This window comes from Streptomyces sp. Y1, assembly GCF_041053115.1.
GTDB classification, from domain to species: domain Bacteria; phylum Actinomycetota; class Actinomycetes; order Streptomycetales; family Streptomycetaceae; genus Kitasatospora; species Kitasatospora rubellomurina.
On sequence record NZ_CP163445.1, the window covers coordinates 1,763,621 to 1,821,291 of the forward strand.

The window sequence follows — 57,671 nt, forward strand, 5'->3', positions numbered from 1 at the left end:
GGCCACTCGACGTCCCACCCGGGCGCCGACGACTCGTTCGCCGCCAGCCAGCCCCGGCCGTGGCAGGTCACCTCGCTCGACGCGTCGGCGTCCTGGCCCTCGGGGTGCGAGAAGAGGACGAACTCGCGGCGGCCGTCCGCGTCGGCCTGGCCCACGGTGATCTGCAGGCGGCGCGCGGCGGTCTCGTCCAGGGCCAGCGGCGCCTCGATGACGAGCTCGTCGAGCACCGGGCAGCCGACCTCGCGGCCGGCGGCCAGGCTCATCTCGACCAGCGCCACGCCGGGCACGACGACGGTGCCCATCACGACGTGGTCCCGCGTCCACGGCTGGGCCTGGGTCGAGATGCGGCCGGTGAACAGCCACTCGTCGCGGTCGCCGATGAGCGCGCGGCCGGCCAGCACGGGGTGCTCGACGGCGATGAGCCCGGCGGCCGTGACGTCGCCGCCCAGCGCGGACGGCATCAGCCAGAAGCGTTCGCGCTGGAAGGCGTACGTGGGCAGGTCGACGCGCCGGGCGCCGGTGCCCGCGTAGTAGGCGGCCCAGTCCACGGCGACACCTGCCGCGTACGCCTGGCCGAGGAAGCCCGCGAAGGTCTCGCGGTCGTCCTGCTTGGCACGCAGGGCGGCGGTGAACGCGGCGTCGGCGTCGTCCGGCACGCACTGGCGGGCCATGGCGGTGAGGACGGCGTCGGGGCCGAGCTCCAGGAAGCGGCGAACGCCCAGGCCCCACAGGGTGGTCACGCCATCGGCGAAGCGCACGGCCTGGCGGACGTGGCGGACCCAGTACTCGGCGTCGAAGGCCTCGACCAGGGCGCCGGTGACGTTGGAGACCACCGGGATCTGCGGCTTCGCATAGGTCAACTTGGCGGCGACCGCGCGGAACTCGTCCAGCATGGGCTCCATACGCGGCGAGTGGAACGCGTGCGAGACCCGCAGACGCGTCGTCTTGCGGCCCTCGACCCTCGGCAGCCACTCCTCGGCGGCGTCCGCATCTCCCGAGACGACGATCGCGGTGGGCGCGTTGATCGCGGCGATCTCCAGCCGGCCCTCGAAGCCGGCCAGCGACTCGGCGACCTCGGCCTCGGTGGCCTGGACCGCCACCATCGCACCACCCGCGGGCAGCGCGCCCATCAACCGACCACGCGCCACCACGAGTTCGGCGGCATCCGCGAGCGAGAGCACGCCCGCGACGTGCGCGGCGGCGATCTCGCCGACCGAGTGGCCGACCAGGTAGTCGGCGCGCAGGCCGAGCGAGTCGGCCAGGCGGAACAGGGCGACCTCGACGGCGAACAGCGCGGCCTGGGTGAACTCGGTGGCGTTCAGCTCCTCGCCGCCGGCCGCGATCAACTCCCGCACCGAGCGGCCCAGTCGGGCATCGAGCTCGGCGCAGACCTCGGTCAGCGCCTGCTCGAACGCCGGGAAGGCGCCCGCGAGTTCCAGGCCCATCCCGGCCCGCTGCGAGCCCTGCCCGGTGAACAGGAACGCCGACTTACCGCCGACCGCACCCGTCCCCGCCGTGACGGCCGACAGCCGCTCCAGCAGTTCCTCGCGCCCGGAGGCGACGACGACCGCGCGCCGCTCCAGCAGCGCCCGGCTGGTCGTCGCCGAGAACGCCACGTCCGCGACCGAGAGTTCGGGCTTCGCCAGCAGGTGCGACCGCAGCCGCTCCGCCTGCGCCCGCAGCGCCACGTCGGTGCGTGCCGACAGCACCACCGGCACCGCGCCCGCCGGACGGACCGGGAGGGCCTCGTCCTCGGCAGCGGCCGCCGGGGCCTCCTCCAGGATGATGTGCGCGTTGGTGCCGCTGACGCCGAACGAGGACACGGCGGCCCGGCGCGGCCGCTCACCGGCCGGCCAGTCCCGGGCCTCGGTCAGCAGCTCCACCCGGCCCGAGTCCCAGTCCACGTGCGCGGACGGCTCGTCGACGTGCAGGGTGCGCGGCAGCACGCCGTTGCGCATCGCCATGACCATCTTGATGACGCCCGCGACACCGGCGGCGGTCGAGGTGTGGCCGATGTTGGACTTGATGGAGCCGAGCCACAGCGGCTCGCCCTCGCGCTCGCGCCCGTACGTCGCCAGCAGCGCGTGCGCCTCGATCGGGTCGCCGAGCACCGTGCCGGTGCCGTGGCCCTCGACGGCGTCCACGTCGCCCGTCGACAGCCCGGCGTTGGCGAGCGCCGCCCGGATCACCCGCTCCTGGGACGGCCCGTTCGGGGCCGTCAGACCGTTGCTCGCGCCGTCCTGGTTGACGGCGCTGCCCCGGATCAGGCCGAGGATGCGACGCCCGTTGCGCCGCGCGTCGCTCAGCCGCTCCAGCACCACCAGGCCGAGGCCGTCCGAGAAGCCGGTGCCGTCCGCCGAGGACGAGTACGCCTTGCAGCGCCCGTCCGGGGCGAGGCCGCGCTGGCGGCTGAACTCCATGTGCAGGAACGGCCCGGCGAGCACGGTCACGCCACCCGCGAGCGCCAGCGAGCACTCCCCCGCCCGCAGCGCGTTCACCGCGAGGTGCAGGGCGACGGCGGAGGCGGAGCAGGCGGTGTCGACGGACACGGCCGGGCCCTCCAGGCCGAGCGCGTACGCCATCCGGCCGGACACCACGCTGGTCGTGGAGCCGGTCAGCCGGAAGCCCTCGATCTCGGGCAGGGCGCCGGCCGGCATGGCCGCGTAGTCGGACGGGCCGACGCCGCAGAAGACACCGGTGGAGCTGCCGCGCAGGGTGTGCGGGTCGATGCCCGCGTCCTCCAGCGCCTCCCACGCCGACTCCAGCAGCAGGCGCTGCTGCGGGTCCATCGCGGTCGCCTCGCGCGGCGAGATGCCGAAGAACTCGGCGTCGAACTCGGCGGCGCCGTCGATGAATCCGCCCTCGCGGGCGTAGACGGTGCCGAGCGTGTCGGGGTCCGGGTCGTACAGCTTCTCCAGGTCCCAGCCGCGGTCGGTCGGGAACGGGCCGATGCCGTCCCGCCCCTCGGCGACCAGCTGCCACAGCTCCTCGGGCGAGGTCACCCCGCCCGGGTAGCGGCAGCTCATGCCGACGATCGCCAGCGGCTCGCCGTCGCGCGACTCGTACTCGCGCAGGCGCGCACGGGCCTGGTTGAGGTCGCTCGCCATCTTCTTGAGATAGCGGGCGATCTTCTCCTGCTGCTCGGTGTTCTCTGCCATGTCAGCGCCCCCTGTCACGCTTCGCCGAACTCGGCGTCGATCATTTGGAAGACCTCATCCAGATTGCTGGCCGCTTCGATCCGCTCGGCCGTGCTCTCCGCCTGCCCGTCGTCGTCGGCGACGACGGACAGCAGGCGGCGCAGTCGCTCGGCCACGTGGCGCCGATCGGTGTCGGCGATCGCGGTGAGCATGTCTTCCAGCTTCGTCAGTTCCTTGTCGATGGGCGCCTCGGCCGGCTCGTCGCCGCCGCCGAACTCGGCGAGCAGGAGTCGCGCGATCTCCGCGGGCGTCGGGTAGTCGAACACCAGCGTCGCGGGCAGCCGCAGGCCCGTGGACTGAGTGAGCCGGTTGCGCAGGTCGACGGCGCCGAGCGAGTCGAAGCCCATCTCCTGGAAGGCCCGCTCGGGTTCGATGGCCGCGGCCGAGGTGTGGCCGAGGACGGCCGCCACGTGGGTGCACACCAGGTCGAGGACGACGGCCGGCCGGTCCGCGACCGCGACGCCCGCCAGCCGGTCGCGCAGCGACACCGTCGAGGTGTCCACCCGCCGGGCGGGGGCGGGCGCCAGCCCGCGCAGCACGGCCGGGATCACGCCGTCCCGGGCCTGGGCCCGCAGGATCCCGCTGTCCAGCTGGACGGGCGCCAGCAGGGCCGCGTCCGAGGCCAGGGCGCGGTCGAACAGGCTCAGGCCGAGCTCGGCCGTCAACGGCTTCGCGCCCATCCGCTCCAGCCGGGCCAGCTCCGCCCCGCCCAACTGGGCCGCCATACCAGCGGCTTCGGACCACAGGCCCCAGGCCAGCGAGGTCGCGGGCAGGCCGGCGGCCCGGCGGGACGCGGCCAGCGCGTCCAGGGCCGCGTTCGCCGCCGCGTAGTTGCCCTGCCCCGGGCTGCCGATCAGCGCGGCCACCGAGGAGAACAGCACGAACGCCTTCAGGTCGGAGCTGGCCGTCAACTCGTGAAGGTGCCAAGCCGCTTCGACCTTCGGCCGCAGGACGCGCTCGACCTGTTCGGCCGACAGCGACCCGATCACACCGTCGTCCAGCACACCGGCCGCGTGCACCACGCCCGTCAGCGGACGCTCCAACCCGCCCAGCACAGCCGCCAGTTGCTCGCGGTCCGCGACGTCGCACGCGACGACCCGCGCCGACGCGCCCAACTCCGCCAGCTCCGCCACCAGTTCGGCCGCACCCTCGGCCGCCGGACCACGCCGGCTCACCAACACCAGGTGCCGCACACCATAGGCGCTCGCCAGGTGCCGCGCGAACACCGCACCCAGACCACCCGTACCACCGGTGACCAGCACCGTGCCCTCGGCATCGAACTCCACCGCCGCCGACTCACCGGCCGCAGCCTTCACCAGCCGCGGCGCGAACAGCTTGCCGCCACGCAGCGCCAGCTGCGGCTCGTCCGCCGCCAACACCGCGCCCCAGTCGGCCGCCTCGGCATCGGAGCCGTCCGCGTCCACCAGCAGGAACCGGCCCGGGTGCTCCGACTGCGCACTGCGCAGCAGACCCCACACCGCCGCCTGGGCGACGTCCGCCGCCCCACCGGCCACCGACACCGCGCCCCGGGTGACCAGCGCCAGCCGGGCCTCGCCCGACCAGTCGTCCGCCAGCCAGGAGCGCACCATCGCCAGCGCCCGGGTCACGGCCTCGCCGGCCGCGTCGGCCGAGCCGACCCCCTGGGCGTCCACCACGGCCACCACCAGCTGCGGCACCTCGCCGCCCTCGGCCAGTGCCCGGCCCAGCGCGGCCAGGTCCGGGTGGGCCTCACCCGCGCCGACCGCCGCGACCCGCAGGTCCGACGCCCCGGAGCCCGCCGGCACCGGCACCCAGTCCAGCCCGTACAGGTGGCGCTCGCCGTCCCGCCGGGCCGCCTCCAGGTGCGCCTGCTCCACCGGGCGGACGTCCAGGCGCCGCAGGCAGGCCAGCGGCATGCCGTCCTCGCTCGCGATGTCGAGCTGCAGCGAGGTCGGGTCCGGCAGCGAGATCCGCACCCGGATCCGGGTGAGGCCGAAGCGCTCCAGCTGCACGCCGGACCAGGAGAACGGCAGGCCGCTCGGGTTGCCCTCGCCCATGTCGAGCATGCCGAGCCCGCCGTGCAGCGAGGAGTCGAACATCGCCGGGTGGATGGCGAAACCGTCCGGCGAACCGGCCTCCTCGGGCAGCGCCAGCTCGGCGAAGACCTCGCCGTCCCGGCGCCAGGCGGTCCGCACGGCGCGGAAGGCCGGGCCGTAGTCGAAGCCCGCGTCGGTCAGGTGGGCGTTCTTGTTGAGCATCGAGTACAGCTCGGACACCGCCAGCGGCTCGGCGTCGGCCGGCGGCCACGGGACGGGCAGCTGCGGCAGCGGCTCCGCGTTCGCGGAGATCCAGCCGCGGGCGTGGCAGGTCAGCTCGGTGGCCTCGTCCTCGCCCACCTCGACCCGGGAGAACAGCGCGAACTCGCGCCGGCCGTCCTCGCCGGCCGGGCCGACGGTGATCCGGATCTGCCGGGTGAGGTCGTCCTCCAGCACCAGCGGCGCGGCGATGACCATCTCGTCCACGACCTCGCAGCCCAGGCGGCGGCCGATGGTCAGCGCCATCTCGACCATCGCCGTCCCGGGCACCAGGACGATCCCGAACACCTGGTGGTCGCGGGTCCACGGCTGGCTCTCCTGCGACATCCGGCCGGTGAACACCCACTCGTCGCGGTCGCCGACCTGCACGGCCGCCGCCAGGATCGGGTGCCGCATCCGGTCCAGCCCGGCCGTCGCGACGTCGCCGGTGGCGGCCTTCGGCGAGAGCCAGTAGTTCTCGCGCTGGAAGGCGTACGTCGGCAGGTCGACGCGCTGCGCGCCGGTGCCGGCGAACACGGCCGCCCAGTCGACCTTCGCACCGGCGGTGTGGGCCTGGCCCACGAAGGCGGCGAAGGTCTCGCGCTCGCCCTGCTTGGCGCGCAGCGCCGGGACGAACACCGCCTCGGCGTCCTCCTCGACGCACTGGCGGGCCATCGCGGTGAGCACCGCGTCGGGGCCGAGCTCCAGGAAGCGGCGAACTCCCAGGCCCCACAGGGTGGTCACGCCATCGGCGAAGCGCACCGCCTGGCGCACGTGCCGGACCCAGTACTCGGCGTCGAACGCCTCCACCAGGGCGCCGGTGACGTTGGAGACCACCGGGATTCGCGGCTCGGCGTACGTCAACCCGGCCGCCACCGAACGGAATTCGTCCAGCATCGGCTTCATGCGCGGCGAGTGGAACGCGTGCGAGACCCGCAGCCGCGTCGTCTTGCGGCCCTCGACCCTCGGCAGCCACTCCTCGACCGCGTCCGCGTCACCCGAAACCACGATCGCGGTGGGCGCGTTGATCGCGGCGATCTCCAGCCGGCCCTCGAAGCCGACCAGCGACTCGGCCACCTCGGCCTCACCGGCACGCACCGCCACCATCGCACCACCCGCGGGCAGCGCGCCCATCAACCGGCCACGCGCCACCACGAGTTCGGCCGCATCCGCCAGCGACAGCACGCCCGCGACATGCGCGGCGGCGATCTCGCCCACCGAGTGACCGACCAGGTAGTCCGCCCGCAGCCCCAGCGACTCCGCCAGCCGGAACAGCGCCACCTCGACCGCGAACAGCGCCGCCTGCGTGAACTCGGTGGCGTCCAGCTCCGTACCGTCCGCCGCCAGCAGTTCCCGCAGCGAGCGGCCGAGCCTCGGGTCCAGCTCGGCGCAGACCTCGGTCAGCGCCCGCTCGAACTCCGGGAAGGCGCCGGCGAGTTCCAGGCCCATGCCGGCCCGCTGCGAGCCCTGCCCGGTGAACAGGAACGCCGACTTCCCACCGACCGCACCCGTCCCCACCGATACCGCGGCCAGCCGCTCGATCAGCTCGTCCCGCCTCGCAGCGACCACGACCGCGCGCCGCTCCAGCAGCGCCCGCGACGTGACCGAGGAGAGCGCGACATCGGCGACCAGCAGCTCGGGCCCCGCCAGCAGGTGCGACCGCAGCCGCTCGGCCTGCGCCCGCAGCGCCACGTCGGTGCGGGCCGAGAGCACCACCGGCACCGGGGTCGTCACCGGCGCCGGGAGCGCGCCCGGCACCTCGGCCGGCGCCTCCTCGACGATGATGTGCGCGTTCGTCCCGCTGACGCCGAACGAGGACACGCCCGCCCGACGCGGACGCCCCTCGACAGCCGACCACGCGCGGGCCTCGGTCAGCAGCTCGACCTCGCCCGCCTCCCAGTCGATGTGCGGGGACGGCGCGTCGACGTGCAGGGTCTGCGGCAGCACCCCGTTGCGCATCGCCATCACCATCTTGATGACGCCCGCGACACCGGCCGCGGCCGAGGTGTGGCCGATGTTCGACTTGATCGAGCCCAGCCACAACGGCTCGTCCCCGGCCCGCTCCCGGCCGTACGTCGCCAGCAGCGCGTGCGCCTCGATCGGGTCACCCAGCTTGGTGCCCGTCCCGTGGCCCTCGACCGCGTCCACGTCGGCGGCCGAGAGCCCGGCGCTGGCCAGCGCCGCCCGGATCACCCGCTCCTGCGACGGGCCGTTCGGCGCGGTGAGGCCGTTGCTCGCGCCGTCCTGGTTGACGGCCGTGCCCCGGATCAGGCCCAGGATCTTCCGCCCGTTGCGGCGGGCGTCCGACAGCCGCTCCAGCACCAGCAGGCCGACGCCCTCGGAGAAGCCGGTGCCGTCCGCCGCCGACGCGTACGCCCGGCAGCGCCCGTCCGGCGACACCGCCCGCTGGCGGCTGAACTCGGTGAGCAGGTAGGGGCCGGCGAGCAGCGTGACACCGCCGACCAGCGCCAGTGAGCACTCGCCGCCCCGCAGCGCCTGACCGGCCATGTGCAGGGCAACCGCCGAGGAGGAGCAGGCGGTGTCGACGGACACCGCCGGGCCCTCCAGGCCGAGCGTGTAGGCGATCCGGCCGGACACCACGCTGGTCGTGGTCCCGGTGAGGCGGTAGCCCTCCAGCTCGCCGGAGGACATGCCGCCGTAGTCGGTGGTCACGACGCCGGCGAACACGCCGGTGTCGCTGCCGCGCAGCGAGGTCGGGTCGATGCCCGCCTGCTCGATGGCCTCCCAGGAGGCCTCCAGCAGCAGGCGCTGCTGCGGGTCCATGGCCAGCGCCTCACGCGGCGAGATGCCGAAGAACTCGGCGTCGAACTCGCCGATCCGCTCCAGGAAGGCGCCGCCACGCATGGTGATCTTCCCCGGCCGGTCCGGGTCGGGGTCGTAGATGTCGCGGTCCCAGCCGCGGTCGGTGGGCAGCCCGGCGACCGCGTCGCGGCCGGCGGCGACCAGCTGCCACAGCTCCTCGGGCGAGGTCACCCCTCCCGGGTAGCGGCAGCTCATGCCGACGATCGCCAGCGGCTCGTCGGCCGCCGCCCGCCTGGGCCGGGCGGCGCGCTTCGGCGCCTCCGCCAGCCCGCCGACCTCGCCGAGGATCAGCCGGGCGACGGCCGCCGGGGTGGGGTGGTCGAAAATCAGCGTGGCGGGCAGCCGGACGCCGGTGGCCTGGGTGAGCCGGTTGCGCAGCTCGACGGCGCTCAACGAGTCGAACCCGAGGTCCTTGAAGGCACGTTCGGTGTCGACGGCGGCCGCCGAGGCGTGGCCGAGGACGGCCGCGACCTGCTCCCGCACCGCGTCCAGCACGATCCGCTCGCGCTCGGACCGCTCGACACCGGCGAGGCGCTGGGCCAGCGAACCGCCGCTCGCGACACGGCGGGCCGGGACGGGCGCCAGGCCGCGCAGCAGCGCGGGCAGCAGGCCCGCTCGGGCCTGGGACCGCAGAGCGGCCGGGTCCAGCCGGACGGGCGCCAGCAGGGCGGCCTCGGAGCCGAGCGCCAGGTCGAACAGGTCGAGCCCGCGCTCCTGGGACAGCGCGCCGACGCCGGTGCGCTCCAGGCGGGCCAGGTCGGCCGCGTCCAACTGGGCGCCCATGCCGCCGACTTCGCCCCACAGGCCCCAGGCGAGCGAGGTCGCGGGCAGGCCGGCGGCCCGGCGGGACGCGGCGAGCGCGTCCAGCGCCGCGTTCGCGGCCGCGTAGTTGCCCTGGCCGGGGCTGCCGATCAGGGCGGCCACCGAGGAGAACAGCACGAAGGCCTTGAGGTCGGAGCCCGCCGTCAACTCGTGCAGGTGCCAGGCGGCTTCGAGCTTCGGCCGCAGAACGCGCTCGACCTGCTCGGCCGTCAACGCCTCGACCACGCCGTCGTCGACGACGCCGGCCGCGTGCACCACAGCCGTCAGCGGCTTCGCCAACCCGCCTAGCAAAGCCGCCAGTTGCTCACGGTCCGCGACGTCGCACGCGACGACCTCCGCGACGGCGCCCAGCTCCGCCAGCTCCGTCACCAGCGCGGCGGCCCCCTCGGCCGCCGCGCCGCTGCGGCTGAGCAGCAGCAGGTCGCGCACGCCGTGCGCCGCCACCAGGTGCCGGGCGACGACCGCGCCCAGGCCGCCCGTACCGCCGGTGACCAGGACGGTCCCGTCCGGGTCGAACCGGACCGCCGGCCCACCGGCCGGCGCCTTCGCCAGCCGCGGCGCGAACAGCTTGCCGCCGCGCAGCGCCAGCTGCGGCTCGTCGGCAGCCAACACCGCGCCCCAGTCGGGGACTTCGGCATCGGAGCCGTCCGCGTCGACCAGCACGAACCGACCCGGGTGCTCGGACTGCGCGCTGCGCAGCAGACCCCACACCGCCGCCTGGGCGACGTCCGCCGCCTCGCCGGCCACCGACACCGCGGCGCGCGTCAGCACGACCAGCCGGGCCTCGCCCAGCCGCTCGCTCGCCAGTCGGCCCTGCACCAGCTCCAGCGCCTCCGCGACGGCCGCGCGGGCAGCAACGGGGGCGGGGCCGCCGGGAACGGAGAGCGTGGCGACGACGGCCTGCGGCGCCTCGGCGCCCTCGGCGAGTGCCTGCTCCAGCGCGGCCAGGTCCGGGTGGGCCCGGCCCGCGCCGATCCGGATGACGGCCGCAGCCCCAACGGTCGCAGCCCCGGCGGCCGCGCCGCCGACCTCGATCGGCGTCCACTCCACCGCGTACAGCGACTGCCGCGCGTCCCCGCGCTGGGTGCCGTCGATGGCCGCCTGCTGGACCGGGCGGACGATGAGGGAGCGTGCGGAGACGACGGGGGTGCCGTCCGGGTCGACGGCGTCCAGGCGCAGCGAGGTGCCGCCGGTCATGGTGGAGCGGACTCGCAGGCGGGTGGCGCCGGTGCGGTCGAGCTGCACGCCGTTCCAGCTGAACGGCATGAGGTGGGTGCCGGAACTGTTTTCGGTGAGCAGGATGACGCCGCTCTGGAGGGCGGAGTCGAAGAGGGCGGGGTGGATGCCGAAGCCTTCGTGGCCTTCGGGCAGGGTGACCTCGGCGTAGGTCTCGTCGCCGTCGCGCCAGACGGCCTCGACGCCGTGGAAGAGCGGGCCGTAGTCGTAGCCGATGTCGGCGAGGCGGGTGTACAGGTCCTCGACGGGCAGCGGCTCGGCGTCCTGCGGCGGCCACTGCGCGGGCCAGTCCGCGACGGGCGCCGCGTCGGCACCCAGCACGCCCCGGGCGTGGCAGGTGGCCTCGGCCTCCCCGTCGCCACCCTCCGGCCGCGAGTAGACCGTGACGTCACGGCGGCCGTCCGGACCGGCCGCACCGACCGCGACCTGCAGCTGACGGGTGACACCCTCCTGGACGAGCAGCGGCGACTCCAGCACCAGCTCGTCCACCACCGGCACGCCGACCTGGCGGCCGGCGGCGATGGCCAGCTCCACCAGCGCCACGCCGGGCACGACCATGGTTCCGAGCAGCAGGTGCTCGGCGACCCAGGGCTGGGCCTCGGTGGAAACCCGGCCGGTGAACACCCACTCGTCCCGGTCGCCGACCTGCACGGCGGCGGCCAGCAGCGGGTGCTCGATGCCCACGAGCCCGGCGGCCGTGACGTCCCCGGCGCCCGCACCCGGGGTCAGCCAGAAGCGTTCGCGCTGGAAGGCGTAGGTGGGCAGGTCGACGACCTGGGCGCCGGTGCCCGCGTAGAAGGCGGTCCAGTCGACGGCGGTGCCGGCGGTGTGGGCCTGGCCCACGAAGGCGGCGAAGGTCTCGCGGTCGTCCTGCTTGGCGCGCAGGGCGGCGGTGAACGCGGCGTCGGCGTCGTCCGGCACGCACTGGCGGGCCATGGCGGTGAGCACGGCGTCGGGGCCGAGCTCCAGGAAGCGGCGAACTCCCAGGCCCCACAGGGTGGTCACGCCATCGGCGAAGCGCACCGCCTGGCGCACGTGGCGGACCCAGTACTCGGCGTCGAAGGCCTCGACCAGGGCGCCGGTGACGTTGGAGACCACCGGGATCCGCGGCTTCGCATAGGTCAACCTGGCGGCGACCGCGCGGAATTCGTCCAGCATCGGCTCCATGCGAGGCGAGTGGAACGCGTGCGAGACCCGCAGGCGGGTGGTCTTGCGGCCCTCGACCCTGGGCAGCCACTCCTCGGCGGCGTCCGCATCTCCCGAGACGACGATCGCGGTGGGCGCGTTGATCGCCGCGATCTCCAGCCGGCCCTCGAAACCGGCCAGCGACTCGGCCACCTCGGCCTCGGTGGCCTGGACGGCGACCATCGCACCACCGGCGGGCAGCGCGCCCATCAACCGGCCACGCGCCACCACGAGTTCGGCGGCATCCGCGAGCGACAGCACGCCCGCGACATGCGCGGCGGCGATCTCGCCCACCGAGTGCCCGACCAGGTAGTCGGCACGCAGGCCGAGCGACTCCGCCAGCCGGAACAGGGCCACCTCAACCGCGAACAGCGCGGCCTGGGTGAACTCGGTCGCGTTCAGCTCCTCGCCACCGGCCGCGATCAACTCCCGCACCGAGCGGCCCAGTCGGGCATCGAGCTCGGCGCAGACCTCGCTCAGCGCCCGCTCGAACACCGGGAACGCCCCGGCCAGTTCCAGGCCCATGCCGGCCCGCTGCGAGCCCTGCCCGGTGAACAGGAACGCCGACTTACCGCCGACCGCACCCGTCCCCGCCGTGACGGCCGACAGCCGCTCCAGCAGTTCCTCACGCCCCGAGGCCACCACGACCGCACGCCGCTCCAGCAGCGCCCGGCTGGTCGTCGCCGAGAACGCCACGTCCGCGACCGAGAGTTCGGGCTTCGCCAGCAGGTGCGCCCGCAGCCGCTCGGCCTGCGCCCGCAGCGCCGCATCCGTGCGCGCCGACAGCACCACCGGCACCGCGCCGGCGGGCCGGACGACCTCGGCCACGGGGGTCTCGGCCGGCTCCTCCGCCGGCGCCTCCTCGACGATCAGGTGCGCGTTCGTCCCGCTCACGCCGAAGGAGGACACGCCCGCCCGGCGCGGCCGCTCGCCCGCCGGCCAGTCCCGGGCCTCGGTCAGCAGCTCGACCCGACCCGACTCCCAGTCCACGTGCGGGGACGGCTCGTCCACGTGCAGGGTGCGCGGCAGCACGCCGTTGCGCATCGCCATGACCATCTTGATCACGCCCGCGACACCGGCCGCGGCCGAGGTGTGACCGATGTTCGACTTGATCGAGCCCAGCCACAGCGGCTCGTCGCCGACCCGCTCGCGCCCGTACGTCGCCAGCAGCGCGTGCGCCTCGATCGGGTCACCCAGCTTGGTCCCCGTCCCGTGGCCCTCGACCGCGTCGACCTCCGCCGCCGACAGCCCGGCACTGGCCAGCGCCTGCCGGATCACCCGCTCCTGCGAGGGACCGCTCGGCGCCGTGAGGCCGTTGCTCGCACCGTCCTGGTTGACCGCACTGCCCCGGATCAACCCGAGGATGCGACGCCCGTTGCGCTTGGCGTCCGACAGCCGCTCCAGCACCACCAGACCGACGCCGTCCGAGAAACCGGTACCGTCCGCGTCGGAGGAGTACGCCTTGCAGCGCCCGTCCGGCGCCAGCCCGCGCTGGCGGCTGAACTCGACGAACAGGAACGGCCCGGCCAGCACCGTCACACCACCCGCGAGCGCCAGCGAGCACTCACCCGAGCGCAGCGCGTTCGCCGCCAGGTGCATCGCCACCAGCGAGGACGAGCAGGCGGTGTCCACCGACACCGCCGGGCCCTCCAGACCCAGCGCGTAGGCGACACGACCCGACATCACGCTGCTCTGCGTGCCGGTGACCCGGAAGCCCTCCAACTCCGGCAGCGTGGACGGCCCGTAGTCCGAGGACACGGTTCCCGCGTAGATGCCGGTGTCGCTGCCCTTGAGCGAGGTCGGGTCGATGCCCGCGTCCTCCAGCGCCTCCCACGCCGACTCCAGCGTGAGGCGCTGGGTCGGGTCCATCGCCAGCGCCTCACGCGGCGAGATCCCGAAGAAGTCCGCGTCGAACGTCGTCGCCGAGTCGACGAAACCGCCCTCGACGGCGTACGCGCTGCCCGGACGCTCCGGGTCCTCGTCGTACAGCTTCTCCAGGTCCCAGCCGCGGTCGGTCGGGAACGGACCCATCCCGTCCCGGCCCTCGGCCACCAGCCGCCACAGCTCCTCGGGCGAGCTCACCCCGCCCGCGAACCGGCAGCTCATGCCGACGATCGCGATCGGCTCGACAGCCCGGTCCTCCAGGTCGCGCACCCGGCGATTGGCCGTGCGCAGCTCATTGGTGACGCGCTTGAGGTAGGTACGGAGTTTCTGTTCGTCGGTCTGCGAACCGCTCGGCTGCCCGCTCGTCCGTCCGCTCGTCTGCCCGTTCATCGTCCCGCTCCGACGGTCGTCGTTCTTCCCGGTCATGCGGATCCGAGCTCCTTGTCGATCAGGTCGAACATGTCGCTGTCCGAGACGAAGTCGAGGTCTTCTTCGAAGGTGTCGTCGGCGTCGGCGTCCTCGGTGCCGGTGGCACTGAGCAGGGCGCGGAGCCGGTTGCTGAGCGAGCGCAGCCGCGGCTCGGCGCCGGCCAGCTGCTTCTCGTGGCCGGAAACCGCGATCAGCAGCGCTTCGAGCCGCTGCAGCTCCTGGTCCAGCGGCGAGGGCTGCTCGGCGCCGCCCGTCCCGCCGACCAGGGAGAGGATCAGCCGCGCCGCCTCCAGCGGCGTCGGGTGGTCGAAGACCAGCGTCGCCGGGAGCCGGAGCCCGGCCACCTGGCTGAGCCGGTTGCGCAGCTCGACCGCGGCCAGCGAGTCGAAACCGAGGTCCTTGAAGGCCCGTTCGGGTTCGATGGCGGCGGCCGAGGCGTGGCCGAGCACGGAGGCGACCTGGGCGCGCACCAGGTCCAGCACGACCTGCTCCCGGTCGCCCTCCGGCACGCCGGCGAGGCGGCGCTCCAGGGAGCGCGCGTTGTCGGCGCGGCGGGCGGGGGCCCGCACGAGGCCGCGCAGCAGGGCGGGCAACAGGCCGGCCCGGGCCTGGGTGCGCAGGGCGGTCGGGTCGAGCCGGACGGGGGCGAGCAGCGCGGCCTCGGAGCCGAGGGCCTGGTCGAAGAGGTCCAGGCCGAGCTGGTTGGAGATCGCGCCGATGCCGGTGCGCTCCATGCGGGCGAGGTCGGCCTCGTCGAGTTCGCCGGTCATGCCGGTGGCGTCGGCCCACAGGCCCCAGGCCAGCGAGAGGGCCGGCAGACCGGCCGCTCGGCGGTGCGCAGCGAGCGCGTCGACGGCGGCGTTGGCGGCGGCGTAGTTGGCCTGGCCGGCGTTGCCGAGCAGGCCGGCGGCGGAGGAGAACAGCACGAACGCGGACAGGTCCTGACGTGCCGTCAGTTCGTGCAGGTGCCAGGCGGCGTCGAGCTTGGGCCGCATGACCTGCGCGATCTGCTCGGGCGACAGCGACTCGATGACGCCGTCCGCCAGCACGCCGGCGGTGTGCACGACGGCCGTCGGCGGCCGCTCCAACTCGGCGAGAAGGAGGGCGAGTTGCCCCCGGTCGGTGACGTCGCAGGCGGCCACCCGGGCCTCGGCGCCGAGCGCCGCCAGCTCGGCGACGAGTTCGGCGGCCCCGGCGGCGGCCGGGCCGCGGCGGCTGACCAGCAGCAGGTGCCGCACGCCGTACCGGGTGACGAGGTGCTTGGCGAACAGGGCGCCGAGGCCGCCGGTGCCGCCGGTGACGAGCACGGTGCCCTCGGGGTCGAGCGGCGCCGGCACGGTCAGCACGACCTTGCCGGTGTTGCGGCCCTCGCGCAGGTAGCGGAAGGCCTCCTGGCCCCGGCGCACGTCCCAGGAGCGGATCGGCGAGGGGACGAGCACCTTGCGCTCGAACAGCCCGGCGAGCTCGACCAGCATCTCCTGGATTCGCTCCGGCCCTGCGGCGGTCACCAGGTCGTACGAGCGGTAGCGCACCCCGGCGTGCTGCCGGGCGACGGCCTCCGGGTCGCGCAGGTCGGTCTTGCCCATCTCCAGGAACCGGCCGCCGCGCGGCAGCAGCTCCAGCGAGGCGTCGACGAACTCGCCGGCCAGCGAGTTCAGCACCACGTCCACGCCCGCGCCGCCGGTCACCTCCCGGAACACGTCGCGGAAGCCCAGGTCGCGCGAGTTGGCGATCCGCTCGGTGGGCACGTCCAGCGCCCGCACGGCGTCCCACTTGGCGGGACTGGCGGTGGCGAACACCTCCGCGCCGAAGTGGTGCGCCAGCTGGATCGCGGCCATGCCGACACCGCCGGCCGCCGCGTGCACCAGCAGCTTCTCGCCCACCCGCAGGCCGGCCAGGTCGACCAGGCCGTAGTAGGCGGTCAGGTAGACCACCGGAATCGCGGCCGCCTCGGCGAAGGTCAGACCGGCCGGCATCGGCGCGACGGTCCGCCGGTCGGCGACGGCGACGGGGCCGAAGGCGTCCGTCACCAGGCCGAAGACGCGGTCGCCGGGCTTCAAGTCGGTGACGTCGGCGCCGACTTCGAGCACCACGCCGGCCGCCTCGCTGCCCAGCGGCGCCTCACCCGGGTACATCCCGAGGGCGATCAACACGTCACGGAAGTTGACGCCCGCGGCCCGCACCCCGATCCGCACCTCGCCGACGCCGAGCGCGCGGGCGCCGTCCGAGGGCAGGATCGTCAGGTTCTCCAGCGAGCCCTTCTCGGTGCTGCCCAGCCGCCACGCCGGTCCGGACGGGCCGGCGGCGGCGCGGCCGAGCCGCGGGGCGAGCAGCGCGCCGGCGCGCACGGCGAGCTGCGGCTCGTCGAGGTCCGCGAGGGCGGTCCAGTCCGGCTCGGCCGCGCCGTCGGTGTCGACGAGGACGAACCGGCCGGGGTGCTCGGCCTGCGCGCTGCGCAGCAGGCCCCAGGCCGGCGCCTGCGCGAGGTCCACCGACTCGGCGCCGACGGCGACCGCGTTCCGGGTCACCGCGACCAGCGTGGCCTCACCCAGCCATTCGCTGGCGAGCCAGAGTTGGGCGAGCGCGAGGGTGCGCTCGGCGACCGCGCCGGCGGCCCGGGCGGGGTCCTCCCCGGCGGCGCCGTCGATCGCGGCGAGCACCAGGTCCGGTCCGGCCGCGCCGGCTTCCAGCGCCTTCTCCAGCGCGGCCAGGTCGGCGAAGCGCTCGCCCGGCGCGTCGAGCTCGCCGAGGACGGCGATCCGGGCCTGCGACGGGGTGCCGGTGACCGGCGTCCACTCCAGCTGGAACAGCTCGTTCTGCTCGCCCCGGGCGCGCAGCTGCGCCGGGTCGACGGGACGCACGGCGAGGCTGTCGACGGCGACGACCAGCTCGCCGTCCCCGTCCGCGACCTCGACCCGGAACGCGGACTCGCCGGCGCCGGTGATCCGCACCCGGGCCCGGGCGGGGGCCGGGCGGCCGAGCCGCACGCCGGACCAGGAGAACGGCAGGTCGGGGGCGGATCCGGCGTCCTTGTCGAGCATGCTGGCGTGCAGCGCGGCGTCGAACAGCGCCGGGTGAACAGCGAAGCCGTCGACGGCCGTGTCCTCGGGCAGCGCCACCTCGGCGTACACCTCGGAGCCGCTGCGCCACACCGTCTGCACACCCTGGAACAGGCGGCCGTAGTCGAGCCCGAGGTCGGCCAGCCGCTCGTACAGGGCGTCGGCGGAGGACTCGACGGCGGCGACCGGCGGCCACACGGCGGGGAACGGCGCCACGGGCCCGGCCTCGGCGGCGAGCCGGCCGCGGGCGTGCCGGACGGTGTCGCGGGCGCCGTCCGGGCCGGTGCCCGCCTCGGCGAGGGAGTGGACGGACAGCTCGCGGCGCCCGTCCGCCCCCGGCGCGCCGACGGTGACCTTGACGTGCCGGGCGACACCCTCGTCGAGGATCAGCGGCGCCTCGAAGACCAGCTCGTCGAGGAGTTCGCAGCCCAGGTGCCGGGCGGCGGCAAGGACGAGTTCGACCAGCGCGGCGCCGGGGACGATCACCGCGCCGAGGACGACGTGGTCGCGCACCCACGGCTGCGCCTCGGTGGAGAACCGGCCGGTGAACACCCACTCGTCGCGGTCGCCGACCTGCACGGCCGCCGCCAGCACCGGGTGCCCGATCCGGTCCAGCCCGGCCGCGACGACGTCGCCGCCCTGCGCGGACGGGGTGAGCCAGAACCGCTCCCGCTGGAAGGCGTACGTCGGCAGGTCGACGCGCTGCGCGCCGGTGCCGGCGAACACGGCCTCCCAGTCGACCTTCACCCCGGCGGCGTGGGCCTCGGCCAGCGACAGGGAGAACCGCTCCGGGCCGCCCTCGTCCCGGCGCAGCGAGCCGACCACCGAGACCCGGCCGGTCGCCTCCGCCGCCTCGACGGTGTCCCCCACCGCCATGGTGAGGACGGGGTGCGGGGAGGCCTCCAGGAAGCAGCCCATGCCCTTGTCGATCAGCGCCCGGATGGCCGGCTCGAAGCCGACCTGGCCGCGCAGGTTGGCGTACCAGTAGGCGGCGTCCACGCCCGCCGTGTCGATGAACTCGCCGACGACGGTGGAGTAGAACGGGATCCGGCCGCTGGTCGGCTCGATCGGCGCGAGAGCGGCGAGCAGCTCGGCCTCGATGATCTCGACCTGCGCCGAGTGCGAGGCGTAGTCCACCTTGACCTTGCGGGCCCGGACGCCGTCGCGCTCGCAGGCCTCGAACACCTCGTCCAGCGCGGCGACTTCACCCGCCACGACGACGGCGGCCGGGCCGTTCACGGCGGCCACCGAGAGCCGGCCCGCGTACGGCGCCAACAGCTCCTCGACGCGGTCGACGGGCAGGGCCACCGACATCATGCCGCCCAGGCCCGCGAGCTTGTCGCGCACCAACTGGCTGCGCACCGCCACGATCCGGGCCGCATCGCGCAGCGACAGGCCGCCCGCGACGTACGCCGCCGCGATCTCGCCCTGCGAGTGCCCGACGACCGCCGCGGGCTCGACCCCGTACGAGCGCCACAGCGCCGCCAGCGACACCATCACCGCGAACAGCGCCGGCTGGACCACGTCCACCCGCTCGAACGACGGCGCACCCTCCTTGCCGCGCAGCACGTCCTCCAAGTTCCAGTCCACGAACTCGGCCAACGCCTCGCCGCACGCGGCGATCTCCGCCGCGAACACCGGCGCCGTGTCCAGCAGTTCGACGGCCATGCCGACCCACTGCGCCCCCTGGCCCGGGAACACGAACACCGGCTTGACGGCCGGGCCGCCGACCTGGCCCTCCAGCACGTTCGCGGCCGGCTCCGCCGAGCTGAGGTCGCTGAGCCCGGTGAGCAGGGCGCCCCGGTCGGCGGCCACGACGACCGCACGGTGGTCGAGTTGGGCGCGCATGGTGGCGCGGGTGAAGCCGATGTCGAGGTGGTCGAGCTCGGGGCGGGCGATCATGTGGGCCCGCAGCCGGTCGGCCTGCTCGCGCAGCGCGGCCTCGCTGCGCGCCGAGAGCGGGACGAGCACCGGCGTCCGCACGCCGCCCGCCGGCACCGCACCGCAGTCGGCGCCGCCGTCGACAGAGGCCTCGGCCGGCTCCACGGCCGGGGCCTCTTCCAGGATCACGTGCGCATTGGTGCCGCTGACCCCGAACGAGGACACCCCGGCGCGGCGCGGCCGCCCCTCGACGACGGGCCAGTCCCGGGCCTCGGTCAGCAGGGCGACCTCGCCCGACGCCCAGTCGACGTGCGGGGACGGCGCGTCCACGTGCAGGGTGGGCGGCAGCGTCTCGTTGCGCAGCGCCATCACCATCTTGATCACGCCCGCGACCCCGGCGGCGGCCTGGGTGTGGCCGAAGTTCGACTTGATCGAGCCGAGCCACAGCGGCCCGTTCTCGCGGTTCTGGCCGTAGGTGGCGAGCAGCGCCTCGGCCTCGATCGGGTCGCCGAGCGGCGTTCCCGTCCCGTGGCCCTCGACGGCGTCGACGTCGGCGGTGGTCAGCCCGGCGCTGGCCAGCGCCTGCCGGATCACCCGCTCCTGCGACGGGCCGTTCGGCGCGGTGAGGCCGTTGCTGGCGCCGTCCTGGTTGACGGCGCTGCCGCGCACCAGGCCGAGGATCCGGCGTCCGTTGCGGCGCGCGTCGGACAGCCGCTCCAGCACGAGCAGGCCCATGCCCTCGGCCCAGCCGACGCCGTCGGCGGCGGCCGCGTACGCCTTGCAGCGCCCGTCCGGGGAGAGGGCGCGCTGGCGGCTGAACTCCACGAAGGCGCTGGGCCGGGCGAGGGTGGTGGCGCCGCCGACCACGGCGAGCGAGCACTCGCGGTTGCGCAGGGCCTTGCCGGCCAGGTCGATCGCGACGAGGGAGGAGGAGCAGACGGTGTCGACGGTGACGGCGGGGCCCTCGAAGCCGAAGGTGTAGCTGATCCGGCCGGAGGCGACGCTGGGCGAGGAGGCGATGGAGAGGTAGCCCTCGATCTCCGGGCGGCGGTCGCTCTGGCCGGCGACGAACTGGTAGTCGGAGAACATGAGGCCGCAGAAGACGCCGGTGTCGCTGCCCTTGAGGGTCAGCGGGTCGATGCCCGCGTCCTCGAAGGCCTCCCAGGCGCCCTCCAGGAGCAGGCGCTGCTGCGGGTCCATGGCCAGGGCCTCGCGCGGCGAGATGCCGAAGAAGTCGGCGTCGAAGTCGGCCATGCCGGGGAGGAAGCCGCCGTGCCGGGTGTAGGCGGTGCCGGGGTGGTCCGGGTCCGGGTCGTAGAGGTTGTCCAGGTCCCAGCCGCGGTCGCCGGGGAACTCGGAGATTCCCATCCGGCCCTCGGAGACCAGCGACCACAGGTCCTCGGGCGAGGCCACGCCGCCGGGGAAGCGGCAGCTCATGCCGACGATCGCCAGGGGCTCGGCCGCGCGGTCGAGCAGCTGTTGGTTCTGCCGCCGCAGGCGCTCGGTCTCCTTCAGCGACTTGCGCAGGGCTCCGACGACGTCGGGCTTCTCGAGGGCCATGCTGTTTCCCCCACCTTCGGACTCATGCCGTCGACCTTGTGGTCGATTGGTAGATCCGACGGTGGGCTGTCCAGATACAGCCAATCTCGAAGATTTTCCGACGCCAGGTGTAGCCGTCCCGAACTCCGGGCAGTCTGACTGTTTGTCATGTCCCCAGAGAAGGGGAATCCTCCCCTCCGATACGGCGCCGCGGACCCGGCCGTCCGGATCCGCGGACGCGAAGGGCCCGCGTCCCCCCTCCGACCGGACGGGGGCACGGGCCCTCTCGACGCTTCAGCTCGCCCCTGCGCCTCGCGCCTACGCCTTCGTGGAGAGCGCGTCCTCCACCGACCGGCGGACGGCGGCGGTCAGCCCGTCCCCGTTCCCCTCCGTGAAGAAGAAGTGGCCGCCCCGGTGGACGTCCAGGCTGAACTCCCCGGTGGTGGCCCGGCGCCAGCCGGCCGCCTCCTCCTCGGACACCTTGGGGTCGACGTCACCGATGTGGACGTGGATCGGCACCGCGACCCGCGCCTGCGGCGAGCTGCAGTACTTCTCGGCGATCCGGTAGTCCGCCTGCATCGGCGGCAGCACGATGTCGATGATCTCCTCGTCCTGCAGCAGCTCGCTCCCCATGCCGCCGAGCTCGACCATCTCCCGGAGGAAGTCGTCCCGGCTCTTGAGGTGGGTCTGCTCGTCCTTGCGCAGCGTCGGCGCGACCCGGCCGCAGGCGAACAGCGACAGCGGGGCCCGGCCCGCGGCCTCCAGCCGCTGGGCGACCTCGAAGCCCACCAGCGCGCCCATGCTGTTGCCGAGCAGGACGACCGGCAGGTCCGTCCAGCCGTCCAGCTGCTCGGCGATGTCGGCGGCCAGCTCCGCGATGCTGTCCCGGAACGGCTCGCGCCGCCGGTCCTGCCGCCCCGGGTACTGCACCCCGTAGACGTCGAACTCGCCGAAACCGCGCGCGAACTGGAAGTAGGAGTTCGCCGATCCGCCGGCGTGCGGAAAGCAGACCAGTGCGGCCTTCGGCTCGTCCGCCGAACTCAGCTTGCGAATCCAGAGGTTGAAAGCGTCTGCGTCGACCATTTCTCGTTCTCCCCGCTCAATTGCGTCTCGTGCTCATCCTGCCGCACCGCCTGACACGACGTCATCGGCCGTTTCCCGCGCGACGGCCGGCGCCTCGGGCGCCGCCGCCTTCTCCGGGAACTTGACGAACAGTACGCAGGCGAGCGCCCCCACCGCCAGGAAGGCGCTGGGCAGCAGGCTGGTCTCGCTCAGGGCCTTGGCGTACGGCTCGTGGAGGAAGTCCGGCACCGCGCTGGGGCTGCCCTCGAAGCTCTTCGCGTGGCCGCCGGCGCCCGGCAGGTGCGCCGCGATCCGGTCGACCAGGAGGGAGCCGACCACGGCGCTGCCGAGCACGGAGCCCATCTGCCGCATGGTGTTGTAGATGCCGGAGCCCGCACCGGCCTGGTGCACGGGCAGGTTGCGGGTGGCGGTGGCGGCGAGCGGGCCCCAGCACATGGCGTTGGCGATGCCGGTCACGCCGGCCACGGTGGAGAACACCCACAGCGGCGAGTCGGGCGTCATCAGCACGGCGAACACCGCGATCGCGACGGTGAAGACGGTGAAGCCCATGGTGGTGAAGATGCGCGGGTGGAGCTTGTCGGACATCTTGCCGACGAACGGCGCGGCGACGCCCGTCATGATCGCGAGCGGCGCGAAGACCAGCGCCGACTCCGCCGCGGTGAGCCCCCGCACGCCCTGCAGGTAGAAGTAGGCGGGCACGGTCCACGCGGTCACCGCGGCACCCATGCAGGCGATGCCGATGTTGGCGAGCGAGAAGTTGCGGTCACGGAACAGGGAGAGCAGCAGCAGCGGCTGGTTCCGGGTGCGCGCCTGCGTGAAGACGAACAGCGCGAGCACGGCCAGGCCGCCGCCGATCATCAGCCAGATGCCGGCGTCCCAGTCCTTGTTGTTGCCCTCCTGCAGGCCGTAGACGAGCAGGAACATGCCGGCGCAGGACAGCAGGATGCCGACCGGGTCGAACTTGTGGTCCTCGGTCGGCAGCGTCGGCACCAGCTTCCAGGCCAGCGCGAAGGCCACGATGCCGATCGGCACGTTGACCAGGAAGATCCACTCCCAGCCGACCGAGTCGACCAGCAGACCGCCGACGACCGGGCCGAGCAGCAGGAAGATGCCGGAGGACCCGCCCCACACGCCCATCGCGGCGCCGCGCTTGTCCGCCGGGAAGATCTTGGTGATCACGGCCATCGTCTGAGGTGTCATCAGCGCGGCGCCGAGACCCTGCACGGCGCGCGCGGCGATCAGCATGCCGATGCTGCCCGACACGCCGCACCACAGGGAGGAGAGCGTGAAGACCGCCAGGCCGATCAGGTACACGTTCTTGGCGCCGAAGCGGTCGCCGAGGCGCCCGGTGAACAGCAGCGGCGCCGCATAGGTGAGCAGGTAGGCACTGGTCACCCAGATGACCTGCGAGACGCTCGTGTCGAAGGATTCCGTGATCGCGGGGTTGGCGACCGCGACCACGCTCATGTCCAGGATGATCAGGGAGAACCCGGCGATCAGCGCGCCCAGCGCCGGCCAGGGGTTTCGTTCAACGGTCACGGTTGCCTTCCCAACGGTACGGTTGCGACCTTCCGGGACCACCATGCCCGCCCCAACGAGCCGGTTGCGCCCCTTTTGCCGCAACCCAGATCCCACGAGACATCGTCTGGGTACACATGCAGCGACTTTCTGTCATGGATGTGGCGGATCTCACATCACCCCCGGTCAAGTGGGGAGCGGCCCGGCCGGCCGCCCGGCGGGCGGTTCGCCCCGCGCGCCCCCCGATGGTTCTTGACCGACCCTTTGACAAAGACATCTCAATTATCCGCACACCCCGGGACTCCGCACCGCGCCGACCAGCAAAGCTCTTTCGGCGAGCCGGAGTTACTCGCCGGTTCAGTTCGGCGAGGGCAAGCCGGTGCGCAAAGAATTCGCGGCAAAGCCGCCGACGATCCCCCTGACAAGCCGTCTCGCCCGACCAAACGAGAAAGCACGTCAACTAACCGTCGACCCACCGCGCCAGCCCCTCGGGAAATACGGAACATCACCGATCCGGAATACCCTCAGGCCCAGGTCACGGGCCTGTTCCCGGCCCGTACGACCGTCCGGTCCAGACCAACTCACGACCTGCCACATCCCGTTGATCAGAGGACCTTTGACGAGCACACCAAGTGTTCGACATACTCGACGAAGACTGGGGGGTCCACGGTTCAACCGGCGTCCTCGGGGTTCAGGGACGCGACAGGGCCCAAGGGCCCTACCCGGGGCTGACGGAAACGGCAATTGTCGGTGCTCGGCGATAAGGTCGGAATCGACGATGAGGGGGAATACGAAAAAGCCGTCGCGGATCCGTGAGGGGATCCGTTAATTCCACGTGACGGTCAGGGATGCTGCACCGCTTGACCCGGGCGCGGTGAGTGCGTTCGGCGGGACATCAGCGTCAGCCGCTGGGTCGACACCACACATGGACCAGCGGTGACGAGAAGCAGACAAACGGGGGATGTATGCGTACACCTACCCTGAACGAACTAGTTGACGATTGCATAGCCGGAAACCAGGACAGCTGGAGCCGGATCGTCGAGCGCTACACGCCGCTGATCTGGGCGATCGCCCGGGGGCACCGGCTCAGCACGGCCGACTGCGAGGACGTCAGCCAGACCACCTGGATGCGCGTCATCCAGCACCTGGGAAAGCTGCGCGACCCCGAGAAGCTGTCCCAGTGGATCGCGGTGTCGGCCCGTCGGGAGAGCCTGAAGCACATCGAGAAGTCCGGCCGCACCTCGCCGGTCGGCGACTCCCCGGTGTTCGACCAGTCCGAGCCCAGCGAGAACCACCCGGAGGAGATCGCGCTCGCCAAGGAGCGCGACAACGAGGTGCTGCTCGCGTACTGCGCGCTCTCGCCCAAGTGCCAGGCCCTACTCGGGCTGCTGGTGACCGACCCGCCCATGTCCTACGACGAGATCAGCGCGACGCTGGGCATGCCGCGCGGCTCCCTCGGCCCGATCCGGTCGCGCTGCCTGGCCCACCTGGCCAAGCTCCTCCAGCGTGAGACCGAACGGTCCGAGCGGGCCAAGGAGTTGGCGGACACGATCACCCGCTCCGGGATGCGGACCTACGCCCTGGAGCTGCAGCGCTGACCGCGCGCGAAGGCGCCTCCCCCACCGGGAGCGGCACGGCCCCTCAGGCCTCGACCGCTCCGGTGGCCGGAGGCGCCTTCGGCGTCTCCACGGCGTCCCACTCGAGCGCGTCACCGTCGAACCCGTCCGCCGCGTCGAACCCGTCCGCCCCGTCGCACACGTCGTCCGCGCCGGCGGTCCCGACCCGGCCCTGCGCGAACATCGACGCGAACAGCGCCTTCGCGGCGTCGGCCACGCCGGCCGGGGGCGGCCCCACCGCGTCCGCGAGCCTGGCGAGGAGCGCCTCGTCGCCCGGTTCCGTCGACATCGCGTCGTCCGACTCGCTCACGCTCACCCCTCACGCTCCGTAACTAGTTCATTGCTCAACCATGAATGGCCAGAATATACCTGCAGGTGAAGGGATTCAACGCCCGCGGAACCGGGTACACCGCCCCAGCAGCCCGAACGGTTCGAGCCACCGCGGGAGCGCCCACCGGCCACCGGCCGGTCAGCCCACGATCGAGAAGAAGATCGTGTCCTGGCTGTACCAGTCGAGGTGCTCCGTCGCGTACTCCCAGTGCTCGGACTCGGACTCGAACATCTTGATCAGCTCCATCACGTCGTACCGCAGCCCCTGGTCCAGCCGGTCCAGCACGGCCCGGTACGCCGCGGCCGCCGGCCCGGCCTGGGCCAAGGGGAACATGCCGATGTGCGGACCGTCCACGGGGTGGGGGATCCGGAACGGGATCTCCGGCGGTGGCCCCGAGAACAGGTGGTCGTGGAACAGCAGCTCCTCGCTCACCCCCAGCTTGCGCAGCTCCTCGTCCAGACCGCTGAAGAAGGTCCCCGGCCGGGAGTAGACCCCGAGCTCGCTGGGGTCGGAGGCGTTGCGGTCGATGATGAGCTGCAGGGCGGCGTAGTACGCGCCGGCCGCGTACGACCCCTCCGAGTCCGCGTGGCCGGCCAGCAGCTGGTCGAGCGCCTCGGGGATCGACAGGCCCCAGTCGAGCTCCTGGTGGTCGAGGTCGGCCTGGCGCTGCCGCGCCTTCTCGTGCGCCCGGTCGAGGCGCCGCCGCTGGTCCGGCGTCAGCCGCCCGGCCGCGCCGAGGAAGGCCACGACGTCGGCCCGGTCCGCCGTGCTGTAGGTGATGATGCGACTCATGGCCGCCATGCTGCCAGCCCCGGCCGACACCCCGGCCGGGGAGGTGCACGCCCGGTCCGACGGAGGGTCGCCATCGGATCGTGGGCGTCCGATCCGCCGCTGTTCATGCCGTGGACACCTCACTTTGACGTTACTCGCCAGTACAAGCATCCTGCACGGTGGACAGTGTCCACTCGGCGGGGACGGCCCCCGCCGGTTCTCATTGAGGGAGCGTCATGGCACGGCTCACGATCGGGCGCTGGGGACGGCGCCTGATAACCGGGGTGGCGGTGATGACGGCCGCGGCCTCGCTGGCGCCGGCCTCCGCCTCGGCCCACGACAACGACGCCCATCGGTCCAAGACCCCCAGGATCGGCCACGTGTGGACGATCATCCTGGAGAACAAGTCCTACGAGGCGACCTTCACCGGGCTCAACCAGAACAGCTACCTGTGGAACACGCTCCCCCAGTACGGCGAGGTGCTGCGCCAGTACTACGGGACGGGCCACTACAGCCTGGACAACTACATCAGCCTCGTCTCCGGCCAGGCCCCGGCCCCGGACAACCAGGCCGACTGCCCGCAGTACACCGACGTCAGCCCGGGCACCCCGGCCGCCGACGGCCAGACCAACGCCACCAAGGGCTGCGTCTACCCGAACTCCGTCTACACCCTCTTCAACCAGCTGGACGACAAGAACCTCAGCTGGAAGGCGTACATGCAGGACATGGGCAGGACGCCCGGCCGCGAGGACGTCCACCGCTGCGGCATCCCCGGCGACCCGTCCGGCAAGGGCGTCCCGCAGCCCGGCGGCTCCACCGCCCAGGACCAGTACGTCGCCAAGCACAACCCCACGGCCTGGTTCCACGCGCTGATCGACGACCCGCAGGAGTGCGCCAACGTCGTCCCGCTGGACGGCCTCCCCGCCGAGGGCGACCACCCGGCCATGAGCAGCCTGGCCGACGACCTCAAGAGCGAGGACACCACCCCGGCGTTCTCCTGGATCACGCCCAACAACTGCTCCGACGCGCACGACGCGACCTGCAAGGGCGACAACGGCTCCGGCGACCCGAACAACCACCAGGGCGGCCTGTACGCCTCGGACCTGTTCCTGCAGCGGGTCGTCCCGCAGATCATGGCCTCACCCGCGTTCCAGCACGACGGCCTGATCCAGGTCGTCTTCGACGAGGCCTTCCCGCCCTACAAGATGTACGGCAACTCGGTCGCCGACTACACCGGCAACCAGGACCCGAAGCTCAACACCCCCACCGACACCGCCCAGTCGGTCGTCGCGTGCTGCAACGAGCTGCCCGGCCCGAACACCACCCAGCCCGGCTTCCAGGCCTTCGGCCAGGACACCACCCCGGGCGGCGGCATCACCGGCGCGGTCCTCATCTCCCGCTACATCAAGCCGGGTTCGGTCAGCGACCAGCCGTACAACCACTACTCCTGGCTGCGCAGCATGGAGGACCTGTACGGCATCGACCACGGCGGCACGGACGGCCACGGCCACCTCGGCTACGCGGCCGCGGACGGCCTGCGCCCGTTCGGCGGGGACGTCTACAACAACCCCGGCGGCAAGGCCCTCCCGCCGGCGCCGTTCGCCAGCACCGTCTACCCGGCCACGGCCCGGGCCGACGAGCCCCAGAACCCGGTCGTCAACCCGGCCCCGGCCAAGAAGTGACCGACCGGACCTCGTGAAGGACCCACTGCACCGATGAACGCCGCACGCACCGCGGCGCCCCGCCGGGCCGGCCTCCGCCGGCCCGGCTCCGGGCGCGCCCGCTCCGCCCTGCGCCCGGCGGCGCTCGCCTGCGCCGCCCTGGCCCTCGTCCTGACCGGCTGCACCGGGGAGTCCTCCCCCGAGCACAAGAACGCCGCCGACACCATCAAGGACCTCGGCGCCGTCCCGATCCCCACCCCGCCCCCGGCCCGCCCGACGCCCGTCGCCGACGAGCAGCACCTGCAGCTGGTCGCCATGGGCGACACCGTCCAGGCCAAGCTGCCCGAGGGCGGCGCGGTGGTCAGCGCCTCCGGCCCCACCCAGGGCGACACGGCCGAGCCGGACGCCTCCGGGAAGGTCCCGGAGCGCACCACCGGCACCATCACCGTCACCGTCCGGCAGGCCACCGCCCCGGTCACCATCAGCGCCGCGGACTTCTCCTCCCGCGACGACCAGGGCGCCGACATCCCGCTGACCGCCACCGGCCCGGCCACCGTCACCGCCGCCCCCGGCGGCACCGCGACCCTCACCCTCACCGGCACCTACCAGGCCGGCGCCGCCCAGCTCACCTGGCGCCACGACGGCAAGCCCGTCACCGTCTGGGATTTCACCATCGAACTCGACTGACCGGCCGCGGTCTCGACGTATTCGACCAGCTGCATCATCCCGAGGTCCTCGTGCTGGAGCTGGTGGCAGTGGGCGACGGTGCGGCCGGTGAAGTCCTCGTACTTCACCAGGAAGGTCACGCTGTCCCCCGGCGACCCGCCGGCCAGGCCGATGGTGTCCTGCCAGACCGGCGGGTCGAGCCGGACGCCGTTGCGGTGGGTGACGAGCACGTGGTTGGTGTGCAGGTGGAAGGGGTGGTTGAACTCCGGCCGGTCCTCGTCCGTGCGCACCGTCCACCGTTCGACGGTGCCGAGCGCCAGGGTGTGGTTGACGTGGTCGGGGTCGAACAGGCCGTAGGCGGGGTCGCGGGTGAGGTCCCCGCCCGGGTCGGCGGCGGGGGTCGGGTGGCTGCCGAGCATCCGGTAGGCGTTCGGGAACGGCTGGCCGAAGACGCCCGGGTCGACGTGGAAGACCACCTCGCGGTCCGCGCCCGGGTCGGTGAGGTCGTTCTCGTCGAGGTACGGCTTGCCCTGCGGCAGCGCCGCCGGCAGGTCCATCGGCGGGTCGACCGGGTCGCCCGCCACCTCGACGGTCATCAGCGGGCCGTCGACGCCGTCCGCCCGCAGCTCGTACGTCCCCGGCTCGCCGCCGCGCACCAGCACGTCGGCCCGGTTGCCCATCGCCAGGCCCAGGGTGTCCCGGGCGACGGGCGCGGGGAAGGTCACCCCGTCCTGGGCGATCTGGTACAGCTCCAACGGCCCCGGTTCCCCGCGCACCTGCAGCGAGAGCGCGGTGAACGCCGTCGCCGCGACCAGCCGCCACCGCTGCACCTCGCCGGGGCGCAGCGCGAGGACGGGGTTCAGGGCGCCGTTGACGGTGAGGACGGCCGGGACGGCGGCCAGTGACCCGCCGGTGGTGAAGTCGGGGACGGTGCCGTCCTTGAGCCGGAGTTCGTTGACGCAGACGACGAGGTCGGCGGCCGCCCGGATCTCGGGCACCTCGTCGACGTCGCCCTCGACGACGAGGACCCCGGCCATGCCGCCGACGAGCTGCGTGGCGGTGGCCCCGTGCAGGTGCGGGTGGTACCAGTAGGTGCCGGCGGGGTGCCCGGCCGGGATCTCGACGGTCGTCAGGTACTGCGGCTCGGGCGCGCCCTCGTCGGTCTCCTCGGCCGTGCGCGGCACGAACACCCGCTGCACGTTGTCGGCGTCGCCGGAGGGCGGGACGTGCATCCCGTGGGTGTGCAGGTTGAAGCTGTTGGCGTCGTGCGGCCGGTTGTGACCGCCGTCGTGCGGCGGGTTCGGCGGCAGTCCGTTGACCTGGGTGAGCCGCAGCACGTCCCCGCCGCGCACCCGCAGGGTCGGCCCGGGGATGCCCGCGTTGTACGTCCGGGTGGTGACCGTCCCGTACCCGGGGACGGCGACGTCCGCGAAGCGCACGTCGAGCACCGCCTCGGCGCCGAGCACCGCCGGCTGCGGGAAGTCGCCGCCTCCCGCCGCGACCGCCGCGACCGCCCGTCCGACCCCCGCGCGGCCAGCCACCCCGGCCGCGGCCGCCACGAGGGCCGCTCTGAGCACCGTCCGCCGACTGATTCCGTCATTTCGTCCCATAAGCGGACAATCTAGATCCCTACCCCCGGCCGTCCGGGAAGCCGCGCCGCGGCCTCCCGCAGCCGACGATGCGTCAGATCTGAGCTTTTCCTGCCCCCTCCGCACCCGCTCTGAGCTGGCCTTTTGTGTTCGGTGAGCGAACAGTTATCGAAGCCTTGTTCCGATACTCGGGCGTAGAAGTTAGGTTGCACCGCAATGCGCGGGTCTGTCCCCCACCCTCCGGCGTGCGAGCCGAGGGTCACTCCGCGACGGAAAGGCACAGGACACCCTGAGATGAGTGCGGACACCACCAAGCAGGCGGCGCCCCCCACCCCCGGCTCCCAGCCGCCGGCCCCGATCGGGCACGGCGGCGACGGCCACCTGAAGGCCGGCCTCAAGAACCGCCACCTGTCGATGATCGCCATCGGCGGCGTGATCGGCGCCGGCCTCTTCGTCGGCTCCGGCGCGGGCATCGCCTCCACCGGTCCGGGCATCCTGCTCTCCTACGCGCTGGCCGGCGTGCTGGTCGTGCTGGTGATGCGGATGCTCGGCGAGATGGCGGCCGCCGACCCGCAGAGCGGATCGTTCTCGGCCTACGCGGACCGCGCGCTCGGCCGCTGGGCCGGGTTCACCATCGGCTGGCTGTACTGGTTCTTCTGGGTCGTGGTCCTCGCCGTCGAGGCGACGGCCGGCGCCAAGATCCTCAACCAGTGGGTGCCGGGCGTGCCGCAATGGGCCTGGGCGCTGATCGTGATGGCGGCGCTCACCGCCACCAACCTGTTCTCGGTCGCCTCCTACGGCGAGTTCGAGTTCTGGTTCGCCGGCATCAAGGTGGTGGCGATCGCCGCGTTCCTGGTGATCGGCGGCCTCGCCGTCTTCGGCGCCCTGCCGGACACCGACGCGGTCGGCCTCAGCAACCTCACCGGCCACGGCGGCTTCCTGCCGAACGGCGTCGGCGCGGTCTTCACCGGCATGCTCACCGTCGTGTTCGCCTTCATGGGCAGCGAGATCGTCACCCTCGCCGCGGGCGAGTCGGAGGACCCGGAGAAGGCGGTCAGCAAGGCCACCAACAGCGTCATCTGGCGCATCGGCGTCTTCTACCTGGGCTCGATCCTGCTCGTGGTCACCCTGCTGCCCTGGGACTCCGCCGAGGTCAAGGCCAGCCCGTACGTCGCCGTCCTCAACCACGTCGGCATCCCGCACGCCGGCCAGGTGATGGACGTGATCGTGCTGACCGCCGTGCTGTCCTGCCTCAACTCCGGCATGTACACCGCCTCCCGGATGGCGTTCTCGCTCGGCCAGCGCGGCGACGCCCCGAAGGCCTTCGCGACGGTGAACTCCCGCGGCGTCCCGCAGGTCGCCATCCTGTCCTCGGTGGTCTTCGGCTTCGTCGCCGTCTTCTTCAACTACACCTCCCCGGACACCGTCTTCTCCTTCCTGCTCAACTCCTCCGGCGCCGTCGCCCTGTTCGTCTGGCTGGTGATCTGCTTCTCCCAGCTGCGCATGCGCAAGATCATCGAGCGCGAGACGCCCGAGCGGCTGACCGTCCGGATGTGGCTGTACCCGTACCTGACCTGGGTCGCCATCGGCATGATCGGCTTCGTCATCGCCTACATGTTCACGGACGAGGACGGCCGCAAGCAGATGTACCTCTCGCTGGTCGCCGCCGCCATCGTCCTCGGCGCCGCCGTCCTGGTCGGCCGCCGCCGCCGGGCCGCCGCCGAAGCGGCCCTGCCGAAGGCCTGACCCCTCGCCCCACCCCGCTGGAACGCCGGGCCCGGCAGCCACCCCCACGGCTGCCGGGCCCGGCCCGTTCCACCGCCCCGGCCGGGCTCGGCGGGGCGGGAAACGAACAGACCGGGGCAGATTCGGACCGAACCGGGCGGGGTGGGACGATACCTGCCATGTCCAGCACGTCTCCCCCGGTCACGTCGCCCCCGGTCGGGGGCACCGCCGCCGCCCCGCCCGACCCGCTCCGCCGCCTGCTGCTCGACCTGGGCGACGCCCTGCTCGGCGGCGGCCTGCCCGTCCACGACGTCGAGGAGGAGCTCCGCGCGCTCGGGCAGGCCCTGGGCGCTCCGGAGGTGCGGGTCGCCGCCCTGACCAACGGGCTGTTCGTCGCCCTGGACGCCGACGAGGCCACCCGGTTCCAGCCGGTCGGCGCCGCGCTGCGGTTCGAGCAGACCGCCGACGTCCTGCACCTGGTGCACCGGCTGCGCACGGGCGAGCTCGACGGCCCCCGGGCGCTCGCCGAGCTGGACGCGATCCGGCGGGCGCCGGCCCGCTGGCCCGCCTGGGTGGCCGACCTCGGGGCGCTGCCGGTCGGCGTGGGCGTCTGCCTGTTCCTGCAGCCGGCGGCCGCGAACGTGCTCGCCGCCGGGGCCGGCTCGCTGATCGTCGTGGGGCTGACCGTGCTCGCACGGCGCCTGCCGTACCTGCGGCCGCTGCTGCCCGTCACGGCGGGCTTCCTGGTCGCGCTGCTCGTGCTCTCCCTCGCGCGGGCCTCGCTGCTGGACGGGCCGCTGCGGACGATCGTCGCCACGCTGGCGATCCTGCTGCCCGGCGGGCTGCTGGTCACCGGGCTGTCGGAGATCGCGGCCGGCGCGGCCAGCGCCGGGACGGCCCGGCTGGTGTCCGGCGCGGTGCAGCTCGCGCTGTTCCTCGCCGGGGTGGCCGCCGCCGCGACGGCGATCGGCATGCCGGCCAGCGCCCTGGCCAACGTCCGGGTCGCCGAGCCGAGTTGGTGGGTGACCGGGCTCGGGCTGGCGATCGCGGTGGCCGGCGTCGTGATCAACGTCAACACCCCGCCCCCGGCCATCCCGTGGATCGCCGCGGTGATCGCGGTCAGCGTCACCGTCCAGGTGGTGGTCGGCTCGGTGCACGGCGCGGCGATCGGCGGCCTGGCCGGCGCGGTCTCCGCGGCGGTCGCCGCCACCCTGGTGCACTGGCTGCCCGGCGGCCCGCTCTGGCAGGTGCTCTACCTCCCGGCGTTCTGGATCGTCGTCCCCGGCTCCTTCGGCCTGCTGAACACCGCGCAGATCGAGGTCGGCAACGGCGCGCAGTCCGTCCTGGCGGCGGTGTCGGCGGTGTTCGGGGTGTCGATCGGCACCCTGATCGGCTCGGTGGTCAGCCGCATCCCCCGCCCCTCCCTCGCCGTGCTCCGGCCGCGCACCTGAGCTACGCCTGCCGCAGCGCCTCGCCGAGGCGGGCGGCCGCCTCGACGACGGCCTGGGACAGGTGCGCGCCCGGGTGCCGGCTGAGCCGTTCGATCGGGCCGGAGACGGAGACGGCGGCCACCACGCGGTTGGAGGGGCCGCGCACCGGCGCGGACACCGAGGCGACCCCGGGCTCGCGCTCGCCGAGGGACTGCGCCCAGCCGCGCCGCCGGACGCCGCTCAGCGCGGTGGCGGTGAACCGGGCGCCCTGCAGGCCGCGGTGCAGGCGCTCGGGCTCCTCCCAGGCCAGCAGGACCTGGGCGGCCGAGCCGGCCTTCATCGGTAGCGTGACGCCGACCGGGACGGTGTCCCGCAGACCGGACAGCCGCTCGGCGGCGGCCACGCAGATCCGCACCTCGCCCTGCCGCCGGTACAGCTGGGCGCTCTCGCCGGTGATGTCGCGCAGCTGGGTCAGCACCGGCCCGGCGGCCGCCAGCAGGCGGTCCTCGCCGGCGGCCGCCGAGAGCTCCGTGAGCCGCGGGCCGAGGATGAACCGGCCCTGCAGGTCCCGGCCGACCAGCCGGTGGCGCTCCAGCGCGACGGCGAGCCGGTGCACGGTGGGCCGGGCCAGGCCGGTGGCGCCGACCAACCCGGCCAGCGTGGCGGGCCCGGCCTCCAGGGTGGTGAGGATCGAGGTGACCTTGTCGAGCACGCCAACGCCGCTCGTGTTCTCCATGGACGGGTACTCCAGTCTCAGAACCCGTGAGCGACCGGGTGGGTGCTGCTCACGGGGGCTCCGCGCGGGGAGCGTGGGGGTGGTCAGCGAGGACGGGCCGGAGAAGTCGGCCGGTCGCCTGCGCCGGGCACGAGACGGGTACGCGGAAGCGCCGGGGCGGGAAGCGCCCGGGCGAAGGACAGCACAGGAAGCACCGTGTCTCCTCATCTTTCCCGCGCCACGTTGGCGACAGGCCGGAGTTGGCACTGATCCCGGACGCCGCGGCGCGCACGTCGCGCGCCGAGTCGAACGGGGAGTTGCCGGGGCTTCGTCGGGCCGGTCCCTCCACCCCTCTGGATGATTCGCGGAGAACCCTACAAGACACCCCCGGCCCGCCACCAAACCTCCCCCTCCCCCACCCCCTGGAGAACGGCGGCCGGAGAACGGCGGTGCACCGGCCGCCGCAGCGGCCGGTGCACCCGGTCCCCGTGTACCGCCCGGCGGTCAGTGCAGCACGTCGAGCGCGTTGTCCGCGTCGTTGACGAAGTAGACGGCGTCCCGGTCGAGGTCCAGCGCGAGACCGAACAGCGCCCCCGAACCGGGCGGGCTGCCCTCGTTGTTGATCTGCTTGACGGCCACCTGCTCCCCGGCCGGCGTGGTCTCGACGATGTTGCCGTCCCCGCCGTTGACCGTCAGGACGTCACCCCGGGGCGTGATCGCCATCCCCAGCGGGCCGTTGAGGCTGCCGCCCGTGGTGACGAGCTGCCCGGTGCCGGCGCTGTCCGTCCGGAAGATCGCGTTCGGAATGGCGGTGATCCGGCTCAGCACGGTGTCGGCGACGAAGAGCGAGCCGTCGTGGCCGAGGCCGACGCCGGTCGGGCCGACCACCAGCGCCGCCGGGTCCGTCCGCTCCGGGAAGCCGGAGCCGATCACGGTGGTGGCCACCCGCTGCGGCGGCTCGTCGCCCGCGTCGCACAGGGTGATCCGCAGGACGGTGCCCTGGTCGACCTGCTGGCCGTTGCCCGCGACCGTCCCGTTGAGCACGTTGGTCACGAACAGCTCGCTGCGCTTGCCGATGCTGATCGCGGTCATGTCCCAGGGCCCGTTGATGCCGTCCCCGACGAGGGTCTCGCGCACCGTGCCGTGCTTGTCGAGCACCAGCAGGCAGCCGGCCTGGGCGGTGGCGGACGTGCCGTCCGTGGTGGGCAGGCTGCCGACCACGACCCAGCCGCCGGGCAGCACGGTCAGCGCCGTGGTGAGGCCGACCCCGCCGGGGCAGGGGCCGGGCAGGTTGTTCGGGTCGATCGTGGCGAAGGTCGTCCGGGTGCCGCCCGGGGTGATCTGCACCAGCGTGGTGCCGGTGCCCTGCGCGTTGGCCGAGTTGTTGAAGTTGCTGATCAGGACGTTGCCCTGGTGCAGGTCACCGACGCTCTCCCGGATGGTGAACGTGCCGTACGGGTTCACGTCGCCGTTCCCGGGGACGGTGGACGCGACGGGTGACACGGTGTGCAACCGGTCGAGGAACGCCGACGGGTCGGCGGCGGCCCCGGCGGGGGTCGCACCGGCGGCCAGGCCGACGGTCAGCACCGCCGTCGCCAGCGCGCTCGAACAGGCCCGAAGTCTCATGTGTACTGCCTTCTGGAGGGCGGGCCGGACGGCCGGAGCCCGGCGTCCGACCCGCGCGAGTGCTCGGATCGCCCCCCCGGGGCCTGTCGGACAAGCCCCGGCCGCCACGCTAGGCACCCGCCGCCGCGGCCCGCCCGGCGACGTGCGCCGAATGCCGGGCACCCGGGTCACGGCCCCGCCCTCCCTCAGGCCCCGCCCGCCGTCAGGCCCTGCCTCCGTCAGGCCACGCCCTCCCTCGGACCACGCCTCCGTCAGGCCGGGGCCGCCGTGCGGCGGTCCACCACCCGGGCCGTCTTCCAGCTCACCGGACCCGCCCCACCGGCGCTCTCGGCCATCGGCCCGTGAACGACCGCCACCGGCACGCCGAGGGCGGCCGACGCCTCCTCCACGGTGCGGTCGACCGCGGCCCGGGGCGGCTCGAAGCCGGGCGGCAGCACGAGGGTGATCCCGTCCGTGTCGGCCCCGGCGGGCCGGTCGATGACGATCCGGTAGTCGGTGTGGCCGCGCAGGTGGCGCAGCAGCAGGTCCTCGACCTCGTACGTGGTCACGGCGGTGTCGTTGACCAGCACCGGGTCGCCGGCCCGGCCGAGCACGTCGAGCCGGTCCGCCGGGATCGCCGCACCCGGCGCCGCCGGGTGGACGCGCACCAGGTCACCCGTCCGGTAGCGCAGCAGCGGCTTGGCGCCCTGGTAGAGGTGGGTGACCACGAGCTCGCCGCACCGCACCCCGGCCGCGTCGGCCTCGGCCGGCCGCAGCGTGACCGGGTCCAGGACCTCGTAGTGGTTGATCAGCGGGGTGAGGTACAGGCCGCCGTCACCGGCGCCGGCGCCCAGGACGGACGCCTCCTGCGACCCGTACAGCACGTTGTGGGCCTCGGCGCCCCAGAGGTGGCCGATGTTGTCCAGCAGCGCGGGCGGCGCGACCTCGCCGGTGAGCATCAGGACCTTCACCGGGAAGTCGCGGCGCGGGTCCGTGCCCGCTTCGAGGGCGGCGGCCGCCAGCGAGAGCGCCATGCTCGGCGTGCAGATCAGCCCGGTGATCCCCAGCTTGCGCATCACCCGCAGCGCGCGGTCGAAGCCGACCAGCGGGGAGAGCGGCCACAGCTTCGTCACCGCGATGCCCAGGTTGCGGCACACCTCGCCGAAGGTGTCGCCGTTGGCGTGCAGGTCGTTCGGGCCGCTGATCCCGACGACCTGGTCCGCGCCGAACCGGCGCAGGATCGTTTCGCTGTGGAAGGTCAGCGCCATGTTGGTGTGCAGGCTGTCGACGTTGCCGCGCGGCGCGGGCGTGGAGGCGCCGGTGGTCCCGGTCGTCTCGTAGTACACCCAGGCCTCGGACAGCGGCCGGGAGAGCACGTCGAGCTGGTGCGTGCGCAGGTCGTCCTTGGTGGTGAAGGGGATCCGGGCCAGCGTCTCCGGGTTCAGGGACGTGATGGCGTCCGGATCGATCCCGCCCAGGCGGGCGCGGTACATCGGCGACCGCTCGCGGACGTAGGCGACGGTCCGGCGGAAGCCCTCCAGCTGATGGCGGCCCAGCCGCTCCTCGCTCCAGCCGCCGGAGACGAACTCGGCGTACCGCGCGTGCAGGGCCGTGGCGAGCTCGGCGAGTTCGGGATGGAAAACGGTGTACACGGGGTGGTTCCCTCTCTGGTCGACGGCCCGTCGGGCGCGTCGTGCGGTCCGGTCAGCGGAGCATCTGCGCCCGGCACCGGTCGAGGCGGAAGCCTGCCACGGCCTCGGCGGGCGAGAGCTCCTCGATCCGCCGCAACTCGTCCGGGGACAGCTGCAGGTGGACGGCGCGGGCGTTCTCATCGACGTGCTCCGGCCGCTCGGCCCCGGGGATCGGCACCACGTCGGCGCCGCGGGCCTGGACCCAGGCGAGGGCCAACTGGTTGACGGTGGCGCCGCATTCGCGGGCGAGGTCGCGCAGCGCCGCGACCAGCAGCAGGTTGCGGTCGAAGTTCTGCTCGGCGAACCGCGGGTTGCGCCGCCGGTCGTCGTCGGCGGCGAGGTCGTCGAGCGTCCGGAAGCCGTCCGAGAGGATGCCCCGGGCCAGCGGTGAGAACGCGACGATGCCGATCCCCAGCTCCCGGCAGGTCGGCGCCACCTCGGCCTCCAACTCCCGGCTCCACAGGCTCCATTCGCTCTGCACGGCGGACACCGGGTGCACCGCGTGCGCCCGCCGGATCTCCTCCGGGCTCGCCTCGGACAGCCCGACGTGGCGGACCTTGCCCTCCGCGACCAGCCCGGCGAGGGCCAGCATCGTCTCCTCCAGCGGCGTGGCCGGATCGATCCGGTGCACGTAGTAGAGGTCGATGTGGTCGACGCCGAGGCGGCGCAGGGACTGCTCGCAGCTGCGCCGGACGTAGTCCGCCCGCCCGTTCACGGAGCGCTCGTTCGGGTCGTCGGTGCGGACGATGCCGAACTTGGTCGACAGCACGACCTGGTCGCGCCGGCCCCGGACGGCTCGCCCGACCAACTCCTCGTTGCGGCCCCGGCCGTAGATGTCGGCGGTGTCCAGCATGGTCACGCCGAGGTCCAGCGCGCGGTGGACGGTGCGCAGCGCCCGGCGCTCGTCGACCGGCCCGCGGAACTCGCTCAGGCCCATGCAGCCCAGCCCCTGGGCCGGCGCGGCCAGCGTGCCGAGCGCCCGGGCGGGTAACACCCGCCGCTCGGCCTCGGCACCGCCGACGGCTGCGCCCGGGCCCCCCGCACCGAGCACGAGCCGCGCGTCCGGCGACGCGGGTCTCAGTGGCGTTCCGACTTCCGATCGAGACATGCGGATCCCCTCCCACTCCGGGCCCGATCTGGGCTCACGCAAGTGAAACGGTGATTTCTCGAACGCGCGTTCAGGACTCGCCGAGCCGTGCAGGGACCTGCCACCGACGCGTCCGCGACAGCGGCCACCACGGCTCCCGCGACAGCCACAGGCCACATCCGTATCCGGGCCGAACCCCCCTCCACCACCCGGCGTCACCGACGGCGCACCGTCCGGCGCCGGCACCACTCAGCCGGTCACGGGTCGATGCCAACAGGACACGCCGGCACGGAAGTTGCGCCACCGGGCGAAGCCGACGCGGGAGCAGCCCGCCTCAGCCCTGCGCCCCCGGGCGCAGGAGGCCGCGGGCCCGGGCCGCCAGGCCGTCCGCACCGCAGCGTTCGGCCAGCTCCAGGCCCCGGGTGAGCGCGGTGCGGGCGGCCGGGGCGGCGGCGCCCAGCGCCTCGCCCAGGTCGACCAGGGCGATCGCGTGCTCGTAGCGGGCCGGCGAGCGCTCCAGGTGCCGGACGGCCTCCGTCAGCAGCTCCGCCGCGCGCGGCGGCTCGTGCACCGCGGCGCACAACCGCAGGGCGCTGCCGACCGCCGAGGCCGTCCCGGCCTCGCGGGCCCGGCGCACGGCCTCCTCGGCGAGCTCGCGGGCCCGGTCCGGCCGGTCGGGGGCCACCGCGCGCGCCAGGTGCCCGAGCCACGGCGCCCACACCGTGTTGCGCCACCCGCGCGCGTCCAGGGCCGCGCCGGCGGCGGTCAGCACCTCCGCCGCGCCCGGCGCGTCGCCCCGGGCCAGCAGCAGGCGGCCGTACAGGGTGGGGGCGTCGGGCAGCACCATCACGGACGGGTACGGCGGGCCGTAGGCGTGCTCGCGCGCGAGCTCCAGGGCCTCGTCCAGCCGGCCGCGCGCGGCCAGGGTCTCGGCCAGTGCCCCGACCGCGTCCCAGTGCAGCGGGGTGCCCGGGCCTATCCGGGCGGCGCTGCGCAGGGCGCGGCGCAGGTGGTCCTCCGCCTCGGCGAGCGCGCCGCAGCGAAAGCGCAGCATGCCGGTCAGCAGGTGGGCGAAGCCGAGGTGGCCGCCGCTCCAGCCGGCGACCTCGTACGCCCGCACCGCCTCGGTGAACAGCTCCTCGGCCCGGTCGACGCGGTCGGCGTACAGGTAGCTGAGGCCCAGGATCCCGGGCAGTTCGAAGCCCCAGGTGGTGTTGGTCCAGCCGAGGCTGCGGGGCAACCGGCCACCCGGGAGGGCGGACTCGGCCAGCGCGAGCGCCCGCGCGCGGTCGGCGCCGCGCAGCGTGAGGTCCCAGCAGCGCAGCACGGCCACCGCGTGGGCCAGGCCGTCGCGTTCGAACACGGCCTCGCCCCGGGGCGCCGGGCCCGTGCCGGGGTCGGCCGCGTCGACGTCGGTGAAGGCCAGGCCGACGGTGTCCAGCATCCGGTGGAACCGCGCGAGCCGGCGGGACAGGCCGGGGCCGTCCTCGTCCTCGGAGCGGAACGAGGAGAACATGAAGTGGGCGACCTCCAGGCGCAGTCGGCCCGGGCCCTGCGGGGTGCGCGCCGCCTCCTCGGCGCACAGCGCGGCGGCCTCGCCGAGCCGGTTGCTGTGGGCGAGGGCCTGGGCCAGCCGGAAGGTCGCGTCCACCCGCAGTCCCGGGTCCAGCCCGTACGGGTCGGCGAGCGCCAGCCGCAGCTGGTTGACCGTGGTCGCCGGGTCGGTGAGCAGGGCCGAGCAGCCGAGCTCGTAGAGCACCGAGGCCCGGTCCTGGTCGGCGGGCGGCTCGCTGATGGCCCGGCGCAGGCAGCGCTGCGCGGCCCCGGGCGCGCCGATGGCCAGGTGCTCGCGGGCCGCCCGGCGCAGCTTGTCGACGATGCTGCCGTCCTCCTCGGGCAGGATCTCCAGCAGGTGCCGGGAGGCCGCCAGCAGGCCGAGGCCGGCGTTCTCGATCTCGACGGCGGCGACTCCGTGCATCCCGGTGCGGGTGGCGGGCGGCATCGAGCGGTAGACCGAGGCGGCGACCAGCGGGTGGACGAACTCCAGCCGACCCGCCGACGTGCCGGTCAGCACCCGGTGCCGGCGCAGCTCCTGGACGGACTGGGCGGCGGTCTCCGGCCCCTGGGCGCAGATGGCGGCGGCGAGGTCCGGGCGGATGTCGGTGTCCAGGACCGATGCCGCCCAGGCGAAGCGCAGCGCGGTCGGGCCGAGCCGGTCCAGCCAGTGCCGCAGCGTCATCCCCCGTGCGGTGGCGGCGAGTTCGCGCAGCAGCCCGGTGCTCTCCTCGACCGGGTCGAGTCGCTGGTCGGCCACTTCGCGCAGCAGGGCGGCGGTCTCGTACGGGTTCCCGCCGGTGACCGCCCAGACGTGGCGGCAGAAGGCGTCCTCGGCCTGCGCGCCCAGGGCCGCGCGGACCAGGTGCGTGACGGAGGCGGGCTGGAGCGGGCGCAGTTCGTGGCGGCGGTCGGCCCGTTCGGTGAGGCCGCGCTGCAGCGCCAGGGCGTCGTCGGGGAACTCGTCGCGGCAGGCGAGCACCAGCAGGGCGGGCAGCTCCCGGGCGCGGACCGCGAAGCCGGCCAGCCAGCCGAGCGACTCCGGGTCGGCCCAGTGCAGGTCGTCGACGAGCACGGCCAGCGGCGAACGCACCTGCACGAGGCGGGTGAGGACGAAGTCCAGCCCGTCGCGCACCCCTTGCGGATCGAGCTGCCCGCCGGGCGGCCGCAGTCCCGCGGCCGGGCCGACGATGTCCTCCCACGGCCCGAAGACCTCCGCCCGCTCGTCGGCGGACAGGGCCGACAGCACCGGCCGCACCAACTGGCGCACCACGTGGAACGGTTCGTGGCACTGCCGCTGCCCGCCCCGGGCGAACAGTACGGTGCAGCCCGCGCGTTTCGCCGTCCGCCGCACCTCGGTCAGCATCGCGGTCTTGCCCAGCCCGGCCGCGCCGGTGTACAGCAGCAGCTCCCCCACCCCGGTGCCGGCGGGCCGGGTGAGCGCCTCGATCGCCTGCACCGCCGACCGGACCTCGGCCTCGCGCTCGTGCAGTTCCCCGTCCCGCCCGGCCCCGCCGCCTCCTCCGGCCTTCCCCTCGGCCACCGCAGCCTCCAATTCGCCCTGCCCGGTTCGTCGTTGCCGAGGCTACTGCCGATCGGGGCGACTCCGGTACGAGCTTGACAGCGGCCGGGCCGACCGGACGCCGCAGGGGCGGAGGGCGGTGCCGGTTCAGGCGGTGCCGAGGGGGTTGAGGAGGGTGAAGCGCCAGTCGCCTTCGGCGTCCCGGGCCCTGGGCGCGGAGCGGGCGCCGGCCCCGCCCGGGCCCGCCGGGACCGAGGCCGGGCTGACCACGGCGCTGCTGCGCCAGCTCCTCGGCTCCTCGCCCACACCGAGCTACCCGTGTCCGCGATCGGGCGCGCGCTCGGCTTCACCGAGGCCACCAACTTCGGCAAGTTCTTCACCCGCGAGACCGGTCGCACCCCGGGCGACTTCCGCCGCGCCCAGCGCTGAGCGCCAGGGTCCGCGGCAGGTCCAGGATCTCGACACTCGTCCGTCAGCGGGCGCCCGGCGGGCGTCCCGCAGCGGTCGCCCGGTCGCGGATCAGGTGAAGGGGCCGTCCGTGACGAAGCGCTGGAGCTGGTGAGCGAAGGCGCGGGCCTCGGCGGGCGGCCAGGAGGCCAGGGAGGCCTCGATGTGCGCGGCGAGGCGGCGGCGGGTGGCGTCGACGGTCCGCTGCCCCGCCTCGGTCAGGGCGAGCAGGGTGGCGCGCCGGTCGTGGGGGTCGGGTTCGCGGCGCAGCAGGCCGGCGTCCTCCAGACGGGTGGCGCGGCGGGTGACCCCGGAGCGGTCCAGGCCGATCTCGCCGGCGAGGTCGGCGGCGCTGCGCGGGCCGGTGCGGGCCAGTCCGCTGAGGACGGGGTAGGTGATCTCGTCCACGGCCTCGCCCAGGCCCTCGGTCAGGCGCCGGTACAGCCGGGTCCGGGTGTCGCGTCGGAGCAGCGCTGCCAGCGCGTCGGCGATCTCGTGTCCTACGTCGTTCGGCATGCCCCCAGATTAGCGTGCGCGGCGCACGCAGCCTGTAGTACTCTTCAAATGCGTGCTCGACGCACGCAAATCTCGTCCGGGAACCCCTGTTCCCGGCCCTTCCGTGAGGACTGCCATGACCGCCACCGCCTTCCGCACCGACGTCGCCTCCGCCATGACCGACCTGCTCTTCACCCCGGAACTGGCCCTGTCCGAGGCCGTGGACCGCCACTTCGCGCCGGACTACCGCCAGCGCACCGACGGCAGCTGGGCCGACCGGAGCGAGTTCACGGCGCACATCGCCCACCTGCGCGGCATCGTCGCGGGCGGCCGGATCCAGGTGCTGGAGGAACTCGTGCAGGGCGACCTGTACGCCGACCGGCACATCATCGACGTCGACAAGACCGACGGCTCCACCGTCCGCGTGGAGGTCTACCTCTTCGGCGAGTTCGCCCCCGACGGCCGGTTCCGGCGCATCGAGGAGACCACCCTGCTGCTCCAGGGCGCCGACAGCGACCGCACCATCGGCAGCGCCCGCTGACCGTCCGGTCTCCCTGAGCGGCGCCCGCCCGCGCCCCGCCGCCGTCCGTCCCAGCAATGCCCATGTGAATGAGAGGAAGTGCTTGTCATGCTCGACGTGCTCGTCGCCGGGGCCGGCCCGGTGGGGCTCTGGCTCGCCGCGGAGTTGCGCCTGCACGGGGTGGAGGTGGCCGTCGTGGAACGCCGGGCGGCACCGGACGGACGGTCGCGCGCGGTCGGCATGCAGGCCGGCACGCTGGACACCTTCGCCACCCGCGGACTCGCGGAGCGGTTCATCGAACGCGGCACCCCGGTGCCCACCGGCCACTTCGGGGCGGCGACCACCCGGCTGGACTTCGCCACGCTCGGGGCGGCGCACCCGTTCATGCTGGCGCTCGGCCAGTCCGTCACCGAGCAGCTCCTGGAGCAGCACGCGGTCGCCGTGGGCGCCGAGGTGCTGCGCGGGCAGGAGGTCGTCTCGCTCACCCAGGGCCCGGACGCCGTCGAGGCGGTGGTCCGGGCCGGCGGCACCCACCGGACCGTACGGGCCCGCTGGGTGGTGGGCTGCGACGGCACCCGCAGCGCGGTGCGCCAGGCGGCCGGCATCGGCTTCCCCGGTCAGGGCACCACACTGACCGGGTGGCTCGCCGACGTCGAACTCGACGATCCGCCCACCGGGCCGCTCGCCGCCACCGGACCGGCCGGTTCGTTCCTCGTGGCCCCGATCGGCGACGGCGTCCACCGGCTGGCGGGCCTCTCCACGGCCACCATGCACCACGGCACCGGCGAACCGCTGACCCTGGACGAGGTGCGCGAGCAGGCCCGCGCACTCCTCGGACGGGACCTCGGCATCCGCGACCCCCACTGGCTGTCGCGCTACGGCAACGCCACCCGCCAGGCCGCGCGGTACCGGGCCGGACGGGTCCTGGTCGCCGGCGACGCGGCACACATGTTCTTCCCGGCCGGCGGGCAGGGCATGAACCTCGGCGTCCAGGACGCCACCAACCTGGGCTGGAAGCTGGCCGCCACCCTCCAGGGCCGAGCGCCCGACGGGCTGCTCGACAGCTACGACACCGAGCGCCGCCCGGCCGCCCGCGCCGTCATCGACAACACCCGCGCGCAACTCGCCCTGTTCGCCGCGGCGAGCCCGGAACAGCTCGCGCTGCGCGACGTCTGGTCCGAGGCGCTGGCCGAACCGGAGACCAACCGCCGGTGGGCCCGCCGCATCGCCGGCTTCGACGACCCGCTCCCCGCCGACCCCGCACCCGGCTCGCACCCGCTGACCGGCACCCGGCTCGCCGGCCTCGCCCTCGACACACCCGGCGCACCCACCGCCCACCCGCTGATGCACCACGGCCGGCCGCTGCTGCTGGACCTCGGCGGGACGCGGACGCCGTGCCCCGCGGACGGCCTGGAACAGCGGACGGCCACGGTCAACACCGCGGCGGCCGCGCCGATCTGGCGGGACGTCACCGCCGTCCTCATCCGCCCGGACGCCCGGATCGCCTGGGCCACCACCGACCCCGACCCGCGGCGCCGGGCCACGGACTGCCTCACCGCGCTGCGCACCCTGCACCGCTGAGCGCGCCGCCGCCCTCCGGGCGCAGCAGCCAGTTCGGGTCGGGTTCCTCCTGGACCTGGTGGCGGATCCCCACCAGCCTTCCCCCGCAGGGCAGTTCACGCAGGGCGGGGATGCGGTCGGCGACGTCGGGAGCCGTCAGGTCGGTCCAGTCGACGACCCCGGCGAACAGCTCGCAGTCGCTGCGCCGGATGGTCCAGGACGAGACCCCCGCCGCTCGGATCGCAGCCGTCAGCTCGTCCGGCACCGCGCGGTGGGCGGCCTCGTACTCCTCGATCCGCTCCGCGCGAACCCGGGTGTGCAGCGCGATCCTCATGACTGCGGCTCCGGGTGGGTGGCGTCGACGACGATGACGTCGAGGGTGCGGGGGCCGTGCACACCCTCGACCCGGTCGAGTTCGATGTCGCTGGTGGCGGACGGGCCCGAGACGAAGGTCAGCGGCCGGGTCGGGTCGAGGCGCGCGAGGGCGTCGGGGACGTCCTCGGCGATCTGCTCGGCCCGGACGACGCACAGGTGGTAGTCGGGGACGAGGGTCAGCGCGCGGCGCCCCTGACCGGGGCCGGTGTCCAGCACGATGGTCCCGGTGACGGCGATGCCCACGGCGGCGAGGGTGACCGCGCCGTCCAGCGCGTCGAGACCGGCGGTGTCCAGGGGTTCGTGCTGCCACTCCCAGTCGCCCGGCGGAAGCAGCTCGACGGGGAACTCCCCCGGCAGGGCCAGGCGGCGCACGCCGCGGGCGGTCAGCGCGGCGCCGATGGCCGCGGGCAGGCCGGCCCGGTCGGTGCGGGCGACGGTGGCGCGGTAGTCGGCGACCCGCTCGGCGAAGAGCGCCACCCGGTCCTGCCTGGGCTCCAGGTGCGACCGCCGGTACGACCGGGGCACCGGGACGTCCTCGGGCGTCTCGGTGCCCGGGACGTCGACGAGCGCCGCGCGGATGCGGCCGAGGATCGCCTCGCGGCTGGTCATCGGTCCTCCCCTTCGTTTTCCCCGAACTGCTTGCTCTCGGGTGCCGTGTTCGCGCGCTCCTTGCCCGCGCGCTCCTTGCCCGCGCGCTCCTCGCCCGCGCGCTCCTCGCCCGCGCGCTCCTTGCCCTCAGGCCCCCTGTTCGCGCGCCACCAGTTGCGGAAGGACTGCGCGGGCGGCGCCGGGGTGTCGCGGGTGTCGGACCAGCCGTGCAGCGGTCCGGGCAGCCACCCGATGCGTCCGCCCCGGGCGATCGCCCGGCCCCCGAGCGAGGCCGCCTTCTGCGCGGCGGCGAGCAGCCGGGGCGAGTCGAGGACGGCCGCGGCGGCCTTCATCGCCACCCCCTCGGCGGTGGGCAGGCGCTTGCCGGACCGCCCGGCCTCGACGACCTCGGCCCGCAGGTGCGTGAGGACTTCGGGGATGTCGATCTTCACCGGGCAGGCGTCGTAGCAGGCCCCGCAGAGGGTGGAGGCGAACGGCAGCGAGGCGGCGTTCTCCACCCCGACGAGCTGCGGGGTGAGGACGGCGCCGATCGGCCCGGGGTAGACCGAGCCGTACGCGTGGCCGCCGGTGCGCTCGAAGACCGGGCAGACGTTGAGGCAGGCCGAACAGCGGATGCAGGCGAGGGCCTGGCGTCCGACGGTGTCGGCCAGGGTGTCGGTGCGGCCGTTGTCGAGCAGCACCAGGTGGAAGTCCCGCGGCCCGTCGCCTTCCGTCCGGCCCGTCCAGGTCGAGGTGTACGGGTTCATCCGCTCACCGGTGGCGGAGCGCGGCAGCAGTTGGAGGAACACCTCCAGGTCGGTCCAGGTGGGGACGACCTTCTCGATGCCCATGACCGTGATCAGGGTCTCGGGCAGCGTCACGCACATCCGGCCGTTGCCCTCCGACTCGACCACCACCACCGTCCCGGTCTCCGCGACGGCGAAGTTGGCGCCGGACACGGCCACCTTGGCGCGCAGGAACTTCTCCCGGAGGTGGCGGCGGGCCGCCTCGGCCAGTTCGGCCGGGTCGTCGCCGAGGCCGTCCGGCGCCGACTGCCCCCACTGCGCCATCTTCGCGGCGAACAGGTCGCGGATCTCGCGGCGGTTCCGGTGGATCGCGGGGACGAGGATGTGGGAGGGGCGGTCGTCGCCCAACTGCACGATCAGCTCGGCGAGATCGGTCTCGTACGCGGTGATCCCGGCCCCGGCGAGGTGTTCGTTGAGGCCGATCTCCTGGGTCGCCATGGACTTGACCTTCACCACCTCCCGCTCGCCGGTGGCCCGGACCAGCTCGGTGACGATCCGGTTGGCCTCGGCGGCGTCCGACGCCCAGTGCACGGTGCCGCCCGCCGCCGTGACGGACCGCTCCACCTGCACGAGGTAGCGGTCGAGATGGCGCGCGGTGCGCTTCTTGATCGCGGCGGCGGCGTCGCGCAGCGCCTCCCAGTCGTCCAGCTCCGAGGCGACGGCGAGGCGCTTGTCGCGGATGGTGCCGGTGGCCCGCTTCAGGTTGGCCCGCAGCTGGGTGTCCTTCAGCGCCCGGCGGGCGGCGTCGGGGAAGGCCGGGGAACCGAGCCAGACGACGCCCCTGTTCTCGTTCATCGGGCCCCTCCTTCGACGGCGGCGAGGATCTCGGCCAGGTGCACGCCCCGCACCGGGCTGCCCTGACGGGAGAGTCCGCCGCCGATGTGCATCAGGCAGGAGTTGTCGGCGGCGCACAGCACCTCGGCGCCGCTGTCCAGGACCGCTCGCGCCTTGTCGGCGAGCATGGCGCCGGAGGTCTCGGCGTTCTTGAGGGCGAAGGTCCCGCCGAAGCCGCAGCAGGAGTCGGCGGCCGGGAGGTCGACGAGCTCGATGCCCTCGACGGCGCGCAGCAGTCGGTGCGGCCGGTCGCCCAGGCGCAGCCCGCGCAGGGAGTGGCAGGTGGGGTGGTAGGCGACCTTGTGGGGGAAGCGGGCGCCGACGTCCGTCACCCCGAGGACGTCGGTGAGGAACTCGGTGAACTCGTGGACCCGGGGCGCCACTTCGGTGGTCCGGCGCTGGAGCGCCGGGCTGCCGTACTGCGCGGCGAGGACGGGGTGGCCGTCGCGGATCATGCCGACGCAGGACGGCGACGGCGTGACCACGGCGTCGTAGTCGGCGAAGGTCCTGGCGAAGCGCTCGACCAGCGGCACGGCCTCGGGGCGGTAGCCGGTGTTGAAGTGCATCTGCCCGCAGCAGGTCTGCTCCTGCGGGAACTCGACGGTGTGGCCGAGGCGCTCCAGGACGGTGACCACGGCCCGGCCGGTGCCGGGGAACATGGTGTCGTTGAAGCAGGTGATGAACAGGGCGATCCGCATCTAGCCGGCCTCTCCGGGGGTCGGGACGTCGACGGGCAACAGCGCGTGCTCCTTCAGCTCCGCCCACAGCCCGTCCGGGATCGGGTGGTCGAACATCGCGGCGGCGTCCCGCACCTCGGTGGCGCTGCGGGTGCCGACCAGGACGGACGCGACCGCCGGGTGGCCGAACGGGAAGCGCAGCGCGGCAGCCCGCAGCGGCACGCCGTGCCGCTCGCAGACGGCCTTCAACCGGAGGGCCCGGTCGACGAGTTCGGCCGGGGCGGCGGTGCGGTCGAAGGTGGCGCCGGGCTTCGGGTCGGCGAGCAGTCCGGAGTTGAACGCCCCGCCGACCACCACGGCGACGCCGCGTTCGGCGGCGAGCGGCAGGAGTTCGGCGAGTCCGCGCTGGTCGAGGAGGCTGTAGACCGGCGAACGCCCGTCGCGGTGAAGTCCCGGCGGCGGCGGGTGAGGCGAGGTAGGCGATGGCGGCGGCGGTGAAGCCGCGCAGCGGGTCGGGGGCGCCGCTCGGGTCGAGGTCGAGGACGGCGACCCGGGCGCCGCGCTCGGAGAGCAGGAGCGCGGTGGCCAGGCCGATGCCCGAGGCGCCGCCGGTGACCAGCGCGGTCAGGCCGTGGAGGTCGGTGGTCATCCGTGCTCCTTCGTCGTGGCGGCGGCCAGGTCCGCGGCCCAGAACGCGCCGTCCGGGTAACGATAGGTGTCGATGGCCGCCCGGTGCATGGCGGCGGAGAACCCGGGCTCGGTCGGCGCCAGGTAGTGGCCGTCACCGATCCGCACCGGGTCGACGAAGTGCTGGCGCAGGTGGTCGACGTACTCGATGACGCGGTCCTCGGTGGTCCCGGAGAGCGCGACGTAGTCGAACATCGACAGGTGCTGGACCAGCTCGCAAGGAATCTGCGCGCCCCGACCCTACGGTTCCTCACCTGTCCTCACGTGAGCGCCCCGAACGGCCGGGCCCTGGTCACGCACCCGACCCGGGTACGGGCCAGGGTTCGGCACTGGCTCGACGGGCCCGTGGTCCCGGGATCGTGGTCCACGGACGCCGACCGGCGTCCGGGGCGGCGAAGGGGCGTACGAGCGTGGACGTGCGGGCCGCGGTCGTCGCCGCAGCACGCGGCAACCCGCTGGCTCTGATGGCGCTGATGGCGCTGATGGAACTGATGGAACTGATGCAGCTGCCGCGCGGTGAGAGCGGAACCAGGAAGGGACAGGGGACATGACCGGGCCGCAGCGATCGGGCGTCACCACGGCGATGGTGGGCCGCGAGGGCGAGCAGGCGGAGCTCGTGGCGTTCGTGCGGTCCGCCACGGGCCGGGCGCTCGTCCTGCGGGGCGAGACGGGGGTCGGCAAGAGTGCGTTGCTGAGCCACGCCGCCGCGCTGGCGGAGCAGGAGGGCCACACCGTCGTCCGGGTCGCCGGTGTCGAGGCGGAGTCCGAGCTGCCCTATTCCGGGCTGCACCAGCTCCTCCATCCGCTGCTCGCCGAGGTCGCGCGGCTGGACGACGGGCCCCGGGCGGTGTTCGACGCCGTGTTCGGCGGAGTGCGGGGCGATCCGCCCTCGGTCATGGCGCTCGGCATCGCCGTTCTCAGCCTGCTGTCGCTCTCGGCCGCGCAGCGGCCGCTGCTGCTGGTCCTCGACGACGGGCAGTGGCTGGACGACGCCAGTGCCGAGGTGTGCGGCTTCGTGGGCCGGCGCCTGGCCGGCGGCCCGGCGAAGCTGCTGGTGGCGGTCCGCACCGACCTGACCTCGCGGTTCGACACCGCCGCGCTGCCCGAACTGCCGGTCGCCGCGCTCGCCGCCGAGGAGGCGGCCCGTCTGCTGGACGACCGGTACCCGGAGCTGAGCCGGCGGGTCCGCCGGGTCGTGCTGGAGCAGGCCCGGGGCAACCCGCTGGCCCTGGTCGAGCTGCCCGCCCACCTCGCCGGCCGCTCCGGCGACCTCCCGGTCGAGGACCTGATCGGCCGGCACGGCGTGCCGTTGCCCCGGCGGCTGCAACGGCTGTTCGGCACCCGCATCGCCGCCCTCGACGAGCGGGTGCGGGCCGAGCTGCTGCGGGGCGCGCTCGACGGCGCCGGGTCCCCGAGCGGCACCGACGCCGTCCCCGGTGCCCGTTACGGCATGCGTGACGCCGACGCGGCGGTCGCCGCGAAACTGCTGGACGTCGACGTGGTCACCGGCGACTACGTCTTCCGCCACCCGCTCGTGCGGCCCGCCGTCGTGCAGATGGCCACGCCCCACCAGCGCCGCGCCGCGCACCTGGCACTGGCACAGGTCCATCGGGAGAACCTCGAACGCCGGGCGACCCACCTGGCGGCGGCGACGCTCGATCCGGACGACGGCGTCGCCGACGTCCTGGAGACGGCGGCCGGGTCGGCGACCCGGCGCGGCGGCGCGCTGGCGGCCGTGGCCTGGCTGACCCGGGCCGCCGAGCTCAGCGCGAACCACGCCGACCGCTCCCGGCGGCTGGCCGACGCGGCCTTCGTCGCCGCTCACGCCGCCCGCCCCGGCCGGGCGCACCGGCTGGTCCGAGCGGACCTCGCGTCCGGCTCGACGGAGTCGCCGGCCTCGGTGCTGGCGGCCGCCTACCGGGCGCTCTACGAGGACGGGGACGTCCGCTCCACCCACCGCCAGGTCTCGGCCGCGATCGAGAAGCTCCGGGACGGCGGGACGGCCACCGCGTCGACCGATGGCAGGACCGAGCCCGCCGAGGTCCTCACCCGGCTGGTGATCCTCCTCCTGGCGATCAGTCAGTTCAGCGGGGAGCGTGCGGTGTGGGAGAGCACGCACGGACTCCTCGCCTCCCTGGGCGACCTCGTCACCGGGCACGCGCGCCTCTACAGCGCCACGTGGAGCGATGTGACCAGGCACGGAGCGGGCCGGGCCGAGCAGGTGCGAGGGGCCGCCGCGACCCTGTCGGAGCTGGAACCCTGGGACGTCTCCCGGCTGGGCGCGGCCGCGTACCACCTCGACGTCCTGAGCGACTACCGCCCCCACCTGCAGCGCGTGGTGGACCGCGAGCTGGAGACCGGGGCCGTGGCCACCGGCATGGTCATGCTGCACCAGATCATGCTCGACCAGATGGCGGTCGGCGAGTGGGCCCTGGCCGAGGACACCGGGCAGCGCGGCCTGGGCCTCGCGGTCGAGCACGGCCACCACCTGTTCGCCGCCCAGAGCCGCGCGTACCTGGCCCAGTTGGCGGCGCTGCGCGGCCAGGTCGGGCGGGCGCGGGACCTGCAGGCCGAGGTGGACGCCTGGGCCCGCCCGCGCGGGCTGGGGTTCCTCACCCAGCTCGCCGACGCCGCCGGCGCGACCGCCGCGCTGAGCTCCGGCGACTACGAGAGCGCGTACCTCCACGCCATCGGCATCACCCGGCCGGGCACCTTCCGGCCGTACGCCCACCAGGCCTCGCGCACCCTGCTCGACCTCGTCGAGGCCGCCCGGCACACCGGACGCGTCGCGCAGGCCCGGGCGCACGCCCTCGCCGCCCGCGACGCCGGTCTGCCGGACGTGTCGCCCCGCCTGGGCCTGATCACCTACGGCGCGCTGGCGATGACCGCCGAGGACGAGCGGGAGGCCGCCGAGATGGTCACCCGGGCCGAATCCCACCCGGACGCCGCCCGCTTCCCGTTCGAACTGGCCCGGATCCGGCTGGCGCACGGCATCCGGACGCGCCACGTCCAGGGCCCGGCGGCGGCACGGCAGTTCCTGGTCCCGGCGGCCGAGGCGTTCGAGCGGCTGGGCGCGGCCGGCTGGACCGAGCGGGCCCGGGCCGAACTGCGCGCCACCGGGGCCCCGGCCCGCGCCTCGACGCTGAACCTGGCCTCGCTGACCTGGCAGGAACGCCGCATCGCCGACCTGGCCGCCGGCGGCCTGACGAACAAGGAGATCGGCGAGCGGATGCACCTGTCCCCGCGTACCGTCAGCTCGCACCTGTACCGCGTCTTCCCCAAGCTGGGCATCACGGCCCGAGCGGCGCTGCGCGACGCGCTGAGCCGGACCGACGCGCCGAGCCGGACCGACGCGCCGAGCCGGCCGCCCGCCGAATTCCCGATGAGGACCGGCGGGCTGCCGAAGGTGCGCACGACCTCCTCGTAGTGGGCCGTGAGCGCGGCGAGCCCGTCCCGTGCGTCTCGACGTCATATGACCGATGCGCCGGGCCGCCTGCCGAAGAACAGTGGAGGCACCAGCGGGCCTCCGGGAAGGATCGGACATGATCAACAGGCGTACCTTCACCCAAGCGGTCGGTCTCGGCGTGGGCGCCACGGCCGCGTCGCTCGGCGCGGCATCGACCGCGCCCGCCGCCTTCGCGGCCGGTTCCGACCGGCCCGACCGACCTGAACGACCCGACCGGCCCGACCGGCCCGGCCGGCCCGGCCGCCCGGCCCCGGTCATCCCGGCCATCGCCCCGGGCACCCACACCGCGTTCACCGACCTGAAGCGGGTCCAGGCCGGCGTCCTCGACATCGGCTACGCCGAGGCCGGGCCCCAGCACGGGCCCGTGGTCATCTGCCTGCACGGCTGGCCCTACGACATCCACAGCTACGTCGACGTGGCGCCGCTGCTGGCGGACGCCGGCTACCGGGTGATCGTGCCGTACCTGCGGGGCCACGGCAGCACGACCTTCCTGTCCCCGACGACCGTCCGCACCGGGCAGCAGGCCGCGATCGCCCTCGACATCATCGCCCTGATGGACGCCCTGAAGATCCACAAGGCGGTGCTGGCCGGCTTCGACTGGGGCTCGCGGGCCGCCGGCACCATCGCGGCGCTGTGGCCGGAGCGGGTCAAGGCCCTGGTGGCGGTGAGCGGTTACCTCATCGTCAACATCCCTTCGCAGCAGAACCCGCTGCCGCCGAAGGCCGAGCGCACCTGGTGGTACCAGTACTACTTCGCCACCGACCGCGGCCGCATCGCCATGGAGACCCGGCAGAACCGGCACGACCTGTGCCGGCTGGTGTGGGACGAGGTCTCCCCCACCTGGAAGTTCGACGACGCCACCTTCGAGCGCACCGCCGCGGCGTTCGAGAACCCCGACTACGCCGCCGTCGTGATCCACAACTACCGCTGGCGCCTGGGCCTGGCCGACGGCGAGCGCCGCTACGACCGCTACGAGCAGCTGCTCGCCGCCCGGCCGGCCGTCACCGTGCCGACCATCGCCCTGGACCCCGCCCTCGACCCGTTCCTGCCCACGACCGACGGCACCGGGTACCGGAAGTTCTTCACCGGCCGGTACGAGCACCGCGTGCTCACCGGCACCGGCCACAACGCGCCGCAGGAGGCGCCGACCGCGTTCGCCCAGGCCGTGGTGGACGCCGACCACCTGTGACCCACCCGGACGGGGGTGACCCGAACTCGCCTCCTCCACCACGCCGATGACTGCACATCCGCCAGCTGACACCCACTGGAGCGTTTCCATGTTCAGCCTCAAGAACGGCCGCCTGCGCCGCCTCCTCGCCGGTGCCGCCGGCGCCGCCGCCGTCGTCGGCGCGTTCGCCGTCGTCGGCCCCGCGAACGCCGCGACCCAGGACTCGGCCGCCGACCGGGCCCCCAAGCCGACCATCGTCCTGGAGCACGGTGCGTTCGCCGACGGCTCCAGCTGGGACGGCGTCATCGCCAAGCTGCGCCGCGACGGCTACCCGGTGGTGGCCGCCGCCAACCCGCTGCGCGGCCCGGCCTCCGACGCCGCCTCGCTGCGCAGCCTCGTCGACCACCTCAAGGGCCCGGTCGTCCTGGTCGGCCACTCCTACGGCGGCTCGGTCATCAGCGAGGCCGCCGTCGGTGAGCCGCGGGTCAAGGCCCTGGTCTACGTCGCCGCGTTCCTGCCCGCCCCCGGCGAGTCGGCGCTGCAGCTGACCAACCGGTTCCCCGGCTCCACCCTGCCCGGCACGCTGGACCAGGTGCCGTTCACCACCGCAGACGGCAGCGCCGGCACCGACCTGTACATCCAGCAGGACAAGTTCCGGGCCCAGTTCGCCGCCGACGTCCCGGCCGACCGGGCCGCGCTGGCGGCCGCCTCGCAGCGGCCCGTCGCCCAGGCCGCGCTGACCGAGAAGGCCACCACCGCCGCCTGGCAGACCGTCCCCAGCTGGGACATCGTGACGACCGAGGACCTCAACATCCCGGCCGCCGCCCAGCGGTTCATGGCCGAGCGCGCCCACGCCCGCACCACCGAGGTGGCCGCCTCCCACTCCGTCGCGGTCTCCCACCCCGACCTGGTGGCCGGCGTCGTCGAGAAGGCCGCCCGCGCCACCCGCTGACGACACCTCACCAACCGGCCCCCCGCCGTCACCCCCGCCCTCCCGGGCCGTCCTCCCCGATCCGGTCCGATCCGATCCGATGCGGTCCGGACCGGGGCGGGGTCGGGCGGGGCGGGGCGGCACGGCTCAGCCCGGTGCGGCCATCAGGGAGATGACATAGGCATCCAGCCGCTCCTCCACGGCTCGTGTCGTCAGCTCGGTCCGCCCTGCCTCCCGCCACGGCTGCGCCACCCACTGCACTTCCTCCGAGAACGCCAGTGGCTCCCGCACCTGCCAGTACAGCCGCTCGTCCGCGGCCGCGGCCAGCATCCCGCCGGCCTCCTGGTACGCCTCGGTGAAGCGCAGGCCCCACGCCGGGCCGTACAGCAGCGCGAGATTGGTGGAGCAGTGCGCCACGTCGAGGTCCGCCGGCCCCCAGGAAGCCGCCGCCCAGTCGACGACGCCGGTGATCCGGGCACCGGCGGCACCAGCAACAGCGGCAGCACCGGCCGGATCCTCGGACGGCAGGTCGAACAGCACATTGCCGGGCTGGAAGTCCCGGTGCAGGAACCGCCCTTCGTAGCGCGGCGCCGGCCTGCGGATCACCTCGATCGCGGCGGCCCAGACCGCGGCATCGGCGCCCTCGGGGACCACGACCGTGTCGGCGGTCGTCAGCGCCACGTACTCCCGGGGCCGGACGGCCGGCCGCACCGCGTGGATCGCCACGAGTTGACGGGCCAGCAGGGACAGACGCGTCTCCAGTCCCTCCTCGTCGAGGACCGGCCGGCCCGGCAGGTGGGTCATGAGGAGCGAGGGGTGCTCGCAATGCGCCGCTACCGGATCGACGGCGACGAGTCCGGGAGCCGGCACACCGGTGCCGGTGAGCGTGGTCAGGGCGTCGGCCTCCCGGTGCAGGAGGTCCTCGGCCGGCCCCTGCCGGGTCGGGTCGACGAAGGAGCGCAGCACCAGGTGCCGGATGCCTCCGTCCCGCCTGCCGATGGTCAGCCTCCGCATGTCGGCGGTGGCACCGCCGTGCAGCACCTCGGCTCCGAGGATCCGCTCGCCGGCCTCCAGCTGCCGGCACACCCAGGCCAGCGTCAACGGTCTTACGTTCACCGGCTCGTGATGATGGGTCACCCCGCCATCTCATCACCCGGACGGCGACACCCGCGAACCCTTTCGGGCCCGGGGCTACGGCCCGGACAGAACGCCGTCGATCTCTCGACGGGAGGAGATCCCCAGCTTGGCGAAGACCTTGCGCAGGTGCCACTCGACCGTGCGCGGGCTGAGGAACAGGTGCGCGCCGATCTCCGCGTTCGGGTGCCCGGCGGCCGCGAGGCGGGCGATCTGCGCCTCCTGCGGGGTCAGCACCGGCGCGCAGACCGTCCGCTTGCGCACCGTCTCACCGGTGGCGAGCAGCTCCCGCCGGGCCCGCTCGGCGAAACCCTCCATGCCCATGCGCGTGGCGGCCTCGTACGCCGCCCGCAGCTCGGTACGGGCCTGGGCGCGCCGGTTCCGGCGGCGCAGCCACTCCCCGTACAGCAGTCGGGCCCGGGTCTCGAACACGCCGAGCCCGCCGCGGCCGTAGTGGTCGACGGCCTCGCGGTAACGGTCCTCGGCCAGCTCGGGTGCTCCGGTCAGGGCCTCGGCGACCGCGTGCGCGCCCAGGGCCCAGGGCGTGCCGGCCCGGCTCCAGTCGGCGAGCCGCTCGCACGCCCCGGCCGCCACGGCCGGCTCGCCGGCCCGGGTCGCGGCCTCGACCAGCTCGCTGCACGTCCAGAAGTGCACCACGAGGTCCTGGTGCACGCCGCCGCGCAGCGCCGCCTCCATGGCGAGCGGATAGTTGCCCAGGCCGTTGTGGAGCACGGCCCGCTCGCAGGCGGCCACCCGGAGGAGCCGGCCCAGGCCGCGCTGCCGGCCGTCCCGTTCCATCGCCTCCAGCAGTTCCAGGGCCGGTCGCTCCCGTCCCCGGTACGCGGCGATCATGGCCGCCGAGGCCGTGCGCGTCACCGCGCCGGTGGCCTGCTCGATGGCTGCGGCCTCGGCCAGCAGACCCTCGGCTTCGTCGAGACGCCCCGCGTGGCCGAGCGCGCCCGCCAGGTAGGGCAGGGCCGTCGAGAGGACCGACAGCGTGCCCGTCGTCCGGGCGAAGCGGACCGTCCGCTCGCTGACGTCCAGCCAGGCCTGCAGGTCGCCCAGCTCCGCGGCGGCGTTCGTGGCCGCCCACAGGACGGACGGCTCCTCCTCGTCGGTGAGGGAGCGCAGCGCCTGCGCCAGCAGCGGGAAGGCGGCGGCCTGCCCGTCCGTGGTCCGGGCGACCAGGGCACGGAGGAAGACTCCGGCCGGCTCGTCACCGGGTGCCAGGCCACGCGCGACCTCGGCCGCGCGCCGTATTCCGCCCTCGTCGTGCGGCCAGGCCCAGATGGCCGCGTCGAACGCCGCGAGGCAGGTCTCCCGCGCGACGGCCGGGTCGAGGTCCCGGAACCGGTGCGCCGCGTCGAGCAGCGGCTGCACCGCGCCCTTCCCCGAGTCGGTCATGGACGACGCCTTGGCCCGCAGCCGGCCGGCATGGGCCTGCTGCAGCCGGTCCAGCGGCCCCAACTCGGCGGCGGCGAGCAGGTCGGGGACCCGGGCCGGCAGGCCCGCGGCGACGTTGGCCGCCGCGGCCGCCAGCGCGCGCCGCGCCCGCTCCCCCGGGTCGGGCGTGAGCGCCGCGGCACGTTCCAGGAAGGAGGCGGCGGCCGCCCGGCCCCCGCGCGCCAGGGCCCGGTCGGCGGAGCCCTCCAGCACGGCGGCGACCTGCTCGTCCGGCCCGACCGCGGCGTGCGCCCGGTGCCAGGCCCGCCGGTCGGGGTCGCGCTCGGCGTCGGTGACCTCGGCCAGCGCCGCGTGCGCCGCGCGCAGCGCAGCGGCATCCGCGCCGCGCCACACCGCCGAACGCACCAGCGGGTGCCGGAACCGCACCGAGGCGCCCAGGGTGATCAGGTCCGCGGCCTCCGCCGGCGCCGCGGCCTCCGGCCCGATGCCCAGCAGGCGCAGCGCACGCCACAACAGCGGCCCGTCGCCGACCGGTTCGACCGCCGCGACCAGCAGCAGGGCGCGGGTGTCGTCCGGCAGGGCGTCGACGCGCCGGCGGAAGCCGTCCTCGAGCCGGGTCGCCAGCGGGCCGGCGCCGGGGCCGCCGAAACCGAACGCCAGCTCCGCCCGTGACAGGCCCCGGGGCAACTCCAGCAGGGCGAGCGGATTCCCGCCGGTCTCGGCGACGATCCGGTCCCGCACCCGGGCGTCCACCGGCCCCGGCAGCACACCGTCCAGCAGCGCCCGGGCGTCGGCGTCGGCCAGCCCGCGCAGGAGAAGGTCCGGCAGGCCGGAGAAGCCCTCGTCCTTCCTTCCGTCGGTGATCCGCTCGGCGAACACCAACGCCACCGATTCCGCGTCCAGTCGGCGCCCGACGAACGCCAGGATCCGCTGGGACATCAGGTCCAGCCACTGCGCGTCGTCGACCAGGCACAGCAACGGCGACCGGGCCGCCGCCTCGGCGAAGAGGCCGAGCACCGCCATCCCGACCAGCAGCATCTCGGGCGGGTTCCCCGCACTCAGGCCGAACGCGACACCCAACGCGTCCCGCTGCACCTCCGGCAGCCGGTCGAGGTGCGACAACAGCGGGGCGCACAACCGCTGCAGGGCCGAATAGGCGAACTCGGCCTCGTCCTCGACCCCGGCCGCACGCACGACCTGCCACGACGCCACCTGCCCGGCCTCCCCGGCCAGCCCGGCCAGATGGTCGAGCAGCACCGACTTGCCGACCCCCGCCTCCCCCCGCAGCACCACCACCCGGCTGCGCCCGCCACCCACCTCCCGCAGCAGACGCTCCAGCACCTCCACCTCCCGGGCACGCCCGACCAGTTGGTGTTCCCCGTGCCGCGCCATGCCACCTCCGGAAAGCAGCCCCTCCCGCAGGAACCGCACCCATCCTACGAAGCCCGGCACCGGCCGAGGCCTGGTTCCAGCGCTTGTGGTCGTCCTCATCCAGCCCGAGCCAGGGCCTCAACTCCTGTCGATGCGCCGAACCGAGCTGTCGCCGAGGGCACGGGCGCGGGCGAACCGCCACACGGGGCCGGCGTGATCGCGGGCGGCGAGCAGAAGCCCACCGGCAGCGTCGTCCCTACCCGCCAGGGCACCCCCGTCGACGCCGACGCCGGTCACCCGCACAACCAGCCGACCG

At 74.3% G+C, this 57,671-nt stretch carries 32 protein-coding genes, 3 pseudogenes and 1 riboswitch (1 of these 36 cut by a window edge); of the genes and pseudogenes, 12 read left to right on the forward strand and 23 right to left on the reverse strand.

Going from position 1 to position 57,671, the window contains the following annotated elements:
- The 5 genes from AB2U05_RS07395 to AB2U05_RS07415 all read right to left on the reverse strand — a co-directional run.
- On the reverse strand, positions 1 to 3,158 hold the beginning of the coding sequence (locus tag AB2U05_RS07395) for an SDR family NAD(P)-dependent oxidoreductase (RefSeq protein WP_369182807.1). 7,534 nt of this gene lie to the left of the window's left edge; only the first 3,158 of its 10,692 coding nucleotides appear in the window; its start codon is at positions 3,156 to 3,158; the stop codon falls past the left edge of the window.
- A gap of 14 nt (positions 3,159 to 3,172) precedes the next feature.
- Entirely contained in the window at positions 3,173 to 13,846 is a 10,674-nt protein-coding gene (locus AB2U05_RS07400; RefSeq protein WP_369182808.1) for an SDR family NAD(P)-dependent oxidoreductase, read from the reverse strand.
- The gene (locus AB2U05_RS07405; protein WP_369182809.1) at positions 13,843 to 20,349 is read right to left on the reverse strand and encodes an SDR family NAD(P)-dependent oxidoreductase; all 6,507 of its coding nucleotides are present in this window, start codon (positions 20,347 to 20,349) and stop codon (positions 13,843 to 13,845) included. The genes AB2U05_RS07400 and AB2U05_RS07405 overlap by 4 nt, the downstream gene beginning before the upstream one ends.
- 297 nt (positions 20,350 to 20,646) lie before the next feature.
- Positions 20,647 to 21,411 carry a thioesterase II family protein gene (locus AB2U05_RS07410; RefSeq protein WP_045694297.1) on the reverse strand — a complete coding sequence of 255 codons (765 nt, stop codon included), beginning with the start codon at positions 21,409 to 21,411 and terminating at the stop codon, positions 20,647 to 20,649.
- 33 nt (positions 21,412 to 21,444) lie between these two features.
- Entirely contained in the window at positions 21,445 to 22,950 is a 1,506-nt protein-coding gene (locus AB2U05_RS07415; RefSeq protein ID WP_045710280.1) for a DHA2 family efflux MFS transporter permease subunit, read from the reverse strand.
- Between the two features lie 944 nt (positions 22,951 to 23,894).
- On the opposite strand from AB2U05_RS07415, the gene AB2U05_RS07420 reads away from it, so the two are divergent.
- Positions 23,895 to 24,527 (forward strand): RNA polymerase sigma factor, encoded by a 633-nt coding sequence (locus tag AB2U05_RS07420; protein WP_244178703.1) that lies wholly within the window; start codon positions 23,895 to 23,897, stop codon positions 24,525 to 24,527.
- Positions 24,528 to 24,570: 43 nt separating this feature from the next.
- Here AB2U05_RS07420 and AB2U05_RS07425 read toward each other — a convergent pair whose 3' ends face one another.
- The gene (locus tag AB2U05_RS07425; protein ID WP_369182810.1) at positions 24,571 to 24,855 is read right to left on the reverse strand and encodes a hypothetical protein; all 285 of its coding nucleotides are present in this window, start codon (positions 24,853 to 24,855) and stop codon (positions 24,571 to 24,573) included.
- A 159-nt stretch (positions 24,856 to 25,014) separates the two neighbouring features.
- Positions 25,015 to 25,668: a hypothetical protein gene (locus AB2U05_RS07430; RefSeq protein ID WP_369182811.1), complete on the reverse strand. Its 654-nt coding sequence runs from the start codon at positions 25,666 to 25,668 to the stop codon at positions 25,015 to 25,017.
- 215 nt (positions 25,669 to 25,883) lie between these two features.
- Here AB2U05_RS07430 and AB2U05_RS07435 point away from each other — a divergent pair, with 215 nt between their 5' ends.
- Both AB2U05_RS07435 and AB2U05_RS07440 read left to right on the forward strand, forming a co-directional pair.
- Positions 25,884 to 27,329: an alkaline phosphatase family protein gene (locus tag AB2U05_RS07435; protein WP_369182812.1), complete on the forward strand. Its 1,446-nt coding sequence runs from the start codon at positions 25,884 to 25,886 to the stop codon at positions 27,327 to 27,329.
- 33 nt (positions 27,330 to 27,362) lie between these two features.
- The gene (locus AB2U05_RS07440) at positions 27,363 to 27,995 is read left to right on the forward strand and encodes a hypothetical protein (RefSeq protein ID WP_045694306.1); all 633 of its coding nucleotides are present in this window, start codon (positions 27,363 to 27,365) and stop codon (positions 27,993 to 27,995) included.
- Here AB2U05_RS07440 and AB2U05_RS07445 read toward each other — a convergent pair.
- The gene (locus AB2U05_RS07445) at positions 27,911 to 29,551 is read right to left on the reverse strand and encodes a multicopper oxidase family protein (RefSeq protein ID WP_369182813.1); all 1,641 of its coding nucleotides are present in this window, start codon (positions 29,549 to 29,551) and stop codon (positions 27,911 to 27,913) included. The genes AB2U05_RS07440 and AB2U05_RS07445 overlap by 85 nt on opposite strands.
- Positions 29,552 to 29,857: 306 nt before the next feature.
- On the opposite strand from AB2U05_RS07445, the gene AB2U05_RS07450 reads away from it, so the two are divergent.
- Together AB2U05_RS07450 and AB2U05_RS07455 are read left to right on the forward strand one after the other, a co-directional pair.
- Positions 29,858 to 31,309 (forward strand): amino acid permease, encoded by a 1,452-nt coding sequence (locus AB2U05_RS07450; RefSeq protein WP_045694310.1) that lies wholly within the window; start codon positions 29,858 to 29,860, stop codon positions 31,307 to 31,309.
- A gap of 158 nt (positions 31,310 to 31,467) precedes the next feature.
- Positions 31,468 to 32,739 carry a threonine/serine exporter family protein gene (locus AB2U05_RS07455; RefSeq protein ID WP_369182814.1) on the forward strand — a complete coding sequence of 424 codons (1,272 nt, stop codon included), beginning with the start codon at positions 31,468 to 31,470 and terminating at the stop codon, positions 32,737 to 32,739.
- Position 32,740: 1 nt separating this feature from the next.
- Here AB2U05_RS07455 and AB2U05_RS07460 read toward each other — a convergent pair whose 3' ends face one another.
- The 6 genes from AB2U05_RS07460 to AB2U05_RS07485 form a co-directional block, all read right to left on the reverse strand.
- Positions 32,741 to 33,454 (reverse strand): IclR family transcriptional regulator, encoded by a 714-nt coding sequence (locus AB2U05_RS07460; RefSeq protein ID WP_369182815.1) that lies wholly within the window; start codon positions 33,452 to 33,454, stop codon positions 32,741 to 32,743.
- 200 nt (positions 33,455 to 33,654) lie between these two features.
- Positions 33,655 to 33,797, reverse strand: a riboswitch (SAM riboswitch).
- Between the two features lie 140 nt (positions 33,798 to 33,937).
- Positions 33,938 to 35,059, reverse strand: coding sequence for a hypothetical protein (locus AB2U05_RS07465; protein ID WP_369182816.1), 1,122 nt, complete (start codon positions 35,057 to 35,059; stop codon positions 33,938 to 33,940).
- A 251-nt stretch (positions 35,060 to 35,310) separates the two neighbouring features.
- Positions 35,311 to 36,690, reverse strand: coding sequence for a phenylacetate--CoA ligase family protein (locus AB2U05_RS07470; RefSeq protein ID WP_369182817.1), 1,380 nt, complete (start codon positions 36,688 to 36,690; stop codon positions 35,311 to 35,313).
- Between the two features lie 52 nt (positions 36,691 to 36,742).
- On the reverse strand, positions 36,743 to 37,780 hold the full coding sequence (locus AB2U05_RS07475; RefSeq protein ID WP_369182818.1) for an aldo/keto reductase: 1,038 nt from the start codon (positions 37,778 to 37,780) through the stop codon (positions 36,743 to 36,745).
- Between the two features lie 370 nt (positions 37,781 to 38,150).
- On the reverse strand, positions 38,151 to 40,913 hold the full coding sequence (locus AB2U05_RS07480; protein WP_369182819.1) for an AAA family ATPase: 2,763 nt from the start codon (positions 40,911 to 40,913) through the stop codon (positions 38,151 to 38,153).
- A gap of 126 nt (positions 40,914 to 41,039) precedes the next feature.
- Positions 41,040 to 41,198: a hypothetical protein gene (locus AB2U05_RS07485; protein ID WP_157882032.1), complete on the reverse strand. Its 159-nt coding sequence runs from the start codon at positions 41,196 to 41,198 to the stop codon at positions 41,040 to 41,042.
- Between AB2U05_RS07485 and AB2U05_RS07490 the strand changes: the two are divergent.
- Positions 41,178 to 41,321 (forward strand): annotated as a pseudogene (locus AB2U05_RS07490) (helix-turn-helix domain-containing protein); the annotation flags it as partial. The gene AB2U05_RS07485 and the pseudogene AB2U05_RS07490 overlap by 21 nt on opposite strands.
- Before the next feature lie 90 nt (positions 41,322 to 41,411).
- On the opposite strand, the gene AB2U05_RS07495 reads toward AB2U05_RS07490, so the two are convergent.
- Positions 41,412 to 41,855 (reverse strand): MarR family winged helix-turn-helix transcriptional regulator, encoded by a 444-nt coding sequence (locus AB2U05_RS07495; RefSeq protein WP_045694320.1) that lies wholly within the window; start codon positions 41,853 to 41,855, stop codon positions 41,412 to 41,414.
- Between the two features lie 115 nt (positions 41,856 to 41,970).
- Between AB2U05_RS07495 and AB2U05_RS07500 the strand changes: the two genes are divergently transcribed.
- On the forward strand, positions 41,971 to 42,375 hold the full coding sequence (locus AB2U05_RS07500; protein WP_045694321.1) for a nuclear transport factor 2 family protein: 405 nt from the start codon (positions 41,971 to 41,973) through the stop codon (positions 42,373 to 42,375).
- An 87-nt stretch (positions 42,376 to 42,462) separates the two neighbouring features.
- Positions 42,463 to 43,935 (forward strand): FAD-dependent monooxygenase, encoded by a 1,473-nt coding sequence (locus AB2U05_RS07505; RefSeq protein WP_369182820.1) that lies wholly within the window; start codon positions 42,463 to 42,465, stop codon positions 43,933 to 43,935.
- Here the strand turns inward: AB2U05_RS07505 and AB2U05_RS07510 are convergent.
- The 6 genes and pseudogenes from AB2U05_RS07510 to AB2U05_RS07535 form a co-directional block, all read right to left on the reverse strand.
- Entirely contained in the window at positions 43,907 to 44,248 is a 342-nt protein-coding gene (locus AB2U05_RS07510) for an L-rhamnose mutarotase (protein ID WP_369182821.1), read from the reverse strand. The genes AB2U05_RS07505 and AB2U05_RS07510 overlap by 29 nt on opposite strands.
- Entirely contained in the window at positions 44,245 to 44,898 is a 654-nt protein-coding gene (locus tag AB2U05_RS07515) for a lactate utilization protein C (RefSeq protein WP_369182822.1), read from the reverse strand. The genes AB2U05_RS07510 and AB2U05_RS07515 overlap by 4 nt, the downstream gene beginning before the upstream one ends.
- Entirely contained in the window at positions 44,895 to 46,478 is a 1,584-nt protein-coding gene (locus AB2U05_RS07520; RefSeq protein WP_369182823.1) for a LutB/LldF family L-lactate oxidation iron-sulfur protein, read from the reverse strand. Before AB2U05_RS07520 ends, AB2U05_RS07515 begins: the two co-directional genes overlap by 4 nt.
- Positions 46,475 to 47,215, reverse strand: coding sequence for a (Fe-S)-binding protein (locus tag AB2U05_RS07525; protein WP_369182824.1), 741 nt, complete (start codon positions 47,213 to 47,215; stop codon positions 46,475 to 46,477). Before AB2U05_RS07525 ends, AB2U05_RS07520 begins: the two co-directional genes overlap by 4 nt.
- Positions 47,216 to 47,617 (reverse strand): annotated as a pseudogene (locus tag AB2U05_RS07530) (aldo/keto reductase); the annotation flags it as partial.
- A 222-nt stretch (positions 47,618 to 47,839) separates the two neighbouring features.
- Positions 47,840 to 48,106 (reverse strand): annotated as a pseudogene (locus tag AB2U05_RS07535) (fuconate dehydratase); the annotation flags it as partial.
- A gap of 185 nt (positions 48,107 to 48,291) precedes the next feature.
- On the opposite strand from AB2U05_RS07535, the gene AB2U05_RS07540 reads away from it, so the two are divergent.
- The 4 genes from AB2U05_RS07540 (at position 48,292) to AB2U05_RS07555 (ending at position 53,467) form a co-directional block, all read left to right on the forward strand.
- Positions 48,292 to 48,432: a hypothetical protein gene (locus AB2U05_RS07540; protein ID WP_369182825.1), complete on the forward strand. Its 141-nt coding sequence runs from the start codon at positions 48,292 to 48,294 to the stop codon at positions 48,430 to 48,432.
- Entirely contained in the window at positions 48,429 to 51,308 is a 2,880-nt protein-coding gene (locus AB2U05_RS07545; RefSeq protein ID WP_369182826.1) for an AAA family ATPase, read from the forward strand. Before AB2U05_RS07540 ends, AB2U05_RS07545 begins: the two co-directional genes overlap by 4 nt.
- A 115-nt stretch (positions 51,309 to 51,423) precedes the next feature.
- Positions 51,424 to 52,536, forward strand: a complete 1,113-nt coding sequence (locus AB2U05_RS07550; RefSeq protein WP_369182827.1) for an alpha/beta fold hydrolase — start codon at positions 51,424 to 51,426, stop codon at positions 52,534 to 52,536.
- An 88-nt stretch (positions 52,537 to 52,624) separates the two neighbouring features.
- Positions 52,625 to 53,467, forward strand: coding sequence for an alpha/beta fold hydrolase (locus tag AB2U05_RS07555; RefSeq protein WP_045694340.1), 843 nt, complete (start codon positions 52,625 to 52,627; stop codon positions 53,465 to 53,467).
- A 126-nt stretch (positions 53,468 to 53,593) separates the two neighbouring features.
- On the opposite strand, the gene AB2U05_RS07560 is transcribed toward AB2U05_RS07555, so the two are convergent.
- Positions 53,594 to 54,562, reverse strand: a complete 969-nt coding sequence (locus AB2U05_RS07560; protein ID WP_369182828.1) for a phosphotransferase family protein — start codon at positions 54,560 to 54,562, stop codon at positions 53,594 to 53,596.
- Positions 54,563 to 54,637: 75 nt separating this feature from the next.
- Positions 54,638 to 57,376, reverse strand: a complete 2,739-nt coding sequence (locus tag AB2U05_RS07565) for an AAA family ATPase (RefSeq protein WP_369182829.1) — start codon at positions 57,374 to 57,376, stop codon at positions 54,638 to 54,640.
- Positions 57,377 to 57,671 lie beyond the last annotated feature (295 nt).

What these genes read in the sequence shown, in the direction of transcription:
- AB2U05_RS07510 (WP_369182821.1), bottom strand. Translation starts at nt 44,248, where the DNA reads ATGAGGATCGCGCTGCACACCCGGGTTCGCGCGGAGCGGATCGAGGAG.
- AB2U05_RS07525 (WP_369182824.1), bottom strand. Translation starts at nt 47,215, where the DNA reads ATGCGGATCGCCCTGTTCATCACCTGCTTCAACGACACCATGTTCCCC.
- AB2U05_RS07550 (WP_369182827.1), top strand. Translation starts at nt 51,424, where the DNA reads ATGATCAACAGGCGTACCTTCACCCAAGCGGTCGGTCTCGGCGTGGGC.
- AB2U05_RS07460 (WP_369182815.1), bottom strand. Translation starts at nt 33,454, where the DNA reads ATGGAGAACACGAGCGGCGTTGGCGTGCTCGACAAGGTCACCTCGATC.
- AB2U05_RS07545 (WP_369182826.1), top strand. Translation starts at nt 48,429, where the DNA reads ATGACCGGGCCGCAGCGATCGGGCGTCACCACGGCGATGGTGGGCCGC.
- AB2U05_RS07455 (WP_369182814.1), top strand. Translation starts at nt 31,468, where the DNA reads ATGTCCAGCACGTCTCCCCCGGTCACGTCGCCCCCGGTCGGGGGCACC.
- AB2U05_RS07515 (WP_369182822.1), bottom strand. Translation starts at nt 44,898, where the DNA reads ATGACCAGCCGCGAGGCGATCCTCGGCCGCATCCGCGCGGCGCTCGTC.
- AB2U05_RS07410 (WP_045694297.1), bottom strand. Translation starts at nt 21,411, where the DNA reads ATGGTCGACGCAGACGCTTTCAACCTCTGGATTCGCAAGCTGAGTTCG.
- AB2U05_RS07420 (WP_244178703.1), top strand. Translation starts at nt 23,895, where the DNA reads ATGCGTACACCTACCCTGAACGAACTAGTTGACGATTGCATAGCCGGA.
- AB2U05_RS07450 (WP_045694310.1), top strand. Translation starts at nt 29,858, where the DNA reads ATGAGTGCGGACACCACCAAGCAGGCGGCGCCCCCCACCCCCGGCTCC.
- AB2U05_RS07440 (WP_045694306.1), top strand. Translation starts at nt 27,363, where the DNA reads ATGAACGCCGCACGCACCGCGGCGCCCCGCCGGGCCGGCCTCCGCCGG.
- AB2U05_RS07405 (WP_369182809.1), bottom strand. Translation starts at nt 20,349, where the DNA reads ATGGCCCTCGAGAAGCCCGACGTCGTCGGAGCCCTGCGCAAGTCGCTG.
- AB2U05_RS07435 (WP_369182812.1), top strand. Translation starts at nt 25,884, where the DNA reads ATGGCACGGCTCACGATCGGGCGCTGGGGACGGCGCCTGATAACCGGG.
- AB2U05_RS07505 (WP_369182820.1), top strand. Translation starts at nt 42,463, where the DNA reads ATGCTCGACGTGCTCGTCGCCGGGGCCGGCCCGGTGGGGCTCTGGCTC.
- AB2U05_RS07495 (WP_045694320.1), bottom strand. Translation starts at nt 41,855, where the DNA reads ATGCCGAACGACGTAGGACACGAGATCGCCGACGCGCTGGCAGCGCTG.
- AB2U05_RS07430 (WP_369182811.1), bottom strand. Translation starts at nt 25,668, where the DNA reads ATGAGTCGCATCATCACCTACAGCACGGCGGACCGGGCCGACGTCGTG.
- AB2U05_RS07520 (WP_369182823.1), bottom strand. Translation starts at nt 46,478, where the DNA reads ATGAACGAGAACAGGGGCGTCGTCTGGCTCGGTTCCCCGGCCTTCCCC.
- AB2U05_RS07465 (WP_369182816.1), bottom strand. Translation starts at nt 35,059, where the DNA reads ATGAGACTTCGGGCCTGTTCGAGCGCGCTGGCGACGGCGGTGCTGACC.
- AB2U05_RS07400 (WP_369182808.1), bottom strand. Translation starts at nt 13,846, where the DNA reads ATGACCGGGAAGAACGACGACCGTCGGAGCGGGACGATGAACGGGCAG.
- AB2U05_RS07500 (WP_045694321.1), top strand. Translation starts at nt 41,971, where the DNA reads ATGACCGCCACCGCCTTCCGCACCGACGTCGCCTCCGCCATGACCGAC.
- AB2U05_RS07555 (WP_045694340.1), top strand. Translation starts at nt 52,625, where the DNA reads ATGTTCAGCCTCAAGAACGGCCGCCTGCGCCGCCTCCTCGCCGGTGCC.
- AB2U05_RS07565 (WP_369182829.1), bottom strand. Translation starts at nt 57,376, where the DNA reads ATGGCGCGGCACGGGGAACACCAACTGGTCGGGCGTGCCCGGGAGGTG.